Source organism: Pseudomonas sp. M2(2023), assembly GCF_030263955.1.
Taxonomy (GTDB): Bacteria; Pseudomonadota; Gammaproteobacteria; order Pseudomonadales; family Pseudomonadaceae; genus Aquipseudomonas; species Aquipseudomonas asiatica.
On sequence record NZ_CP127114.1, the window covers coordinates 3,070,879 to 3,128,549 of the forward strand.

Genomic DNA, 57,671 nt, shown 5'->3' on the forward strand with positions numbered 1-57,671 from the left:
ATCGGCAGGCCTTGCGATTCCTGGCGCAGCAGGCGGCACAGCTGCAGGCCGTCGATGCCTGGCAGCATCAGGTCGAGGATGACCAGGTCGGGCTTTTGCCGGCGGTACTCGTCAAGCACATGATCGCCACGGGCGATCACCTGGACATGGAAGTCGTTGCGTTGCAGGTAGCTGGCGATCAGTTCGGACAGGGCGCTGTCGTCTTCGACCAGGAAAATATTCGGCATAGGCGCTTGGAAGTCTGGGTTGTGGTAGGCCTTGCCGGCCTCTTCGCGGGTAAACCCGCTCCCACAGGGACTGCACAGGTTCCAGTGCTGTGCGGTCCCTGTGGGAGCGGGTTTACCCGCGAAGAGGCCGGTACAGGTACACGCAGAATATAGAACCCTACAGGTCGAGAGGATTGTTCTTCACACTTTTTCACACTCGTCCTACAGGTATTAACAGCCACGCAAGGAACGCCTGCCGTAGCATACCGGCGGTCATCATCGGAAGATCCGTATGTCTACTACCCTCCCCCCACGCTTGCGCCCGTTGGCGCTTCTGGCGTTCCTGAGCCTGTCCCTGGCCGGCTGCGACGACAGCGCCGAACAGGAAGAACAGGCCCCCACCCCGCAAGTGCGGGTGGAAACCCTGCAACTGCAGCCACTGGCCATCAGCAGTGAGCTAAGCGGCCGTATCCTCGCGCCGCGCACCGCCGAAGTGCGAGCACGTGTCGCGGGCGTTGTGCTCAAACGGGTGTATCGCGAAGGCAGCGACGTCAAGCAGGGCGATGTGCTGTTCCTGATCGACCCGGCGCCGTTCAAGGCCGACCACGACAGCGCCCGCGCCACCCTGGCCAAGGCCTTGGCCACCCTGTACCAGGCACGCCTGCAGGAGCAGCGCTACCGCGAACTGGTCGACGACAAAGCCGTCAGCCGCCAGGAGTACGACAACGCCAAGGCCAGCTACCTGCAGGCCGATGCCGCAGTGGCCGAGGCCAGGGCCGCCCTGGAACGCGCCCGCCTCAACCTCGGCTACGCCACCGTGACCGCGCCGATTTCCGGCCGTATCGGCCGCGCCCAGGTCACCGAAGGTGCGCTGGTCGGGCAGAACGAGACCACGCCCCTGGCGACCATCCAGCAGCTGGACCCGATCCACGCCGATGTCACCCAGTCGACCCGCGAGCTCAACGCCCTGCGCCGCGCCATGCGTGCCGGCGAGCTGCAGCAGGTGGGCGACGGCCAGGCCCGGGCCACGCTGATCCAGGACGATGGCAGCACCTACCCGTTGCCGGGCAAACTGCTGTTCTCCGACATCAGCGTCGACCCCAGCACCAACCAGATCACCCTGCGCAGCGAGTTCCCCAACCCGGACCTCGACCTGCTGCCCGGCAGCTACGTGCGCGTGCGCCTGGAGCAGGCCGTGCAGCCCAAGGGCCTGAGCGTGCCGCAGCGCGCCATCCTGCGCGACAGCGCTGGCGTGCCCAAGGTGCTGGTGGTCGACCCGCAGGCCCGGGTCAGCGACCGCCAGGTAGTACTGGGCAGCGCCCAGGGCGACCGCTGGATCGTCAGCGAAGGCCTGGCCCCCGGCGAGCGGGTGGTGGTCGAGGGCCTGCAACACGTCAAGGCCGGTGACCAGGTGCAGGTCGACAATGCATCAGGGGCATCGCCCATCGCACAGCACACTGGCCAGTGAGGGCCTGATTCATGCCGCAATTCTTCATCGACCGCCCGGTATTCGCCTGGGTGGTCGCCCTGTTCATCCTGCTGGCCGGTGCCCTGGCCATCCCGCAACTGCCGGTGGCCCAGTACCCCAACGTGGCCCCGCCGCAGGTGGAAATCTACGCCGTGTATCCGGGCGCTTCGGCGGCGACCATGGACGAGAGCGTGGTCAGCCTGATCGAGCAGGAGCTCAACGGCGCCGACAACCTGCTGTACTTCGAGTCGCAGAGCAGCCTGGGCAGCGCCACCATCACCGCCACCTTCGCCCCGGGCACCAACCCGGACCTGGCCCAGGTCGACGTACAGAACCGCCTGAAGGTGGTCGAGTCGCGCCTGCCGCGCCCGGTAACCCAGCAAGGCCTGCAGGTGGAAAAGGTCTCCACCGGTTTCCTGCTGCTGGCCACCCTCACCTCCGAAGATGGCAAGCTCGACGAAACCGCCCTGTCGGATATCCTCGCGCGCAACGTGATGGACGAAATCCGTCGCCTCAAGGGCGTCGGCAAGGCCCAGCTGTACGGTTCGGAACGCGCCATGCGCATCTGGATCGACCCGCGCAAGCTGATCGGCTTCAACCTCACGCCCAACGACGTGGCCGAGGCCATCGCCGCGCAGAACGCCCAGGTGGCCCCCGGCAGCATTGGTGACCTGCCCATCCGTGGCACTCAGGAAATCACCGCCAACGTGGTGGTCAAGGGCCAGCTGAGCACCCCCGAGGAGTTCGCCGGGATTGTCCTGCGTGCCAACCCGGACGGTTCCACGGTGACCATCGGCGATGTCGCCCGGGTCGAGATCGGTGCCCAGGAGTACCAGTACGGCACGCGCCTGAACGGCAAGCCGGCCACCGCCTTCAGCGTGCAGCTGTCGCCGGGCGCCAACGCCATGGAAACCGCCACCCTGGTGCGGGCGAAGATGCAGGACCTGGCGCGCTACTTCCCCGAAGGCGTCAAGTACGACATCCCCTACGACACCTCGCCATTCGTCAAGGTGTCGATCGAGCAGGTCATCAACACCCTGTTCGAAGCCATGCTGCTGGTGTTCGCGGTGATGTTCCTGTTCCTGCAGAACCTGCGCTACACCCTGATCCCAACCCTGGTGGTGCCGGTGGCCCTGATGGGCACCTTCGCCGTGATGTTGGCCATGGGCTTCTCGGTCAACGTGCTGACCCTGTTCGGCATGGTGCTGGCCATCGGCATCCTGGTCGACGATGCCATCGTGGTGGTGGAGAACGTCGAGCGGATCATGGCCGAAGAAGGCCTGCCGCCCAAGGAGGCCACGCGCAAGGCCATGGGCCAGATCAGCGGCGCGATCGTCGGCATTACCCTGGTGCTGGTGGCAGTGTTCCTGCCCATGGCCTTCATGCAAGGCTCGGTGGGGGTGATCTACCAGCAGTTCTCGCTGTCGATGGCAGTGTCGATCCTGTTCTCGGCGTTTCTCGCCCTCAGCCTGACCCCGGCGCTGTGTGCCACCCTGCTCAAGCCGGTGGCCAAGGGCGAGCACCACGAACGCAAGGGCTTCTTCGGCTGGTTCAACCGGCGCTTCGAGGGCATGAGCAACGGTTACCAGCGCTGGGTGGTGCAGGCACTCAAGCGCAGCGGCCGCTACCTGCTGGTATACGCGTTGCTGCTGGCGGTGCTGGGTTATGGCTTCAGCCAGCTGCCCACGGCGTTCCTGCCCACCGAAGACCAGGGCTACACCATCACCGATATCCAGCTGCCGCCAGGCGCCAGCCGCATGCGCACCGAACAGGTGGCGGCACAGATCGAGGCGCACAACGCCGAAGAGCCCGGCGTGGGTAACACCACCTTGATCCTGGGTTTCAGCTTCTCGGGCAGCGGGCAGAACGCGGCACTGGCCTTCACCACGCTCAAGGACTGGTCCGAGCGCGGTGCCGACGACAGCGCCCAGTCGATCGCCGATCGCGCGACCATGGCCTTTACCCAGCTCAAGGACGCCGTGGCCTATTCCGTGCTGCCACCGCCAATCGACGGCCTTGGCGAGTCGACCGGCTTCGAGTTCCGCCTGCAGGACCGCGGCGGCATGGGCCACGCCGAGCTGATGGCCGCCCGCGACGAGCTGCTGGCAAATGCCGGCAAAAGCAAGGTGCTGACCAACGTGCGCGAAGCCTCGCTGGCGGAAAGCCCGCAGGTACAACTGGAAATCGACCGCCGCCAGGCCAACGCCCTGGGCGTATCGTTTGCCGATATCGGTTCGGTGCTGGACGTGGCCGTGGGTTCCAGCTACGTCAACGACTTCCCCAACCAGGGCCGCATGCAGCGGGTGGTGGTGCAGGCCGAAGGCGACCAGCGCAGCCAGGTCGAAGACCTGCTGAAGATCCACGTGCGCAACGACAGCGGCAAGATGGTGCCACTGGGCGCCTTCGTCCAGGCCAGGTGGGTCAGCGGCCCGGTGCAGCTGACCCGCTACAACGGCTACCCGGCGGTGTCGATTTCCGGCGAACCGGCAGCCGGCTACAGTTCGGGCGAAGCCATGGCCGAGATCGAGCGCCTGGTGGCCCAGCTGCCGGCCGGTGCCGGCCTGGAATGGACTGGCCTGTCGCTGCAGGAGCGGCTGTCCGGCAGCCAGGCACCGATGCTGATGGCGCTGTCGTTGCTGGTGGTGTTCCTGTGCCTGGCAGCGCTGTACGAAAGCTGGTCGATCCCCACCGCAGTACTGCTGGTAGTACCGCTGGGCGTGCTCGGTGCGGTGCTGGCGGTGACCCTGCGCGGCATGCCCAACGACGTGTTCTTCAAGGTCGGCCTGATCACCCTGATCGGCCTGTCGGCGAAGAACGCCATCCTGATCATCGAGTTCGCCAAGAGCCTGGTCGACCAGGGCGTGGATGCTGCCGACGCTGCCGTGCAGGCCGCGCGCCTGCGCCTGCGGCCGATCGTGATGACCTCGCTGGCGTTCATCCTCGGCGTGGTGCCGCTGGCCATTGCCAGCGGCGCCAGCTCGGCCAGCCAGAAGGCGATCGGTACCGGGGTGATCGGCGGCATGCTCAGCGCCACCCTGGCTGTGGTGTTCGTGCCGGTGTTCTTCGTGGTGGTGATGCGCCTTGCCGGGCGACGCCAGGCGGGTAAGGCCGACACGCAGGCCGTGACCAGCGACAGCTGACTGGACAAGCCCCGCGTGAAATGGGAGGGTTCCCGGCATTGACTGCCCGGAACCCTTTTTCATGCCTGATGCCCTGCCCCCCTGCTCCATCCTCATTCTCGCCGGTGGCCGCGGCCAGCGCATGGGCGGCCGCGACAAGGGCCTGGTCGACTGGCAGGGCGAACCGCTGGTGGCGCATGTGCAGCGCGTGGTACGGCCGCTCAGCGATGACCTGGTGATTTCCTGCAACCGTAACCAGCAGGCCTACCAGGCGTATGCCGACCAGTTGGTGGGCGATGCCGAGGCGGACTACCCCGGGCCGTTGGCGGGGGTGATTGCCGGGCTCAAGGTGGCGCGGCATGAATGGGTGGTGCTGCTGGCCTGTGATGCACCGCTGGTTGACCGGGGGTTGATCGAGGACCTGCTGCACCTGGCAGTGACCAGTGACAGTGCGGCCATGGTGCGCCAGGGTGGGTACTGGCAGCCGATGTTCAGCGTGCTGCCACGCCGGGTGTTGCCGGTGCTGGAGCAGGCCTGGGTGGCGGGCGAGCGGAGTTTGCAGAAGGCCTTGCAGCGTGAAGCGGTGCAGGGGCTGGAATGTGTCGACGATGATCGCAGGTTGAGCAACTTCAACAGCCCGGAGTTGCTGCAGGGCTGAGGTCATTTGCTGCCTGTGCCGGCCTCTTCGCGGGTAAACCCGCTCCCACAGGTACTGTACAGTCCTCAAGGGCGTTGGAGACCTGTGGGGAGCATCTACTGCCTGCACTGGCCTCTTCGCGGGTAAACCCGCTCCCACAGGTTCTCCACTGCCCTTAAGGCCTGTGCAGTACCTGTGGGAGATTCTATGGTTTTCAGCAAGCCAGTTTCGCGCCTTTAGTGACGTATTCGTCCTGATTTTTCATCAGGGCGAATGCCACCCGCGCGAGCTTTCTTGCCAGGATTACCAAAGCTTGGGTTGTTGCTTTACCACTGCTCCGATGCTGTTCGTAAAGCCCTTTCCAGGCTGCCGATCTGCTGGCCGCCATCGCAGCGTTGTGCAATAAGCGACGAATTTCTGAACAACCTCGCTTGGTGAGGCGACGTCGCCCATTCTTCTGCCCGGAATCACTGACTCGTAAATCCATTCCTAGGAATGCAATGTACGAGTCACTGCTTTTGAACTCGCCCCTTGTAAAAGCCATCACCAATGCTGCGGCGGTGAGAAAACCAATGCCCTCTACTGCCTGGCAGCGAGCGACTTGTTCCTGTAGCCCAGCGTCTCGCAGTACTTCTTTAATCTTCTTTTGAATCAACTGATCCAGCCGATCTATCGACTTCACAAAAGTTTCGAAGGCGGCTTTCAAAAGGCTTTCGTTAGCCCAGCTCTGAGTCATTGCAGTACGAGCAGTCACCAAGGCGGCTCTGCGTCGCAAGAGGCTCTGAAGCTTGCCGTAGACAGCGGGAGGCGGGCTCCAAGGGCGAAGGTCCTCGCCTTCATTTTTTAAAAAACGGGACAACAACCGAGCATCGGAGGGGTCGGTTTTAACCCGTCCCCCAACACTTTTCCGGTAGTTGCTCAATTGAAAACCATCGATGACATAGACCTCGAAGCCTAGGCTGTGGGCCAATTCAACCAGGTCCAAGTGGTAGACATTGGTCGCCTCAACAGCGATAGCGGTGTTGAGGGTTTGTTGCTTGAGCCACCTTCTGATCTCGAGTTTGGAGTTTTTCAGCCTGATGATCTCGTCGCGATCATCGTGGTGGATAACCAGCTCAGCCTTCGCGACATCCGCACCCACGATCAACTTACCTACCTGCATTGCCATGGGCGGCTCCTCACGTTATGGTTTTTCGGCTTGAAGGGGTTTCACCAAGAGGCGCTGGCTTGCTTCTATCGTCGCTTGCAAACGATGCATTCTTTATCGGCGCTTTGGTGGAAGGGGTGGGGCGATGTCTCCCACGGTCTGTACTGCTGTGAACAGTCAGAATCGGGCATTTAGTCCCACCACCCCTTCAAGTCTAACCATACAAGCGGGTTTACCCGCGAAGAGGCCAGCACAGGCGACACCTCACCTGGCAGACAGCTCCTCGACACTGATCTCGCGCATGCGGAACTTCTGCACCTTGCCGGTCACCGTCATCGGGAACTCATCGACAAAGCGGAAGTACCGCGGCACCTTGAAGTGCGCGATCCGCGCCTTCGCCCAATCGCGCAGTTCCTCCGCGCTGGCCGTATGCCCCGGGTGCAGCCGCACCCAGGCCACAATCTCTTCACCGTACTTGCTGCACGGCACGCCAATCACCTGCACATCGGCCACCGCCGGGTGGGTGAAGAAGAACTCCTCCAGCTCGCGCGGGTAGATGTTCTCGCCGCCGCGAATGATCATGTCCTTGCTGCGCCCGACAATACGCACATAGCCCTGCTCGTCCATTACCGCCAGGTCGCCGGTGTGCATCCAGCCTTCCTCATCGATGCTTTCAGCCGTGGCCTTGGGGTTGTTCCAATAGCCCAGCATCACGCTGTAACCCCGCGTGCACAATTCGCCGATCTCGCCCCGCGCCAGCGTGTTGCCATCAGCATCGATCACCTTGTTCTCCAGCCTTGGCTGGGTGCGCCCGACGCTGGTCACGCGGCGCTCCAGGTCGTCGCTGGCGCCGGTCTGCAGCGACACCGGGCTGGTTTCGGTCATGCCGTAGGCAATCTGCACCTCGGCCATGTGCATCTCGCCGATAACCCGGCGCATCACTTCGATCGGGCAGGTGGCGCCGGCCATGATCCCGGTGCGCAGGCTGGACAGGTCGAACTCGCCGCGCTGGGGGTGGTCCAGTTCGGCGATGAACATGGTCGGCACACCATACAACGCCGTGGCCTTTTCTTCCGCCACCGCACGCAGGGTGGCCAGCGGGTCGAAGGCGTCGTTGGGGTAGATCAGGGTGCTGCCGTGGGTCATGCAGCCGAGGTTGGCCATGACCATGCCGAAGCAGTGGTACAGCGGCACCGGCACCACCAGCCGGTCATGCTCGGTCAGGCCCAGGCTTTCACCGACCATGTAGCCGTTGTTGAGGATGTTGCTGTGGCTGAGGGTGGCGCCTTTCGGGAAACCGGTGGTGCCCGAGGTGTACTGGATATTGATCGGGTCGTCGCAGCGCAGCTGTGCCTGGCGCTCGGCCAAGGCTTCGCGGCTGACGGCCGCGGCACGGGCCTGCAGGTCGTGCCAGGCGAGAAAGCCCGCCGGTGGCGCGACGGCCAGGCTGACCACACCGCGCAGTTCGGGGAAGCGTTCGCAGATCAGGGCGCCCGGCTGCCCGCCGGCCAGGCCCGGGACCAGGCCCAGCAGCATGGCGTGGTAGTCGGAGGTCTTGAACGCGTCGGCGCAGATCACCCAGCGGCAGCCGGACTGGCCCAGGGCGTAGTCCAGTTCGCTGGAGCGGTAGGCCGGGTTGATGTTGACCAGGATCGCGCCCACCTTGGCGCTGGCGAACTGGGTGATGCACCACTCTGCGCAGTTGGGTGCCCAGATGCCGAGGCGGTCACCGGGCTGCACGCCCAGGGCCATCAGCGCACGGGCGTGCTGGTCGACGGCTTCGGCCAGTTGCTGCCAGGTGTAGCGCAGTGCCTGGTGGCGGACGACCAGCGCGTCACGGTCGGGGAAGCGGGCGACGGTGGTGTCGAAGGCGTCGCCGATGCACTGGGTAAGCAGGGGTTTGTCCTGGTTGCCCTGGGAGTAGCTTGGCTGGGGCATGGGCGGTCTCTTGTTGTTCTTGTGTTGATTGAGCGGGCCTCTTCGCGGGTAAACCCACTCCCACAGGGACCGCACCACATTCAGCCCCTGTGGAGATCCTTGTAGGAGCGGTTTTCCCGCGAAGAAAGCAACACCGGTTTAACGGATGAACACCTGCGGCGTGGTGGTGGACATGTCCCCACCCGGCAACTTGATGTTCTTCACTTTCTCCAGCGTATCCGGGTTGAACACCGCCAGGTCATTGAAGGTGCCGCCCAGGTACAACTTGTCGCCTTTCTTGTCGAAGGCCACGCAGTAGTAAGTGTGGTCCAGATTCGCCGCCTTGATCAGCTTGCGCTGTTTGAGGTCGTACTTGGCCAGGCGGTTGAGCACGCCGTAGATCTGGTTCGGGTCTTTCGGCGAACGCAGCCCGGTGAAGTACAGCTCGGTCAGGTCGGCAAATTCCTGGGTGTGGGTCTTGCCGGTCTTCAGGTCGACGCTCAGGTAGCCATACAGCAGATCGGCGGTGGCCGGGTCCTGCTTGTCATCCTTGAACCTGGCAATGGTGTACAGCATCGAAAACTCGTGGCGCGGGCTCTGGTGCGGCCAGAAGTACAGCACGTCCGGGGCGCTGTAGCCTTTGCGGTTCCAGTTGCGCAGCGGCAAGGCCACCGTGTACTTGCCGGTCTTCACGTCCATCTTGTAGATGTCCGGCCCGGCGACGTACAGGCTGCCATCGTCCGCCGCTCGCATCAGGTACACCTGGCGCGGCATCGGGAAGGTGCGCACCGGCTTGGCCTCCAGGCCGTCGGCGGTGCTGAACACCTCCAGCCGCGGTGGCTTGACCACGTAGTGGTCGTTCAGGCGCTGGGTCGGGTTGACCGTGGCGTACACTTCCTTGCCGTCCGGGCTGATGGCGAACGAGTACATCGACCGGCCCACCTCACCCGGCACGCTGGACAGGTTGGCGTGGAAGGTGTTCTTGCAGGTGTCCAGGTCGATGCCGTAGATGTCGCCGTAGTGGTTGTTGAGCACGTAGGCGGTGCGGTTGTCCGGCGCCATCATCGCGGTGCCGGGGCCGAACTTGTCGGGCATCACGCAGCTCTTGTACACCGTGTCACTGGCCACATCGACCACGTGCAGGTTGTTCGGGTAGTTGGTCACGATCATGTATTCGTGGCCAGCCTTCAACGCCGGCCCGGTGTCGGCGGCCTGTACCAGCCCGGCACAGGCCGTGGCGGCGATGGTGAGCGCGAGTGACGCGCAGCGTCCAGCTTTCATGCGGTTTCCCCTTGTCATTCTTGTTGGGCCGGTCACTTGTCTTTCGGGAACACGGTGCCGAGGTTGCGCCAGTCTTCCGCCGAGTTGCTCGCCTGGGCGTTCCAGTCCTGGTAGGTGCTCATCATGTCCGGCACCTGGGCCGGCCACCAGCAAGGGTCGGAGCAGCCATACAGGTCGGCCTCCATCGGCTGGCACAGCGAGCTCACGCCACCAAAGGCGTCCACTTCCCAGCCCGGGTCGGTGGTGGCGGTGCAGCCCGCCACTGCGCTCATGGCCATGACTTCTTCGACGCGGTCTTCGGCGGCGGCCTGCTCGAGGATGCGCGCCTTGTTGTTCAGGGGCTTCAAGTGCTTCATGTCAGTGCGCCTTCCGCGGGGTGATGTAGCGATCGATGAAGGCCGGGTTGGCGGCCATGATGCGGCTGTAGACTTCGATGCCGAAGTCGACCCAGTCGCGCATCAGTTCGCAATAGTGGTAGGTCGGGTGCTGCGGGTCGCCATAGCGGGCATAGCTTTCGTGGTAGCAGCCGCCGGAGCACAGGTTGCGGATGCGGCAGCTGTCGCAGCCGGTGTTGCTGCGGTCCAGGCGCTGCGACAGGAAGTCGTTGAGCTGCGCCTGCTTCACGCCCTGGTGCACATTGCCGAAGGTCGGCAGGCTGGAGCCGGTGAAGCGGTGGCACAAGTTCAGCTCGCCCTCATGGTCCACGGCCAGCATCTTCAGCCCGGCGCCGCACGGCAGGGCCTTCTTGTGGCCCTCGTGGATGTCGGTGATCAGCTGGTGCAGGTTGGAGAAGCCGATGTTGCGGTGCTCCAGCGCAGCCTCCAGGTAACGCCGGCCCAGCGCCTTCATGTTGGCGAACACCTGAACCAGCTCTTCGCCGGTGAGGTTGAAGTTGGCCATGTCGCCGGAGGTGACCGGGGCAAAGCCGACTTCAGCGAAGCCCAGTTCGTTGAACAGGTGGTTCCAGATGGTCTCGACGTCGGTGATGCCACGGGTCAGCGTGACCCGTGCGCCCACCGGGCGGCTGTGGTAGCGCGACAGCAGCATGTCGACCTTGCGCCGCACCACGTCATAGGTGCCCTGCCCGCCCACGGTGATGCGGTTGCGGTCGTGCACGGTCTTGGGGCCGTCGATGCTGATCGACAGGCCGAAGCGATGGGCATTGAGCCAGTCGATGATCTCTTCGGTGAGCAAGGTGGCATTGGTGGTCATGATGAACTCCACCTGCTTGCCCGCCTCGGCGAAGCGCCGCTCGCAGTAGGCGACCATGTGCTCGATCAGTGGCCGGTTGGACAGCGGCTCTCCACCGAAGAACACCACGCTGTAGCGCTGCTCGTCGGGCGACTCCTTGAGCAGCATCTCCACCGAAGCCTCGGCGGTGGCAGTACTCATCTTCTTGCCCGCGGACGGTTTGTCCAGGTCTTCCTTGTAGCAGTAGGTGCAGCTGAGGTTGCAGCCGGTGTTGACGTTGAGCACCACGGTGTTCAGCGCCGTGCGCTCGACCTGCTTGAGGGCGATTTCCGGGGTCAGCGGCGAGCCGTCGCTGACCAGTTCCAGCGCGATCAGCTCGCGCAGGGTGTCCTGGATATCGCTGCCGGCAAACTGCTGGCCAAGGCGCTGCATCAGCTCCTCGGCCGAGCAGCCTTGCTGGCGCAGGGTGTCGATGATGCCGCCGGTCACCGCGTCGGCGGTGAACAGCGAACTGCTGGGGATATGGAACAGCATGCGGTCGGCGTCGACCTGCACTTCATGCAGGTTGCGTTCGACCAGGTTCAGTAGCGCGCCCATGGCGACCTCCCGATAATCGATCCGTTGGAAAACCGTAAGCCCCCTGCCGTTACGGCAGCGGCGGGTTGTTCCAGCGCTGTACGGTGACGATCATGTGCCCCTCGCCAGTCTGGCCACCGTCGGCCAGGGTGGCGATGACCTTCAGGTTGCCGGCGTTGTTGGTCATCATCTTGCGCTCCGGGTTGGGGCCAGCACCGCCTGGCACGAACACGCCATCGGCCTGCATCTTCCCGGCGAACTTGACGTCTTCGTCCTCGACCGCACGCTCGTTGAACGGCTCGACCTTCCAGCTGGCCGGCAGGTAGCCGATGCGCAGCGGCTGGCCATTGGCGTCCTTGCCCCAGGCTTCGGCCTCGAAGCGGCCCTGCACCTTGGGCACCGAGGCACCGTTTTCGCCGATGCGGGCGATGGAGAACGCCGGCACCACTTTCACTTCCTCGACTTTGTCGTACACCGCCAGGTTGACGCCCTTGAGCGCCCCGATGGCGACTTCGCGCTGGCCTGGTTTGGCATCGGCCGCGGCGCGGGCCTTCACCCGTACCAGGGTCGGGGTCTGCTCCAGCACCTCGGTCACTTCCACGCCAGCGCCCAGGTCCGGTTTGCCGGCCAGGCCGCTGCCGACCAGGGTGATCTCGCTTTCGCCACCGGCCTTGATGAATGCCGGTTGTACCGCCAGCAGGCGCGCCTTGCCCTCCTTCACTGCGGTGAAGTCCAGGCCACGCTCGTCGTGCTCGGCCTCGAACATGCGGCCCTTCATTTCGCCATCCAGCGCGGCGAACACCTGGCGCAGGTTGGCGTCGCCGACCTTGACGTTGCCACGCCATTCATAGCCGTTGTAGAGGATCGCCGAACCGCTGCCATTGAACGGCGTGCCGTCGGCATAAGCGCCCTTGACCTCGACCTTGAAGGTGTCACCCTGGTCAGGCGTGACGCTCATCACCCCGCGCACATCGCCCTTGGCCAGCATGTGGCCGCTGAATGCCCACTGGCCCGGCAGCGCATCGGCCTTGGGCCTGGCCTTCTGCCATTCGGCCCACGCCGCGCTTTCCAGCGGGTAGCGCTTGGCCAGGTCGGGCACCACTTGTTGCAGGGCGATCGGCAGCCAGTCGCGGTCACGCGCCTGGGCCTGGTATTCGAGGGACGGCCACTGGCCGAGATGGAAGTTGACCAGGTGCTCCCATTCCTTGGCCGGGCGCCGCTGCAAGGCGACACGGGCACCGGAGTGGCAACGGCCACAGGTTTCGCTGAGCTGGGTGTCGAACTGCTCGACAGTGTTCAGCCGGCGCTCCATGGCATACCGCACGCCATCGGTTTCGCTGGGCGCCAGGCCCTGCTTGTCGGCCAGGTACTTGACCAGGGTGCGGCGGTCGTCGTCGCTGATCTGCAGGCCGTGCATCACCTGCATGCGGGCGATGCTCATCAGCCAGCCTTCCGGCGTCTTGCGCTGGTGGCTGATGCGGCTGTAGGTGTCGTTGCCTTCGGGGATATGGCACCCCATGCACTTGTTCTGCAACAGGCTCGGGCCCTGCTCGGCCGCCATGGCCTGGGTGCTCAGCAGCGCGGCGGCGACCAGCGCCAGTTTGCCCGCATGCCGCCGGAGTCGAGTCGTCTTCAAGGTCAGACCTCCACGGTTGTTGTTCTTATCGTTTTCGCACGCTTTGGTACAGCAGGTGTGCATGTGACGGTTGTGATACAGGAACTGTGCCAGGTGCTGTAAAAGCGTTTTCTTTCAACCTGTTAGCCGGTTTTTCGGCCTTGGCCAAGAGCAGGTATGGCCAATTGCAGCGTGCCATTTCGCGACAGGGTGTTTCATCCTGAGACAAGGGCCTGCCCGCTCCCACACGCCGGGGCCAGCGCTGTACCGGTGGGAGCGGGCGTGCCCGCGAAGAGGCCGGAACAGCCACTGTTTCACCACCGTCTCACACCGTCTCAATGTGCAACAGCGCAACCCTGCAATCCCAACCTTGCACCAGGACAAAACCCAACCCGTTCAACGGTTTGCAGCCATCTATCGACCTTGGCACGCCCATTGCGCCTATGCCTGTCACATCCAATGACAAGAGGCACCGTCCCATGCTTTCCGAACTGCCCATCCTGCCCGCCACCCGCGCCTTTCTCGAACGCAAGCTGAAGATGCGCATCGGCGCCGACTGGCAGGACGCCGCCAGCGGTCGCACCCTGTCGTTCCGCAACCCGGCCACTGGCGAGGTACTGGGTGAAGTGCCCGCCGCCGAGGCCGAAGATGTCGACCGCGCGGTGCGCGCCGCTCGCCAGGCCTTCGACGATTCGCCGTGGAGCCGCCTGCGCCCACGCGAACGGCAGAACCTGCTGTGGCGCCTGGCCGACCTGATGGAGCGCGACGCCCGCCAGCTGGCCGAACTGGAATGCCTGAACAACGGCAAGAGCGCCGCCGTTGCCCAGGTGATGGACGTGCAACTGGCCATCGACTTCCTGCGCTACATGGCCGGCTGGGCTACCAAGATCGAGGGTAGCACCGTCGAAGCCTCGATGCCGTTGATGCCCAACGACCAGTTCCATGGTTTCGTGCGGCGCGAGGCAGTGGGCGTGGTCGGCGCCATCGTCGCCTGGAACTTCCCGTTGCTGCTGGCCTGCTGGAAGCTCGGCCCGGCCCTGGCTACCGGTTGCACCGTCGTGCTCAAGCCCGCTGACGAAACACCGCTGAGCGTGCTCAAGCTGGCTGAACTGGTGGACGAAGCCGGCTACCCGGCGGGCGTGTTCAACGTGGTCACCGGCACCGGCCTGAACGCCGGCGCCGCACTCAGCCGCCACCCCGGCGTGGACAAGCTGACCTTCACCGGCTCCACCGAGGTCGGCAAGCTGATCGGCAAGGCAGCCATGGACAACATGACCCGCGTCACCCTGGAACTCGGCGGCAAGTCGCCGACCATCGTCATGCCCGACGCCAACCTGCAGGAAGCCGCCGCCGGCGCGGCCACGGCGATCTTCTTCAACCAGGGCCAGGTGTGCTGTGCCGGGTCCCGCCTGTACGTGCACCGCAAGCATTTCGACAACGTGGTGGCCGACATCGCCGGCATCGCCAACGGCATGAAGCTGGGCAGCGGCCTGGACCCTGCGGTGCAGATGGGCCCGCTGATCTCGGCCAAGCAGCAGGACCGCGTCACCGGCTACATCGAGCTTGGCCGCGAGCTGGGCGCGACCATCGCCTGTGGTGGCGAAGGCTTCGGGCCTGGCTACTTCGTCAAGCCGACGGTGATCGTCGATGTCGACCAGCGCCACCGCCTGGTACAGGAAGAGATCTTCGGGCCGGTGCTGGTGGCGATGCCGTTCGATGACATCGACGAAGTGATCGGCATGGCCAACGACAACCCCTATGGCCTGGGTGCGAGCATCTGGTCCAACGACCTGTCTGCCGTGCACCGGATGATCCCGCGCATCAAGTCGGGGTCGGTGTGGGTCAACTGCCACAGCGCCCTCGACCCTGCCTTGCCGTTTGGCGGCTACAAGATGTCCGGCGTCGGCCGTGAAATGGGGGCGGCTGCCATCGACCACTACACCGAGCTGAAATCGGTGTTGATCAAGCTCTGATCATTTTCCTGTACCGGCCCTTTCGCGGGTAAACCCGCTCCTACAGGATCATCACAGGCCTGAACACTGTGGGGTCCTTGTGGGAGCGGGTTCACCCGCGAAGAGGCCGGCACAGGCAACCCGAGAACAACAACAAAAACATGGAGCACACCATGAGGCACAAACTCGCCTGCACATTGGCCCTGCTGTTCGCCGCCCCCATCACCCAGGCTTACGAGCTGTACAACCACGACGGCACCACCCTCAACGCCGACCTCGAAGCCCTGTTCGGCGCCTTCCACAGCGACGAAAGCTTCAACCTGGCCGGCAACCGCAAGCCCGGCAGTACCGCCTGGCAGGAAGGCTACGTCAAGTATGGCCTCAGCGGCAGCCAGGCCCTGGCCGACAGCGGCGCGCTCTACGGCGCCTTCAACCTGCTTAGCTCCGCCACCTGGGGCGACGGCGATGCCGCCGGCCTGACCCTGGGTGACGAGCGCCGCACCGCCATCGAAGACCTGTACCTGGGCTGGCGCTCGGCCAACCTGTTCCCGGCCTTGGGCGAAGACGGCGTGGACATTTCCGGCGGCCGCCAGGTGGTGACCCTGGGCGACGGCTTCCTGATCCAGGGCGACCCGGTGAACCTGGGCAAGGTCGACCTGGGCGCCAACTTCGACCGCGGCGGCGCCTACTACCTGGCCGCACGCAAGGCCTTCGACCGCACCGCCGTGCTGCGCCTGGGCGGCAAGCAAGGCTGGCGCAGCGACCTGATGTGGCTGAAGTCCGATAACCACTACCAGGCCGACACCTCGCTGGCGGTGGCCAACCTGGAGCACGTCGCCGACGCCGGCACCGTCGGCCTGAGCTGGATCCGTGGCCTCGACGTGGACCAGCGCTACGCGCAGATCATGGGCCTGGAACACCGCGACGGCATGGACACCGCCAGCCTGCGCGGGCGTGGCAACCTGGGGGTGAAAGACCTGGAGCTGGCCGCCGAGTACGTGACCCAGGACAAAACCGGCGGGCGGGAGAACGCCTGGTACCTGGAGGGCAACTGGACCTTCTCCGAACTGCCCTGGTCACCCACCGCCACCTACCGCTACAGCCGCTTTTCCGAAGATTTCGACCCGCTGTTCTATGGCCTGAGCCGTGGCTATGGCACCTGGTTCCAGGGGGAGGTGGCAGCCAACTATGCCGGGCCGTTCAACAGCAACAGCCAGGTGCATCACGTGGCGTTGAAGGGCAAACCACGGGACAACCTGACCGTCGGCGCGCTGTACTTCGACTTCGATACGCTGGACACCGACCAGGGCAACCTGGGCGGGCGGGAGCTGGACCTGTATGTGGAATGGATGGTCAACGACCACCTGCTGATCAGCCCGCTGGTAGGGTTCTACAAACCGGAACGCAGCGCAGCCAATGGCGGGACGCAGCTGGGTGGGCGGGATACCGGCACCTATATGCAGCTGATCGTCGGGACTTTCTTCTGATTCGAAATCCTGGGGCTGCTGCGCAGCCCATCGCGACACAAGGCCGCTCCCACAGGTACAGCGCTGCCATCAAGGTTTGTGCAGACCTGTGGGAGCGGCCTTGTGTCGCGAAAGGGCCGCAAAGCGGCCTCGGCAATCTCAAACCAAGCCCTGCTCCAACAACCACCGCCGCACCATCATCTGCTGCTCCCCTGGCAGGCCTGACAACACTGCCTCGATAGGTCGGCCGCTACGCAGCCCACGCACCACCGGCGCCAGCTCCACCCCCTGCAAATGCCACACCCCCAACGGCTGATCCGCCGTCACCACCACCTCGGCCTCATCCACCAGCCCGTCACGCAACACCGGCCGCCGCTCGACCCTCACCGCGCTCCAGTCCGCCGCCACGTGCAATGCCTGCATGTCCGGCCAACCCTGCCGCCGCGCCCAGAACGGCTGCCCCACCCGCCCCTGTTCTTGCCCATAAAAATCCCGCCCGATCCGGGCAAAACGCAAAAACAGCTGTTCGATCCGCTGCTGGTGAAACTGCCGCGCCAACCCGGCCCGCTCGGGCCTGCGCAGCAAGGTATTGATCACCACCGGTGCCTGCAGCGCCGAAGACAACGACTGGAAGATCCCGTTGCCCGACAGTGGGTCAACGGCCATCGCAGCATCGCCCACGCGTATCCAGTCCTGCCCGACACACTCACCGGCCAGAATCGCGGTGCTGCTGCGCGCATGCACCTCTGCCGGCGCCAAGGCCCTGGCATCGAACAGCTCGGCCACCAGCACGCTGCCGGCTCGCCGCGCCGCACAGTAATCCGCCAAGCCGGCCTTGCCCGGCAGCCCGGCCGCGTCCAAGGTGACTTGCCAGTAGCAGCGGCCGTCTTCCAGGCGCGCCATCCACGCCCAGCCATCCGCCAGGCTCTCCACCGCCGACGCGGGCGCCCCGGGGGCGGCCTGCCAGACATTCAGCAAGCTGACCGTCTCCGGCCCGCGCAGGCGGTCTGCGGCCAGCGGGGCCTGGCGGCCTCGGGCTTCGACCAGGAAATCGGCCTGCAGTACCTGCCCGTCGTCCAGGCGAATACCATGACCGACTTCGCGAACCACCTCACGCACCCGCCCCTCGACCACGCTCACACCCGCACGCTGAAGGTCGTCGCGCAGCGCCCGGTCAAACCTTTGCCGATCCAGCAGAAACTCCTGGTTCAGGTGCAGCTGCTGGCCGTTCCAGTGCACTTGCCGAGTCGCCGGCATCGCCGCCTGGCGCAACGCCCCGCCAAGGCCGGCGTGGCGCAGACCGTCCAGCACCCGCTGCGAAACCCCTTCGACCGCCGCAAACCGGCGCCACTCGGACACCACCGTCACCGCATAGCCCAGCCGCCGCAAGCCAATGGCCGTGGCCGCACCCGCAGGGCCTGCCCCCAGCACCACAATGCGCGGTTCAGCCATGGCCGACACCTCGTCGCTCGGGGCCGGTGAACGCCGCGTGGTGGCGCAACCAGTCATGAACCTGCTGGTGGCCCATGCCCGGCTCATCACGCAGCAACGCAGCGATCCTGCCACTCAGGGCCGCACAGCCCAGGCTCGCGCCCGCCCTGCCGCCCGCACCCACATAACCGCCAAAGTCCGCCTGCCGGGTACCCAGCCAGGACCACTGCCCCGGTGCACAGCGGGCATCGCCGGTAACCCGGATCACCCCGGGGTAGCTGGCCGGATACACTGGCCCGCCCTGGGCCGGGCTGGAGGCGCACAACAGCACACCCGCGGCCAAAGCCTCGGCGCAGGCCTGGTGCAGCACAGGCCGGTCCTGCTGCAGGCCAAGGCTGAGGTTGACCAGTGTAACCCCCGCCTCCACCAGCCACAGCAGCGCGGCCGCCACCTGCAAGGCACTGGTGCTGGCCTGGGCGCCGAAAACCTGGGCCAGCAGCACGGGCACCGGCCCGGCCTCCCGCTGCAAGCCGGCGAGCACCGCGCTACCGTGCCCAAGCTGGTCGGGCAGCATGTCACCTTCGCGCAACTGGCCGTCCTCCAGCCAGAAGCGGCGCGCGCCCAGCAAGGCGCTGGCCTGCTCCGGCGTGCAACCACTGTCGATCACGCCAACACGCACGTCAGTGCCCATGCCTGATCACCTCCTCGGGCAGCACCTGCAACTGGCCAGCGTGCAGCTGCAGGTGCAGGTCGGCATCGGCCAGGGTCGAAGCACGGTGGCTGATCAGGATGCGCGTGCGGCCGGCGAACAACTGGTCGATGGCCGCGATCACTTCGCGCTCGGTGGCTTCGTCCACCGCCGAGGTGGCCTCGTCCAGTACCAGGATCGCCGGCGCCTGCAGCACCGCGCGGGCGATGGCTATGCGTTGTTTCTGCCCGCCGGACAACTGCTGGCCACGCTCACCCAGCAGGCCGTCAAGGCCCAGCGGCAGGCTGTCGACCAGGCTGTCCAGCCGCGCCAGGCGCACCACCCGCTCCAGTTCCTCACGGCTGGCCTCGGGCACGCCGTAGGCCAGGTTCTGTGCTAGGGTGCCGCGAAACAGCACGATATCCTGGCTGACCACCGCAATACGCCGGCGCAGCGCGGCCAGATCCAGTTCGCGCAGGTCGGTGCCGTCCAGCAGGATGCGCCCGGCGTCCGGGTCGTAGAAGCGCTGCAGCAGGTCGATCAGGGTCGACTTGCCCACCCCTGAGGCACCGCTGATGGCCACCTTCAGGCCACCCGGCACGCACACCTGCACGTCGTTCAGCACCGCGCCCTGGCGCCCTTCATGGGCAAAACTCACCCCCTCGAGGCGCAATTCGCCCGGGCCGTCGGGCACCGGCTGAGGGTTGGCTGCCGGGCGCACGGCCACGGCCTCCTGCTTCAGTTCCATCACCCGCCCCAGGCTCACCGCCATGCGCTGCACCGCCACGTACAGGCCCAGCAGGCTCTGCACCGGCCCTACTGCCATGCCCATGTAGGTGGAAAAGGCGATCAGCGCACCTAGTTGCCAAGTGCCCTGGATTACCCACCAACCGCCGACCAGGAACGCGCAAGCGCGGCACCAGGAGGTAAGCGTGCCGGGAATGGCCTGGGTGAAGAATTCGGTCACCTGCACCTTGAGCAACTGGCGCATGTAGCCCTGCCCCAGCTGGTCCAGGCGCCCCGCCTCGCGGCCTTGCTGGCCGGCGGCCTGGATGAACTTCATCGCCGGCAGGGTTTCGACCAGGAATGACGACACATCTGCCGAGCGTTCGCGCAGGTTGCGTACTTCGCGCGCCACCTTGCGCCGCATCCAGCGCAGCCACAGCACTTCGATCGGCACCAGCAGCGCCAGCAGCAGCGACAGTTGCCACGACAGCATCAGCATCAACACCACCGCGCCCACCAGGCCGATCACCGCCGACACCGCCGAAAACAGCGAATCCACGGCAAAGCGCTGGATTTCCGCTACATCGCCATCCAGCCGCGAAAGGATGTCGCCGATGCGCCGCCGCCCGTAGAACGTCGGCGACAGCTGCTGCAGGTGGCGGTAAAGGTCGTCGCGCAGGGCAAACAGGATGCGCCCCGACAAGCGCGTGTGCAGGTAGCGGTTGACCCCGGCCAGCACGGTACCCAGCAGGCCCGCGCCGATCATGATCGCGGCCATGTGCCAGAGGGTCTGGTAGTCCTTGGCCAGCAGCCCCTCGTCGATCAGCGTCTTGACCAGCCAGGGTTGCGCCAGCGCCAGCAACGAGGCGCCCAGCGACAAACCGAGCAACAGGCCGATGGCGCGTCGATGGGGGCGCACGAAACCATACAGCCAGGCCAACGCCTGGCGCATGAGTACAGGGTCGCTGGACTCCACCAGCCGGGCGAACAGGCCGCCCACGTCAGCCGCGCAACTGTTTGAGCTTGCGGTACAGCGTCGCCCGGCTGATACCCAGCGCCTCGGCCGCCGCGGACACGTTGCCCTGATGGCGCGCCAAGGCGCCACGGATCAGCTCCAGCTCTTTGTCCTTGAGGCTGCCGGAAGGCGCGGTGCCGCTGGCCAGTTCGTCCAGCAGGCAGTCGGTGAGGTGGTCCAGGGTCAGCACCTGCTCGCCGTCCTCGCGCATGGCCAGCGCGGTGCGCACGACCATTTCCAGCTGGCGGATGTTGCCCGGCCAGTCGAAGCCTTCGAGCAACGCGTTCAGGGCCGGGTCCAAGGTCACGCCCCGGGCATCGGACTTGTCCAGCAGCCCCTGGATGATTGCCGCCAGGTCATCACGCTCGCGCAATGCCGGCAGGCGCAGCGACACGCCGTTGACCCGGTAGTAAAGGTCTTCGCGGAAGTGCTGCTCCTGCACCAGGCGCTTGAGGTCGCGGTGCGTGGCACAGATCAATGCCACGTCGATCTCCTGCTCGTCGCCCGCCCCCAGCGGTGCCACGCGCCGTTCCTGCAGTACCCGCAACAAGCGCGCCTGCAGCGCTAGCGGCATGTCGCCGATTTCGTCGAGGAACAGCGTGCCGCCGTGGGCCTGCATCAGCCGGCCGACCATGCCGCCCCGGCGCGAGCCGGTGAACGCACCTTCACGGTAGCCGAACAGTTCGGACTCGATCAGCCCTTCGGGGATGGCCGCGCAGTTGACGGCCACGAACGGTTTGTCGGCACGCGGGCTGGCCTGGTGCAGGGCCCGGGCGACGACTTCCTTGCCGGTACCGGTCTCGCCCAGCAACAGCACCGGCAGGCCATTGCCCAGCCCCTGGCGGGCCATGCGCAGGTTGCGCGCCAGGCGCGGGTCGCCACCGGCCAGGGCGTCGAGGGCGGGTGACTGCTTGCCCGGCGCCGGCTTGCTCACCGGCGTGCTGCCGTTGACCCGGCCATGGCGCGGCAGCTGCAGGGCGCGGAAGTAGAACTCGCCCTTGGCCGTCTGCACACTGCTCACCCCGCCCTGCCACAGGCGGGCGATGAAGGCCGGTGACCGTTCACCCAGCAGGTCACTGCTGCGCCGGCCCAACAGCTCATGGCGCGGCACCTGCAACAGCTGGCAGGCACTGTCGTTGGCAGCCAGCACTTCACCGTCCAGGCTCAGCGCCAGCAGGCCATGCCAGGCGCTGTTGAGGTATTGCGGGCGGCTGTGAAAAGCCAGCACCAATTGCTCCGGGTGGCACAGGCCGAACATGCGGCTTTCGATGTTGCCGGCCGCCAGCATCAGCGTCGACAGGCTGTCCTGTGGTTGCGCCATCACCCCTTCACGGGTGATGTCGAGCACGCCGATCACCTCGCCGCGCGGGTCGCGCAGGGGTACCGAAGTGCAGGAGAACGGGCTGAGGCGGTCGAGGTAATGTTCGCCGCAGTTGATCAAGGTCGGCCGGCCTTCCACCACTGCCGTGCCGATCGCGTTGGTGCCACGCAGTGATTCGCTCCAGCAACTACCCGGGTGCAGGTCGCGCAGGCCCTCGCGTTGCAGCACGTGCTTCTGCCCTTCGATGGCCAGCACATTGGCCTGGGCGTCGCCGAGGATGACGATGCCGGCCTTGCCCTGGCGCGCGACCAGGTAGTCCAGTTCCGGGGTAACGGCGTCGACCAGCAGGCGGTTGCGCTCCAGCAGCATGCGCAGGTCGTGGCCCTGCTCCAGGCCCAGGCCGACCTGCTCGCCCTGCAGGCAATCCAGGCCATGGCCCAGGCTGCGGCGCCAGGAGGCATCGATCTCGTCGCGCAGCATGCCCAGTGGCAGCTCGCCTTCGCTGGCCAGCTTCAGGCGGGCCTGGCGGGATTCGTGCAGCGGGTCGTGGGCGTTTGTTATTAGTTGTCGCGCCATTTTCTACTCCGGCTGTGCCCCGCAAGGTGGCGGGGAACGGGCTTGGGAATTTTCCGCAGTGTGCGGGAGAAATCCCTGGCCGTCATCAGGCTGAGGCAGAAGGTGGCATATAGTGACGTTTACGTAAAGGGACGCGCAGGAGCACCGCCTTGCTCAAGATCTGAAAGCTTGCGCAAGCTTTGTGGGAGCGGGTTCCTAGAGGTCGATCACGGCTGCCGCTTGATTTCAACAAAGCCCAGGTGCCCGCCAGACACCCGGCACCGGCCCATTCGCGGGTAAACCCGCTCCCACAGGGACGGCGTCGCACTTGAGATCACGCGGTACCTGTGGGAGCGGGCATGCCCGCGAACACCGGCAAAGCCGGTGCCATCCACCACGTCGTCTGCTTCGCGGGCGCGCCCGCTCCTACAGGGACGGCGCGGGCTTCGAGTTGGCGCTGAGCCTGCGGGAGCGGGCATGCCCGCGAACACCGGCAAAGCCGGTGCCATCCACCGCGTCGTCAGCTTCGCGGGCGCGCCCGCTCCCACAGGTACTGCGCTGGCTTCGAGTGGCGCTGAACCTGTGGGAGCGGGTTCACCCGCGAAGAGGCCCTCGAGGTCAATCACAGCTGCCGCTTGAGTCCAACAAAGCCCAAGCTCCCGTCAGACACCCGGCACCGTCTTCCGCCCAACCAGCTGCTGCCTCTCCACCCCATCCAGCAACGCCTCCACCACCGCCTTGGCCGAATCCAGCCCATGGTTCACCGGCTGACGTGATCCATGTGGGAGCGGCCTTGCCGGAGCGCCGGACCGGTCGGAAAGGTCCGCAAAGCGGCCCCGAGGAATCAGCAGTGATCACTATGTTGGGCCAGTCATTCCTGTGAGGTCACTCCTGTCCGCCTTGTTTGTTCCATTTGATATCGAAGGTTGCTCTGCTGCTTTTCATTCATTTCCAGTCATGCACCAAGGCTGCAACCCACCTGGCACAGGAATAATTGGCCCGAAACAGATGTGGGAGCGGGCTTGTCCCGCGAAGCGACGCGCGGGCGGCGCTCAATCTCACAGGCGCCAAATCTCTACCGCCAAACACTTCAATTCCCAATCACCAAACCCCGGCCAGCGCTCTCGTCTTCTAAGGAGACTTCCCCAAAATCACGGCCACCGCTCTAAAACTGTGCCGATAATGCTCAACGAGCTCGACTCAAGATTAAGCGGCAATTTACAAACCAAACTCCCGAAGGATCTGATTCAAAGCTTGCTTGCTTTCTACCTTGCGGACGTTATGCACATAAAGATGCATCAACCCTGTCAGCACCATAGGATCACGTTCCGGGGCGAAGCCCTTGGCAGCATCTAAGTATGTTCGTGTCGAGCCATTCAGCCTGCCCGTATCTATAGCCAAAGCGGCCATTTTTTCATAATCTGTTAGACCGCCTAGCGTATCTAGTTCCGGAGCCGATTTTTTTTGTGCAGCAAGACGCTGCTCTGAATTTTTCCATATGGAATCGACTAACGGAGCCGCCGCTGGACTCACTCCAGATGCTTCTCTGTTGTTCGATGTACCTTGCTCCGTAGACGCTGACAATTTACGACGCTTACTGGCGGGAGAATAATCCGACTGGGGCAAAGGCTTATTTTTACGAGCCAAAGGAAACACTTTATTCTTTACTATATTCCTCCACCTAACCATCCCGCTTGGATCCGTAAAATTCACAGGGTCACCCCCACAATATGCATAGCAATTTATACCACCTTCAGCGAAAGGGCTAACCATGTCCACAGATAAAAACCTCATCAGCACCGGACTATAAATACGCTTGCCACCTCCTAAAAAATACCACCTCAAAAAGGTATCTCGAGGCTCTCCATTAAAACCAGTAAATGACTCATTCTGTACCGACACTTGATAACCATAGGCGGTATAGCCATCCCCCCATTTCCAGGCAAAGTGCCGACTCATTGTTTTCCCCTTGCAAACTTAAGATAGGAAAGCCTAGAGTTCGCTACCGATAAAAATAATGCAACTGGCAAAATTATTAGTATTCTTCGCCGACCGAGGCCAGGGCCTGATAGGAAATCGCCGGCAATCTGCGCCCCAGCAGGGTCAAAAGTGAGCAAAATGTTGTATCGCCTGCACTTGCCTCTTCGTGGACAAGCCCCACGAAGAGGCCCTCAAACTCACTCATTGTTGCTGATTCTGGCTCAAATACTTGTCCACCGTAGCCTGCCCTTCCCCCGCATCCCCCGCCACCTGCCACAGCCGCCGTTCGATCCCCTGCGCCAGCAAGTGCCCCACCGCCGCCTCGATCGCCGACAGCACGCACAGCTGCGCCGGTTCGTTGGTGGTGTACCCCACCTCGGCCTCGAGCAGCTTCTTGAACTCGATGAACTTGAACACCCCCGCACTGCGCCCAACCGAATAGATGGTCTTGCTGGTCATCACATTGGCCAGCACCTGCCCGGTGCGCACGTCCACCGCGCGCAGGTTCACGGTCACCTGGTCGACGCGGTACTCGCGAGAGATGTCTATCCCCAGGTAGCGGGCACCTTCGCCGCCGCTGCGCACGTTGGTGTCGTAGGCGATGATGCCGCCCTCCAGCATCAGGTTGGCAGCCTGCAGCGGCGGCAGTTCACCCATGATGTTTTCCGGTACATCGGGCTTTTTCTGCGAAGCACGGATGATCTTGCGCTCGGTCAGCAGGTTCTGCAGGCCTTCACGCTCCAGCACCACGAACCAGCCACTGGCACTCAGGGCGTCCATCAGCATGCTTGCCGCACCCTGGGTGACGCTGGTGGAGAACGAGCTGGCCGGGGTCGGCTTGTACTGCCCGGTCTGGTCACGGAAGCCGTACACCACCGCCATCAACCGGCCCTTGGGCCGGGGCATGTTGATCAGGTCGTAGTAGGTCGAGGCACGTGGGGTCAGGGTCGGGGTTTCCGAGTCCTGTTCGGCGGGCATCGGTTCGCGCAGGCCGCAACCGTGCAGGCCTAGTGCGGTGAGGATCAGCAGCGTGCTCAGCAGACGTTTCATGTTGTTCTCTCCCCGACAAACAGCCCTTCCCTCTCAGGGGTTGAGGCCGCTGACCTCAATGATCGAAATTTCTCCTGTGGCACGATCGGTGACCTTGATGCTCAAGGCCCCGGAATCGTCGATGACGTCGATGAGAAACGCATCGGTCGCCATGCTGCCGGTGTTGCCGTTACTGATGTTGTCCAGCAACTGCGACAACATCCGCGACTCCAGCTGGTTGCTGAAGCGCTCCAGGGCCGTGGTGCCGGCAAAGGCCGAGGAGCGGTCCTTGAGGTCGGGGTCGTCGTAGTCGTTCTGCGCCTGCGCGTTGTTCAGCAACCAGGTGCCATTGAGCGGGTTGCCGCCAAAGGCCGGGTTGACCGGGGTGTACACCAGCTCGGTGGCCTGGGCGGCACACGCGCTGGCCAACAGGCAGGCGGCGATGCAACGGGGTATGTGGTGCTTCATAGCTCGTCCCTCTCCAGATCGGTGGTGTCCTGCAGCAGGCGTTGCAACTTGCGTTGGATGATTTGCTGCTTGACCAGGTCGGCTGCTGCAACGGCCTCGTCCTTGAGCTCGGTGGTGTTCGGCGGCAGGAAGCGGCGGTACACCACCTCACGCTCGAACTCCACGGTGACCAGGCTGCCCCAGCGGGCATCCGGGCGTTCGCGCACCACCAGGTTGAAATCCAGCCGGCTGGTGGCGCGCAGGCGGTCAGCGAAGTAGTAGTAAAAGTCGTGGCCGATGTGCGAGATGGTGTTGTCGACGATGAAGCCTTGCATCTCGTCCTCGTCCCCGGCCCTGGCCGAGGTGGCCAGCACTGCCACCAGCAGCAGGCCCAGGCACAACGCGGCCAGGCGGCTCATGGCGTGTCTCCCGGGCCGGCATGGGTCTGCACGCCATCGGCACTTTCGGTAAAGGCCTGTTCGGCGACGAACTGCCAGTCGCTGTAATGTTCCAGCCCGTCGAAACCGCTCCATTCGGCGCTGAAGCCACTGCGCTTGAACGGGGTGGCGTCCGAGCGGCTGTGCACGCCGGTGATGCGGCCATCGATCGAGCGCAGCAGGCCCCAATCGTCGCTGTTGGTGATGGGGTCGGGGTACAGCCGGCGAATGTGCCGCCTGGCCTGCGGGAAGCGGTTGTCCTGCAACAGGTCGGCCAGTTCCTGCGGGTACTGGGCCAGCCCCGGCGAGGCGCGGTAGTAGCTGCGCAGGGCCTGGGCATACTGGCTGCCTACCCACAACAGCTGGCGTTCGCGGTCACGCTGGGCAGCACTGGCCCAGAGCGTGCCGGTGGCGGCCAGGGCCACGCTGCTGACCGCAATCAGCAGCAGTACGCCCAGGTAGGTGAAGCCGGCGTCGGCCTTACCATTCCGCGAACAGGCTGCCATCGCGCGCCCTCCCTGTGGCACCGCTCTTGATATCGGCCACGCCGCCAGCCACGCCTTCGGGCGGTGGCACCAGCTGCCAGGCATCGCTGCGCTCGGTGATCGGGTCTATCGGGGTGTTGCGCAGGTAACGCTGCTCCACCAACTGCTCCAGCGAGTCCGGGTAGTGACCGGTGTCGCCGTAGTAGTGGTCCAGCGCCTCGCGCAGCACCGCCAGGCTCTGGCGCAGGGTGGCTTCGCGGGAGCTTTCCAGGCTGTTGAAGTAGCGCGGCATGGCGATGGTCATCAGCGTGGCGATGATCGCCAGCACCACCAGCAGTTCGATCAGGGTGAAGCCTTTGCTGCGTTTCATGGCTGTCACCATTGCCCGTAGGGGATGTTGTTCAGGCCTTTGCCGCGGGCCTTGGAATAAACGTCGAACACGTCTTCGCCTTCGCGCGGGTTGTCGGGGCTGCTGTCGTAGGCGCGCAGCCCCCACCCGCCTTCGTCCTCGCCCTTGGCCGCCACCAGCGGGTCGTGCGGGATGCGCCGCAGGAAGTAGAACTTGGCGCCCTTGGCGCTGCGCACATCACGCACCCCGTCGACCAGCACCTGCAGGTTCGGCGGGTAGCCACTGGCGTCCAGGCGCTTCTCGATGTAGCCGGCATCGAACGCGCGCTTGTAGGCGTCGATGGCGTCGCGAATCTGGTACAGCGCCTCGCGCAGTTGCTGCTCCTTGCCGCGGCGCACCACGGTTTCGGTCAGCGGCGCGGCCATGCTGGCAAGCAGCCCGAGCAGTGCCAGGGTCAGCACCACCTCGATCAGGCTGAAGCCCTGCATGCGGCGCTGCGCGATCATGGCCGCGGGCTCCCTTTGGGTGGGGCGATCGCCATCTGGCTTTCCACCACCGGGGCATCGGTGGCCGGGGCATTGCCAGGCACATCCGCCGGCGGCAACGGCGCCATCTGCCGCACCTGCATGGCCGACTCGGTGCCGGTGGCGAACTCCATGTCCGACGGGCTCTGGTACGGCAGGTTGCGCACGATGCGCGGGGTGATCGCCAGCACCAGCTCCGACTTGCTCATGTCGTCCTTGTTGCTGCCGAACAGCCGGCCCAGGCCAGGGATGTCGCCAAGGCCAGGGATCTTGTTGCCGCTGGCGTTGTGGTCGTTGCGCACCAGGCCGGCCAGCACCTGGGTTTCGCCATCGTGCAGGCGCAGGGTGGTCTGGGCGTTGCGGGTGTCGACCTGGACCGGAATTGTGCCCTGGCGGGTGGCTTCCAGCGGGGTGGCGTTACTCACCTCCAGGGCTACCTTGATCGCCACTTCGTTGTTCAGGTGCACGGTGGGCTGCACCTCAAGCTTCAGGCCCACGTCCAGGTAGGTGACGCTTTCGGTGATCACCGGGCCCTGGGTGGACGGCACCGAGGTGGCGCTGATGATCGGTACCCGCTGGCCGATGTGGATGCGCGCCTGCTCGCGGTTGCTGACGCGGATCACCGGGCTGGCGAGGGTGTTGATGTCCTTATCCTGGGCGTTGATCTTGGCCTGCGGTGCCGGCGCGATGCTGATGCGGCTGGAGTCGATGCCCTTGAGCTGGTCGAGCACGCTTACCGGCTGGCCGTCGGAGCTCAGCACGCCGAAGGTGTTGGGCCATTGCAGGCCGAGGTCGAGGATGCGCGAAGTGGCCACTTCCATCACCTCCACTTCCAGCACCACCTCGGGGTTGGACTGGTCCTGCGACTGCAGCAGCTTTTCGGCCATGCGCACGGCATCGGGGGTGTCGCGCATGGTCAGGGTGTTGAGGCGTTCATCGACGAACACGTCGCGGGTCTTGAGCATGGTCTTGACCATGTTCAGCGCGGTGTTGGAGTCGATGCTGGTCAGGTAGAAGGTGCGCATGACCAGTTCCTGGTAGTCCTTGGTCTTCTGCGGCGAGTCGGGGTAGATCATCAGGGTGTTTTCGTTGACGATCTTCTGCCGCAGCTGGTTCTGTTCCAGCAGCAGCGCCACGGCGTCCTCGATGCGCAACTCGCGCACGAAGATGGTGGCCTTCATGTCCGGGCGCATGTCCTTGTCGAAGATGAAGTTGATGCCGGCAACCTGGGACAGCACCTCGAAGATGGTCTTCAGGTTGGCGTCGCGAAACTCCAGGGTCACCGGCCGCTCCAGTTTGCTGCGCAGTTGCGGGAACGGTTGTGCGGTGCGCGCCTGCACGTTCTCGATGTCGCTGCGCAGGGCAATGCCCTTCTGGTTCTGCGGGTCCAGGCGCAGCACTTCGCGCATGTAGCGCTCGGCACCGAACAGGTCACCCTGGCGCAGCGCCGCCTGGCCCAGCGCCACGCGCTCGTCGAGGGTGCGGATCAGCTCCAGCTGGCGGATGCCTTCCTGGGCGCGGCGGTTGTTCGGCTCCAGGGTCAGCACCCGGCCATAACCCATGCGGGCGCTGGCGAAGTCGTGGCGGATGCGGTCGGCGTCGGCCTGGGTCAGCAGCGCCTCGACCGCGGCCTGGCGGCTGTGGGCCAGGGCGATGTTCAGCTCGGTGTCACGTGGGTCTTCGCGCAGGGCTTCTTCCAGGCTGGCGATGCCGGCTTCGTACTGGCCCTCCTTCATCAGCTGTTCGCTGTCCTTGCGTACCGCACTGGAGCCGCAGCCGGCAATGGCCACGCACAGCGCCACAAGCAGGAATGGAGCCGGTTTGCACAGCTTTGACGACTTCATGGTGCGCTCCCTACAGACAAAGTCTGCGACTGATGCAAAGGCAGGTAGACCAGGTGCAGCTCGCTGGCCGATACCCGCTCGAGGCGGTAGGTGTCTTCGATCACGTCGCCCTGGCGCACGACGTAGAGTTTTTCGCCGCTCTGCAGGAAGATCTGCAGGTCGTCGCGGTCGCCGATGCGGCCAATGAACTGGAATGGCAGGGCCGGCGCAGTGGGGGCTGCGGCTACGGCGGGTGCGGTGACCACGGGTTGTTCGGTGACGGTGGCCAGGGCTTGGGGTTTGGTCCATTGTTGGGTCGGGAAGAGATCTCTTGAGGCTTGTTCCGGCCCTTTCGCGGGTAAACCCGCTCCCACAGGGACCGTGGATACCGCCGATTTTGTGGGAGTGGGTTTGCCCGCGAAGGGGGCAACACTGTCTTCCTCGCCGAACCAATGACCCGGTGCCCAGGCCAGCGCCGCACTCACGCCGAGGAAGCCAACCCAGATGACAGCACGTTGTGTGTTCATCATGACCTCGACAGGTAAAGGGTCATGCGCAGGCGGGCGTTGAGCTCGCTGTCGCCAATGCGTTTGCGTTGCAGCTCCAGGTCTTCCAGCACCAGGGTTGGCAACTGTTTGAGCAGGCCCTTGAGGAAACCGCGAATCTGCGGGTAGCTGCCGCGTACCGGCAGCACGATCTGGTAGCGCGCCAGTTGCGTCTTGGGGTCGATGCCCAGGGCATATTCGCCACGCGCCAGGCTGATATGCTCGGCGCTGGCCAGGTGGTACAGCCGCTCGATCAGCTCACTGGCCCGGGGCTGCCCCGGCAGTTGCTGGCGCAGGCTGTCGAGGGCCTGCTGCTCGGGCTTGATGGCAATCTTCAGCTCGCCACGCCTGACCCGCTCGACCTGCACGCTGGCGTCCGCTTCGGTGGCGCGCAGTTCGCGCAGGTTCTGCCATTGCGGCAACACCCCGGCACACAGCACGCCCACGGCCAGCAGGCCCACCGCAGCCGCAGCCAGGCCGACCGGGCCGACGCGACGCAGGCGCTCCTGGAGGATCAGGCTGTTCAGCGATTCACGGGCGCGCATGGCCGGTCTCCCAGGTAGCGGTGAGGGTGAAGCGCACCGGGTGTTCGGGCTGCGCGGCCAGCACTTCGTGGTTGAGCAACGACACATCGCTGAGCTCGGCACTGGCCTCCAGGCGCTGGTGGTACTGCAGCATCGCTTCTAGGTTGCGCGCCTCGGCGGTGATGCGCAGCTGGCCTTTGCGCGCGTCGGGGGCCAGGCTTAGCAGCGCCACGTCGTCCTGGGGCTGCGCTTCGAGCATGGCGAACAGCTGCTGCCAAGGCCGTTGCAGTTGCTGCGAGACGCTTTGCATCTGCGCCAGGCGCTCGGCCTGTTCGCGGCTGGCGGCGCTGCTCAGCGGCGCGACAGTGGCCGGGCGACGGCCCAGTTGCTGCTCCAGGCTGTGCACGCTGGCCTCCCGTTCGACCTGCTCGGCCTGCAAGCTTTGTTGCAGCAGCACCAGGCCGGCAACCGTGGCGCTCGCCACGGCCAGCAGCGACCAGGCCAACGGGCCGTTACGCCGGGGCTGGAATTCCAGGTCGAGGCGGCGCATGTCAGGCCACCGCCCGCCACATGGCGCACAGTGGGTCGGCATCGCTGGCTGGCTGGCACAGCTGCACCGCCGCCAGTTGCGGCACGTCACCCCGGCCCGGGGCATGCAGGTAGACCCGTGGCAGGTGCTCGCCGTACAGCTCGCAGGTACGCTCGATCAGTGCTTGCAGGGCCTGGTCACTGTCGGCACAGCCCTGCGTCAGCACTTGCTGCCAAGCCCCGCCGGCAGCCAGCAGCAGCACGCTGCGGCGCGGTTCGGCCAGGACGAACAGGAAGTCGCCCTGCCCCAGCTGCGCCGAGCAGCGGTTGTAGGCGGCCATCAGGTACGGCTGTACCGAGCGCAGGCTCAGGTGGCTTTCCCGGCCCAGCGCCTGCAGCCGCTGCAGCAGAGCCTCGGGCAACGCCGTGGCGATGCGCGCGGCACCGGCCGGCTCGGGCGACAGCACGATGCGCCAGTCGTCCAGCGGCTGCCCGTAGAGGTTTTCGAAACAGGCCCGGGCGTAGGCGTCCAGCTCGCGCGGGTGGCTGATGGCATCACTCCAGGGCACCAGGCAGAAGCGGCTGTACCGGGCCGACAGCAGTACCCGCAACTGGGCACCGCGCACGGCATGCTCGGCCAGCAGCGTGGCCAGGGCGTCGACGGCGGCCTCCCAGGCCGGTTGGGCGGCATCGCAGGTAAAGTCGCGGCTGCCCAGCCATTGGTGGTGATTGGCGTGCCAGCTACCCAGGCCCACACCTTCGGCACCGAGTACGGCACTGTATCTGTAAGCGCCACGATCAGATGAATGTGACACGGTTGATCTCCTCGAGTGTGGTACGGCCATCCCGGACCAGGTCCAGGGCCGAGGCCCGCAGCAGGCGCAGGCCACGCTGGCAGGCGAGGTTCTTGATTTGCGACAGAGGGCGACGCTCGACGATCATCTGCCGCAGGTCGTCGTCCAGGTGCAGCAGTTCGGCGATGGCGCTGCGGCCGCGGTAGCCACTGCCACGGCACTGGCCGCAGCCCTGGACGCGGACGAACTTCCAGCCGGCCACGCCCTCGCGGGTCAGGCCCGCGCCGTACAGGGTGTCGTCGTCGACTTCGCACGGCGTGGCGCAGTGCGGGCAGGCCAGGCGGATCAGGCGCTGGGCCAGCACCGCATTGAGCGCGGAGACGAAGCTGTAGGGGTCGACCTGCATCTGGCTGAAACGGCCGATCACATCGAACACGTTGTTGGCGTGGATGGTGGTGAACACCAGGTGGCCGGTGAGCGCCGACTGCACGGCGATTTGCGCGGTGTCCGGATCGCGGATTTCACCGACCAGGATCTTGTCCGGGTCGTGGCGCAGGATCGAGCGCAGACCGCGGGCGAACGTCAGGCCCTTCTTCTCGTTGACCGGGATCTGCAACACCCCAGGCAGCTGGTATTCGACCGGGTCCTCGATGGTGATGATCTTGTCCACGCCGTGGTTGATCTCGCTGATCATGGCGTACAGGGTGGTGGTCTTGCCGCTGCCGGTGGGGCCGGTGACCAGGATCATGCCGTAGGGTTCGGCGGCCAGGCGACGCAGGGCGCGCAGGGTTTCCTCGGCAAAGCCCAGGACCTGCAGCTGCACGCCGCTGACCCGGTCGGACAGGTCCTGCTTGTCGAGCACCCGCAGCACGGCGTCTTCGCCGAAGATGCTGGGCATGATCGATACCCGGAAGTCGATTTGCCGGTCGCCCACGGCAACCTTGAAACGGCCGTCCTGGGGCACGCGTTTTTCGCCGATGTCCAGCTCGGCCATCACCTTGATGCGCGAGATCACCTGGTCGGCGAAGGCGCTGCCGCTGGCCTTGCCGGCGCCGTTGAGCACGCCGTCGATGCGGTACTTTATGGTCAGGCCCTGGCCGGTCATGCCCAGGTGGATGTCGCTGGCGTGCAGCTTGAGGGCGTCGTACAGCGTGGAGTTGACCAGCTTGACCACGCGGCTCTGGTCTTCGCTGATGCTGGCCAGCGACAGGCGCTGCAGCGGGTCGCTTTCGCTGCTGGTTTCGGCGTCGTGGTCAAGGGCGTCCACGGCGTGGAAGCTTTCTTCGTGGCGGGCCAGGAAGGTGGCGAGGTCCGCGGCGTGGGCCAGGTACAGCGGTGCGCCTTGCAGCACATCGTCGATCCAGGCCAGGCGGGCGTGGTCGAAGGGGTCGGCGAACACGCCCAGCAGTTGGCTACCCTGCTCGATCAGGACGAATTCACGCTTCAGGCACATCGCCAGGCTGACCTTGTCGAAGCGTGGGGTGCTGGCCAGCAGGGTGTGGCTGTCCAGCACCGGGTAATGCAGGGTCAGGCCCAGGCGCTGGGTGAAGGTGTCGGGGGTGTCGCAGGCCAGCTGTTCCAGGCGGGTGAGCAGGCGTTCGTCGCTGGTTTGCAGGCGGGCCTGGGCCAGCAGTTCGCGGGGGTAGGCAGAATATGCTTTTACCTGTGCCGGCCCTTTCGCGGGTAAACCCGCTCCCACAGGATTGCCGATTTCTTCAGAATTGCGGTGCCCCTGTGGGAGCGGGTTTACCCGCGAAGAGGCCGGTGCAGGCGGTAGAGCGTCCTGGGTTGCATCGAATGCTTCTGGCATGGCCTGCGACTCCGCTCAGGGGCGCGTCGCAGGCTGGCTCGGCCAGGGGTGCGGGCGCCGCTATTCCCCTGTGAGCAGTTGATCGTCGTCGGGCCCCGGGGGCTTGGCGCCGTTGCGTCGGCGGTCGGCCAATACCCAGCTTCCATCGTACAACTGCAGGGGGAACGATTCGTTCCTGTTCTGGCGTCGTTCGACAAACCCTTCAGCCGGGTTGTCCGTGGCCCTGCGCCGGCGCTCGATGCCCATCAGGTCGAAGACTGCACGGGCCAGTTCCACCAACGGGAACGGCTTGAACAGGACATGGCTCACACCCAGTTCGGCGGCCCGCTCACGCACCTCGACGGTGGGGTGGGCGGTAATCAGCACGAAGTGGCACTGCCTGTTCCTGCGTACGGTCTCCAGAACCTGAAAACCCTCCATGTCGGGCAAGCGGTAATCCAGCACGATCACTTGCGGTGCCAGGCTTGCAGCCTGCTCGATACCACTGGCACCGTCGTGGGCAACATGAACTTCCAGGCCTTGCGCCTGCAGGTACGCTTGCAGGTTCTGCGCAAGAGTCTGTTCGTCATCGACTACCAATACTCTGTTCACCAAGGTCGACTCCCAAGAACTGCCCGGTAACCCGGTCTGCGAAGTGCGCCCCTGTAGAGGCTTGAGCAGGCTTCGTGCCAGGCGGGAAAAGTCATGCTGCACTCACTGTAAGTCATTGATTAGCCAAGGGTACCGATCAACATCCGTAACGCGGCGGGCAGGCGCACCGGCCCGGTTCCCCACATGCGGGGAAACTGATGGCACACTGCCAGATCGTTATTCCCCATGATTGGGGAAACGCCATCAGTCACCTCAGTCGGCAATCTCCACGATAGCGGACGCACGCAAACGTTGGCGCACGGACTGGCGCGCCTGCGCCTCCCGCTGCCCGATGAGCGTGGCCCTGGCTTGAACCAGTCCCTGTTCGCGTATGACCGAAGGTTCGTCATTTTGTTTCTGCACTCCTTGCAGGGTTTCCAGGCTGGCATCGTAGAACGCCTCCACTTCGGCCTGGCTGGGCGCGGCGACAGCGCTGAGCTGGGCATACACCTGCTGCGCGGCCAGCTCGCGCCGGGTGTACTCATTGTACTGTGCCCTATCGAAGCCCGCTTCCGCCAGCCGCCGTTCAAAGATTGCCGGGCTGCCAAGCGCGGCCTCTACCTCGCCCACATGCGCCGACACCTGCTCGTCGCTGATGGCTATGCCGCGGCGCTGGGCCTCCTGCCACAACAGCTCCTTGTCGATCAGTTCATTCAGTGCCTGGTCGCGCAGGCGCTGGTACAGGTTCGGGTTGCGGATACTGGCCACCGCGCGGCCCTGGGCATCCAGGTATTCGCTGAAATAGCGCTCCAGGCGCATCGTCTCGATCTCTACACCATTGACCCGCGCCGCCGGCATATCGGCCCAGCTTGCCTTGGCCAACACCTGCAACAGGCACAACAACAGAACGCGCATGGCAACCTCCGCTCAAGGGCTGTCCGGCAGTGGCCGGTACGGGGTGACCGCGGTGAAGCGCGGCCCGGGCAGGGCCACCGCCACCACATGGGCACCGGCCATGCCCTGGCGGCGACCGGGGCCAAAGCCCAGGGCCGGGGTCAGGCCGGTGGACACATCATGCAGGCCTTCCAGCGCGGCAATCAGCTGCTCGCGGCTGGTGTCGCGGCCTGTCTGCTTCAACGCTTCACTCAGCAGGCGCAGCGCGCACAGGGTGTTGACCTGCAACGACGCCTGGCGAGGGTCGAGGCCCTGGCGCTGCTGCAGGCCGGCCAGAATCGCCTGGCCCTGTTCGGTCCAGTCCCCAGGCACGTAGGGATAAGCCAGGAACACCCGTTGCGACCAAAACTCGGGCAAGCGCGCCACGGCGCCGGTCACCTGGCTGGAGGCGGCAAACAGGTATGGCTGGCGGCCGGCTGACTGCAGCGCCGAAGCCAGTTCGGCAAAGGCCTGGGCACGGCCGAGGAAGACAATGCCCTGCCCGTCCACGGCCTGGCCAGCAAAGGCCTGGGCCGCAGGTGGTGACCAGCCCTGCTGCTGAAGGCGTTCGCGCACCTGTTCGGCAAACGCCGCTTGTTCATTGCCGGCATACACCACACGCAGGTCGTTGGCAGCCAGCCCCAGTACCGTGCGGGCGTGGCCGGCCAGGCTCAGCAATTGCGCGGGCAAGCCGGGCAACGGGTCAAAAATCTGTGGGCTGCCGCCGCTGCGTGGGGTGCTGCCGATCAGCGGTACATTGTGGGGCGCCAGCAAGGTTGCCAGGCGCTGGTCGAGCATGGGTGCCAATGGCGCGATCAGGGCGAACACCTGCTCCTGCTCCAGCAACTGCTTCAGCGCCCGTTCGGCGCTAGCCGGGTCGGATCCCGGGTCGAGCACCACCAGCTCCAGGCGTCGCCCGTGGATGCCACCCTGCTGGTTGAGTTGCGTCAGGCCGTCTTCCAGCACCGCACGCACCACCTGCCCGGCCTCGGTCAGCGGGCCGGATGCCGGGAGCAAGGTCCCCAGGCGCAGCACGCCCTCCTCCACGCCGGGGTCGCGCTCCTGGGCCAGGCGCTTGAGGTAGGCCGTGAGGTTGCGCTGGTCGGCCAAGGTGAGTTCGAAGCGCGGCATGGCCGGGTCCAGGCGATTGCCTGCCGGGTCGACGCCGTGCTGAATCGCCCGGGCCAGGCTGCTGTCGGTGTAGGCCGGATAGCGGCGGCCGTTGACCTCGCGTTCGCCCTGGCCTAGCGCCAGGCGCTGCCAGTCGAGGCTGGGCGGGCGTACGCCCCCTTCGGCACGGCCGCGGCCATCGTTGCCGTGGCAGCTGGCACAGGGCAGCACGCTGGCGGGGACCGTCATGTCGCTGGCACCGACCCGGGCCTGCAGTTGTGCGTCGCTGCTAGAGACGCCCTGGCGGTAGAGGTGTTTGCCGGCTTGTTCATGTTCGGTCAGGTCCAAGGCAAAGGCAGAAGAAAAGTGTGCCATGCCGAGCACGAACGCCAACCAGATCGCAAGCCCTGTGGGAGCGGTCTTTGTGGGAGCGGCCTTGCGTCGCGAAAGGGCTGCGCAGCAGCCCCGGCGATAGTTGCACCAACCCAGATAACGGGGAGCGCTGCGCGCTCCTTTCGCGACGCAAGGCCGCTCCCACAAAGACCGCATCCACAAAGCGAGTTCCCAGAGTGGCAGATGCCACAGAGGCCAATGCCGCAGGGATCGCATGATACTCACCGCCCTGCCAAAGGCAGTGCCAGCAACTGCATGCGCTGGGCAATCGCCGCCGGCGGTGCATCCGGGCGGATCTTGCTCCAGCGCTTGCCGGCCACATCGCCGGCAATCAGCTGTGTCGAATGCTGCTCGGGGCTGGGCAGGAACTGGCCGATACGCCCGAGCACCAGGTCGACATTGGCCTTGTCACCGGTCAGGAACAACCAGTTGGGCCCATCCACGCCCTGCTTCCCGGCAAACGCCTTGAGCACTTCGGGGGTGTCATTGAGCGGGTCGCTGCTGATCGACACGAAGGTCACCTGGCTGGCCAGCTGCGGCCCCATTGTCTCGCGCACTTCGCGCAACTTGCGGGTAATCAGCGGGCAGGCGTCGGTGCAATGGGTGAAGATCACGTTGAGCATCACCACCTTGTCCTTGAGCACATCGCTGTAGAAGCGCAGCTCGCGGCCATTCTGGTCCTTGAGCACAGTGTCGGTGAACCAAGCCTGGGCATCGCGGGTACCGCCGCCACTGGTCATCGCCTGCGGTGCCGGCTGCGGTTCTGGCGCCTGCGGGGCATGGCCATCATGGGCGAACGCCACCGAGGCGAGGATCCACAGGCAGCCACCCAGCATCAGCCAGTCAAGACCGCGCATGCCTGCGCGGCGGGAGCTTACCAGGCTCATGGTTGCACCTCGTGATGGTCGGCAATCGCCGTGCTCTTGGCATGCACCCGGCGGGCGCCCAGGCGGTTGATTTCGTCGATCAGCACTGCCGGGTCGGTGAAGCCGTAGTAGCGCGTCCAGTGGCCGGTGCGCCCGTCCCCCACCAGGATCAGCGGCGGGTGCTGGCTGAGGTCGGCGCTGAAGCTGCCCAGGCCCTTGAGGGTTTCGCTGATGGCATATGGCGTGCCGGTCAGCCAGCTCCAGCCCGGCCCCTTCTGGAAGGCCTTGGCGTAGTCCTGCAGGCGCTTGGCGTCGTCACGTTGCGGGTCGACGCTGATCGATACCAGGTGAATGTCTTGCCCCACCCGGCCACCCAGTTGCTGCTGGACCTTGCCCATGATCGACGACACCACCGGGCACACCGTGGTGCAGCTGGTGTAGATAAAGCCCATGACCACCAGGTGGTCGCCTACCAGGTCTTTTTCCAGGCGTACCGGCATGCCGTCCTGGTTCAGCAGCGAGACATCGGCAAAGCGCACGCTGGCCTTTTCCTGGCGCGCCGCTGGCGGCTGTTCGGCGTGGCCGTTATGGTCGTGGCCGCCATGGGCCAGGGCCAGGTTGCCGGCAAAAGCCAGGCTCAGGGCCAACAGTGTGCAAACATGCTTGGCGTTCATCGCAGATTCCTCACGTCATTATCGGAAACGGTGGACGTTGCGGCCGGCAGCACGCGCAGGCTGGTGTAGTTTTCTTCGGCGAACTTGCGCCCCAGCGACGGCGACTGCACGTGCAGGTACCAGGCACCAGCTTCGGGCAGGCTCAGCGCTGCCTGATAGATGCCCTCGCCCACCTCCTCCAGCTGCAGGTTGCGTGGCATCGACGAAGGCGCCAGGAAGTAGCGCAGGCTCAGGTCGCTCAGGCCCAGGCGCGGCAGGCCGTCGTCGCCGACGATGCGCACCCGTGCGGTCACGGCGCTGTGCTGCGACAACGGCCGGTCCAGGCCGATGAACTCGGCATGCGCGCCCTTGCGCTTGCCGGCATTCGGCGCTGCGATCACATCGGTGCTGAAGCAGTGGATGATCTGCGGCTGGTTGAGCAAAAAGGCCACGTCGAACTTGCCGGCGGCGGGCATCTTCACCGTCGAGCCATACACGCCCGGCGCCAGTTCGCGCAGGCTGCGGTCGACGACGATGGCGGCACGGGCCTGGTGGCCACGGTTGTTGTAGCCGGACATCGGTGCGTTCATGCCTTCGGCGTAGAAGTAGGTGGTGTTGTCCACCGGGTTGACCACGAACACCGAATTGTCATCGCGCGACACCGACAGCCCCTGAGCCAGCGGCAGGTCGCCAGCCTGGCGTGGCGCCGCCGGGCCGGCCTCGAAGCCCTGGATGATCGGCGAACGCCCGTCGCCCAGGCTGGCCAGGTTGATCATGCTCACCTTCGGTGAAGCCAGGCCGCGCACGTAGGCATAGCCCTTGGTGAAAGTCAGCTGATACGGTTCGGCCGCCACCGGGATCCGGTGGATCAGCTTGTCGGTACTGGCGTCGATCACCAGGGCCTGGTTCTCCAGGGTGTTGAGCACGATGCCGTAGCGGCCATCGCTGCTGAAACGCATCGGCCCCAGGCCCTGCTCGGCCTGGACCGTGTGGCGTAGCTGGTGGTTGCGGGCATCGAACACGCGCACGCTGCCCTCCTCGCCATCGACCACGTACACCGCCTGGGACAACGCCGAATAGCTGACCGACAGCGGGTGCGGGCCAACCTTGATGGTCTTGGCCAGGCGCATTTCCGGGATGTCGATCACGCTCAGGGTGCCGCTGTCGCGGTTGCTGACATAGGCGTAGCGGGAGTCACCACTGAAGGCGATTTCGTGGTGGCCGCCGCCGGTGTTGAAGGTTTTCAGGGTGTTGCGCCCCGGTACGTCTATCACCGTTACCCCGCCCTTGGCCGGGTCGCTGCTGTTGTTGCCTACCCAAAGCCGGTGCTGGTCCGGTTGCAGGGCCACGCGCAGCGGTTGGTCGCCAGCGTCCAGGTCGGCCACGCGGGTGAAGGTCTCGGTGTCGATCACCGAGACCTTGCCGCGCTCGGGAATGGACACGAACACCTGCCTGTCGTCAGCGGTGGCTACCCAGTCCATGGGCTGCCCAGGCAGGTCGATGCGGGCCATGGTGCTGGTCACGCCGCCCACCGATACGGTCGGGTCGATCACCGTCAGGCTGGCGTCCTTGTTCATCATCAACAGGAAGTAACTGTTCAGGTCGAGCAAAGGCCGCGCGCCAATGCTGCTTTTGAGGAACAGCGCGACACGGGCCTTGCAGCTCTGGTCGCGGTCGCCCTCCGGGGCCGACTGCGTCGGGTCGAGCCACGCCCCCGGGGCCATGCCCGACAGCGGTTGGCCACTGGCCTGGTCGCTGACCTTGAAACGGATGTTGGCGAAGCTGCCCTCCTGCAGCTCATCCCCCGCCAGCGGCCGGGCCTCGAACTCCACGGTCACACCGTCGCGGCTGAGCCGGTGCGGGGCCTGCGGGTCGGCAGAGCCCTGCAAATACTCGCGCGGATCGCACCACAGGCTTTCATAGGCCACGCCCAGGCCGATCAGCGCTGCCCCCAGTGCTACCCCCATGCATGCAAGGCGGGTCTTCTTGTTCATTTTCGCGCCCCCATTTACCGTCACTGCGCCGGTGCCGTTGCCGGCGGCGCTTCATTGGTCACCCGCAAGATCCCCCACAGCCCCGAGAGGTTGCCGTAGGCGGCGTAGTCGCGGAACAGGTAGTCACCCGCCACCGCGTTGGCGCCGCCGGCACTGGGCAGCATGAAGCTGAAGTGCGCGGCCGGCAGCACGCTTTCCTGGGCACCGATGTACATGGCCATCGGGTTGTAGCCGAAGCGCACCGAGCCGATGCCAGGCAGGCTCAGCGGGTAGCCGTCCACGTCGTTCTTCTCGGCCTGGTAGTTGTGCAGCGGCCACAAGTGGCCATCCAGCTGGTAGACCATGCCGCGGCTGCCACCACTGGGCATCACGATATGGTTGCGCACCGGCTGGCCGGGCTTGGCGTACAGCACCGGGGTTTGCGGGTCGCCACCGACCAGGGCGTTGGCGTAGGCCATGTGGGCATTGGGCACATCGCCAAAGCCCAGGCCACCGGCGCGGCCGAAGGGTGAGTCGGGGGCCATGCCGAAGCGCAGCCACAGGGGTTCGGTCTTGTAGTTGACCGCCATGTTGCCGTTGTCCTGCGGGTCGCCGGCGGCGCCGTTGCCTTCGGTATTGATGCCCTCCACCGGGCGGCCGTCGGCCCAGCGCATGTTCAGCGCACGCTGCCAGACCGTGACGAAGTCGCGGTAGTCGGGCTGGCCGGTGACCTTGACCGTGGCCTGGGCCCGTGTTGCGCTGTCCTCGGTCCAGGTGGCGGTCTGTGGCAGGATGCTCATGGCACCCACCAGGCCTTTCTGCGGCTGCTTGATGAAGTCCGACGGGGTCAGGTTGAGGCCGCCGAACTCGATGGCCGTGGTGTTGATGTTGTCCACCGTGCGGCCCAGCTGCGACACCGGCTTGCCTTCACGCTCCAGGTGGCCGGCATAGTACTGGTAGGTACGGGTCGGCCAGGCGCCACTGGTGCCGGCACGCGGGGCTACGGTCTGCACCGGGTTGAGGCCGACGTTGGCGCCATCGGACTTGGTGATGTCGTAGGCCAGCAGCTGGGCATGCAGGCCCACGTGGCTGGACGGCCGCATCAGGTTGTTGGCAAAGGCGGTGGCACCCTCGCTGTCGAAGCGGTCACGCTTGACCACGTTGTGCATCACCGCAGTGCTGGGCAGGTCCGGCATCACCAGCGGCAGGCGGTTTTCCAGGGTGATGCTGATGCACTCGCCGGCATTGGCGCGCAGCACCAGCGGCTCCACGGGCACGCCCGCCTTGAGCTTGCCGGTGGTGGCATCCAGGTCGGCCTTGCGCACGTACAGGATCGCGGTCGGGTCGTGCAGCGGCGCGCTGTGGCCACCAATGGTGAAGGGTTCCCCATCTTCGGGGTCTACCCCACTGACCAGCGGGATGGCGGTCTTGCGGCTGTTGAACACCAAGGTGCCGCCATTGGCCTTGAGCGGGCCACCGACATGCTGGCCGACACCCGCCGGGTCGTTGATGCTGACGCCGTTGCGGTTCTCGAGGATGTCGTTGGCCAGTGCCGCGACGATTTCGTAGCTGCGCTTGACGGTCGGGCGGGTGCCGATGCCGTTGGGGTTGGCCGTGGTTTTCGGGCAGATGCCATCAAAGTTCACGGTGTTGCGCATGGCCACCGGCTGCGGGTTGTTGGGCAGCGGGAACAGGTCGGCACGCTGCGCGGTGTAGTTGCGCATGATGCCCCAGATGCCGTTCCAGTAGCCCTCCAGGGCCGCATCCAGGGAATACAGGTAGTCACCGTTGGTGGCCGCCGAACTGGAGATCATCGACACCGGCGCCATGAAGCCCAGTTGCTCGGAAATACCGATCATCTGCGATGACTTCCAGCCCGAGTTGGAGCTGTTGCCGTAGCCAGTGCCGTTCTGCAGCCACTTCACGCCATGCAAGGTGACGTTGTGCTCCTCTTCATGGCCGCCGGCGTGCATGCGCAGGCGTACGTTGTCACCGGAGTAGGTGCGCAGCATCGGGGTAAAGGGGTCGCCCGGTTCGCTGCCGGCCGCGTTGATGTGCGGCGGGAACAGCGTGGTGCCGCCGGTGGGGCCCACGGCCGAAGTAATCGCCGACGGAGCCAGGTTCATGGCCGGAATCGCCCGGTCGGTACGGGTTTGCAAGGCATAGCTGAGGTCGCCGGCCAGGCCGTCGGCCTGCATGCCACGCTTGCCGTCCGGGCCGACCTTGTTCGGGTCGTACACACGCAGGGCCAGGGGCTCGTTGCGGTAGTTGACGACGAACATGCCCGGGTCATCCACCGAGATTGCCTGCGGGCAGGGCCGGCTTGGGCAGCCCGGGTTGATGCCGCCGCGTTCCTCTACGATGGCCTCCAGCAGGTTCGACGCCTTGCCGCGCACCGGCGGGTTGATGGCGTAGCGGAAGCTGTCGGCGGTGGCCGGGTAGGACTGGGCATTGGGGATGCCGTCCGGCCCGGCGCCGACGTACACACCGGCCTCGTAGGCGTGCTGGAAGTCGCTGTATTCCAGGAAGAACTCGCGGTAGCTGTCGTTCTTGCCGTCACCATCGTGGTCACCGGTCTGGATCACCGCCTGCCACGAGGTCGGGCCACCGTCCTGGCGCGTGGCCGGGTTGTACAGCTTCTCGCCGGTTTCGGCGTGGTACCAGGTGGAGTTGGCCGGTTCGGCCAGTACGGTGGCATACAGCCCAAGCTGCTGGTGGGTCGATGGGCCGAGGTGGTCGTGGGTGAAGATGGTGCCCAGGCCACGGTCGACGTTGTACACGTTCACCAGCGGGTCGGCGAACCAGCGCTGCATGGCCGTGCGTGCGCCCAGCCAGTCGGCCCGGCCGAAGCGGCCGAAGTATGGGTGCTGCCGGGCTTGCGGGCAGGCGGCGGTGCCGTCGCGGCTATCGCCTTGGGTGCAGCCGTTGTAGGCACGAATGGCCTGCACCCGCTCGACCACGCTGCCGGGCGAGAGGATGCCGTCTTCGTAGTTCCAGCCGTTGGCCGAGCCGTCGGCGGCGGTCAGGTCCCACTTGGGCAGGTGGATGTGCTGGCCGATCACGTCGGTCGGGGTGCGCACCTGGTAATCGTCCATCTCGTAGATGTTCGGGATCAGGTTGGTGTGCTGGTACATGGTGCAGTCGAAGGTGTTCATGCGCATCACCAGCGGCTCTGGCGGGCGCTGCTTGGTGATCACCGGCCAGGCGTCCTCCCACAGGGCGATGATGCGGGCCTGCGGGAAGTGGTAGCCGACCTTGTTGTACACCGCGTCGAACTGGATGTTGGCGCCCTTGTAGATGCGTGGGTGGTCGGCGGTGAAGGCCGAGGAGCCCCGGAAGTTCAGGCCCGAAAGGCTTTCGCCGCTGAAGAACTCGCCTACCCCGGAAGATTGGGTCAGGCGTTTGCCCCGGTCATCCATGCATGGCTCGTAGAACGGCGCGCCGGCAGTCGGCAAGGCGCCGTTGGTGCGGAACGCCTTGGCCACCGGCTGGCTGCCGGGGATCAGGGCAAAGCTTTGGTGTTCGGCCTGGGCATGGAACTGCATGGCCGCCTGCTCGACATCGGTGCCCTCTTCCGGCAGGTAGATGGGCTTGGCCTTGTGTACCACCTTGGTGAAATCGAGCTTGGTGGTGGTGGTTTCGGCCTCGCCGCCTGCAGATACGCCGTCCAGCGCGTGGCGCCCCAGGCCGCCATCCCAGCCATCGACCTGGTTCGGGTCAAGGTTGGCCCACAGCGCCTTGCCGCTTTCCTTGAGCTGGCGTGCCATGACCGGGTCGAGCATGTCCAGTGGCGGGGTTGGTGGGCGGTTGCCCACGCTGCTTTCCATGCCGCCGATCCAGAACGGATAGCCAGGGTTTTTCAAGGTGCCGTCGGCGTTGCGGTTGGCGTCGCTGCGGTCGACCAGCGCCAGCGAGCCGATGGCCTTGCGAACCGGTTCCTGATTGGCTGGCTCTTCATCCTCTTCTTCCTCGGGCTCGTCGTCGTCATCATTGGCGGCAACCAGCGCTTCGGACAGCTTCGGTACCACCACCACCTTGCCTGGCATCGGCGCCATGGCCTTGCCGGGCAGCGGCACGATGGCCGGGATCGGCGTACCCGCAACGATCTCGCCATCGGGCAAGGCCCGCGCGCCAACCGCCGGCTTGCCGCTGCGCAGGGCGAACGGGGTGCTGTGGAAGCCGTTCTCGCCCTGCCCGCTCACTTCCAGGCGGGTGCCTTCCTCGAACACGTCGTGCACCCGCCACATGGCCCACATGCCCTGGGCGAAGTGCGGGTAGAAGTGGCAATGGTAAATGGCATCGCCCGCCACCCGGTTGCGGTTGCCCGCACCGCCGTTGGCGATTTCGTAGGTGTAGCCGACCCCCGCGCCGATGCCCTGGGCATCGATGTAGTCGGAATTGTCGTCATTGGGGTTGAACAGCCACTGGTGGCCGTGCAGGTGGAAGATGTGCTGTTCATGGCCGTTGTGGGTGTTGCGGAACTTGGTGAAGTCACCGATGTAGCTGTGGTGCACGTTGGCCGGTTCCGCCGGGAACAGGGCCATGCTGGCCTTGACCCCGACGGCACTGGCCGGTGGCACCTCGCCAGGGCGAATGTGCTCCAGGCCGACGTTGGCCGGCACGTCCACCAGGGTACCGACGTCACCGACAGTGTGCGCACTGAGGAAGAACTCCTCATAGGCACACGACAGGCAGTCGTGCATCGGCCCCACGCCCAGGCGGTTGGCCACCACTTCCGCGCCCATGCCACCGGAACCGTAGTTGATCATGAACGAGTCGCGGGTGGGTTCCAGTACGTGGCCCATCACCGGGTCGGCCCAGTAGCCCGGGAACGCCTGGGTGCCGGCGACCTCGTCGGCGAACTGCGAGGCAAAGTCGCGGAACGCCTCCAGGCGGTTGGGCAGCGCCGGGTTGCGCTTGCCCAGGTTTTCCAGCGGGTAGGTGGATTTGGGGAAGCTGCCATCGGGGTTGGGGCCCATGACGATGGCATCGGTTTCGCTGTTGATGATTTCGTTGCCGTCGACCATGGCAATGATCGGTTTGCCGGCCTTGCCCTCGGCGATCCAGGGTTGCATTTGCGGGTAGCGGGCTTCGTAATCGATTACCGGCTGGCCGGTGGCGGTGCGGCCGGTGGTGGCCAGGCGCATTTCTTCTTCGGTGAGGGTATTGCGGTAGGTGCGGCCGAGCTTGGGCACTACCACTACCTGGCCGAACAGGCCGTTGGCAACGTTGCCCGCAGTGCCCTCGCCGCCGAAGGTGGCGGCTTTGCTGGTGGCGGCAAAAGCGCCTTCGCGTTCGGCGTACAAGGTATAGCTGCGGGTGCTGCCGGGGCTGACGAAGAAGTTGCCGTTACGCCCGGTGTAGGCCGAAATGTCGGCGATGCTGTTGACCGCCTGCATGCCGTTGACCTGGAAGCCGACCATGCGTTCGGCCACTTGTTCATCGGCGACGAAGCCTTCGGCGGCTTCATTTTCGAGCTCCGGCCCCTCCTCTTCGCCCTCAGGCTCTTCGGCCTCGATGCCGTCCTTGTTGGGGTTGGCCTTGTAGTCGAGCAGGTTGGTCAGGTTGACGGTAAGGCATTCACCGGCGGCCACCCGCAGCACGATGGGCCGCGGGCGCTTGTCCGGGCGCAGGGTGACCTTGCCCGGTACCGCCGCCCCGCCGCTGCTGAGGGGGACCATCTTGTCGTCCACCACATCCTCGCGCAGGGCGAACATCATGCCGTTGGCGTTTTGCGCGCCAAGGCGGTTGAACATCAGTGGCTGGTCCAGCGCCACAACGTTGGCGACCAGGGTGCGCTGGCACTGCACGGCGGCTTCGCTGGTCGACTCCCAGCCGAGCAAGGCCAGAACGAGTGATGACAGGATGGGGCCTTTGAGTGGCATGGACATGCTGCACCTCCGGGACACAGGATCTCTGCGTGGAGCTGGAGCAAGGTGCATGCCAGGAGCAGATTGCTTTAATTTTCAGTAGGTTGCAGCGGCAAACGAAACAGATTGGGGAGGATTCCCCAGCGGCTTTCCCCGAAACGGGGGGTGGGTTGCGGGTGCTCGTCACAAGATTTTCAGTGCCTGGGAGATCGAGCGCCGCGCGGGCGGCGCTCGATCTCCCAGGCACCGACAATGTAGTGCCGGACACATGTTAGCCATGACTCCAACCTCTCGCCCTACACCCCACAGCCAACAAAGCCAACAAAGCCATCACCTGTAAGACATTTCTGAACATGAAACCAAATGCTTCAGAATGAACCCGCTTAGGAATTATCCTACGCGCGCTGCCGAACTATCGCTGTTGTCGGGGAAACACCTCACGGATAACGTTTCCGGGTCGCTCCGGTGACCGGGCATGAGAACCCGACAGATAAGCTAGCAGCACCTCTATGGTGGCCGTACGTGGGCGGGCTTTCGCCTGGCCGGGTCTTTGCTAGCTTCTTCTCGGCTTTCTCACACCCGCGTACGGCTGCCACCTTCAATCCATGAGAAAGATTCAGGTGGTAGTTCCATTCCTCTAAGTAGAAGCTGGAATTACATAATGAAAAAGCTTGTCCCCGACCCACCCGTCAAACTGACGTCCCGCCCCTTCTACACCATCAACCAGGACATGCCCTCGGTTGACGCTCTGATCCACTCCCTTCAGCTGATGTCTGGCATCGAAGATACGCTGGACGAATTCATCTGCGCCAACGCCGGCGAGCCCGGCATCAATATGTTGGTCAATGCGGTGCATCATGTTCAGATGACCAAGGCCCTGACAGAGTTGCTGTTCCACCGGCAGGCCGGGGATATCACCTGGCATTGAAGTAGAGTCGACTGGCCTCATCGCCCGGCAAGCCAGCTCCCACAGGTACAGCATTGCTCTCGAGGTTATCGCTGTACCTGTGGGAGCGGCCTTGTGTCGCGAAAGGGCTGCAAAGCAGCCCCAGCAACTTCAACTGTTGCGCATCAATCCTGGGGCCGCGTTGCGGCTATTTCGCGACACAAGGCCGCTCCCACACAGATCGCGCCACCTTTTGGAATTTGAGCAAGACAGTTGCTCCCAGGTACTGCGCATGGCTTGAAACCGATGCGGTCGGTGTAGGAGCGGCCTTGTGTCGCGATGGGGCGCGCAGCGGCCCCCAAGATCTTGGCTGCGGTGCGGATATCGCTGGGGCCGCCGCGTTGCGGCCCGATCGCGACACAAGGCCGCTCCTGCAAGGGGTCTGCGCAGTCCAGCAGATTGTTGTCAACCGACCAGGGCGCGTACGCAGAAGTACAGGATCGACGGGCCCATCAGGCAGCCCAGCCCGGTATGGAAGGTGGCTGTCAGCGCCCCGTACGGCACCAGGCGCCGGTCGGTCGCCGCCAGCCCGGCCGTCACCCCCGACACCGTCCCCGCCAACCCGCCGAACACCATCGCCGAACGTGGGTTGTCCAGCGCCAGCAGGCGCGCCGATACCGGGGTGAACACCATCACCAGGATCGCCTTGATCAGCCCGGTGGCAATCGACAGCGCCATCACGTCCGAGCTGGCCCCCAACGCTGCCCCGGTCACCGGCCCGACGATATAGGTCACCGCACCCGCACCAATGGTGGTCATGCTCACCGCATCACGGTAACCGAAGGCGTAGGCCACCGCAGCGCCGACAATGAATGGCAGCACCGTGCCGAGCAGCAGCGCCACCGCGCCGATCATCCCGGCCCTGCGCGCCTCGGTGGCCTGCACCTCGAAGGCCGTGGCGACAATGGCGAAGTCGCGTAGCATGGCGCCGCCCATCAGGCCGATGCCGGAGAACAGCGCCATGTCGGCCAGGCCTTTCTGGCCACCGGTAATGGTGCCGCCGACCCAGGCCAGCACCAGGCCGATGACGATGGCGATGGCCGAGCCGTGCACGCGGCCGAAGGTCAGGTACTTCGACAGCACCACCGACAACCACATGATCGCGCCCACCACCGCAAAGGCAGTGATCAAACCGTTATGTTCCAGGGCATTGTCAATGATCGGCCACATGATCAACGCCCTCCTGCAGGGGCGGCCTGCACATTGCTTTCGGGGCCGGCCTCCACTGCCGGCAGGGGTTCGCCGCGGTGGCTGCGGCTGATCAGGGCAATGGTCGCACCGCACACCAGTACCGCACCCACTGCCGCCAGCAGCGCCACCGGCCCGCCGTGCAGGGCGGTGACCACGTTCTGCTGGGCAGCCATGGCCACCACCACCGGGATGTACATGGCGCCCCAGAAGCCCACGCCGAACTCGCATTCCTTGCTCATGCCGCCGTTGCGGTGCATGTACAGGCGTGCGCAGATCAGCAGGATCATGGCGATGCCGACCCCGCCCACATTGGATTTGACGCCCAGCAGCACGCCCAGGAAGTCGCCGACGATGACGCCGGCAAGCGTGCAGACCGCCAGCAGTGCCACACCATAGATGATCATTGTTGTTGTCCTCAGGTAGTGTCGAAGTTGCTTGTTGTTGTTCTTCGTAAACACACTTTTGTGCAGCTTTTGCCCCCATGGAACTGAACTCTGTGGGAGCGGCTTTAGCCGCGAACACCGGCGCAGCCGGTGCCATGCACCGCGTTGGATTCTTCGCGGCTAAAGCCGCTCCCACAGGGGTCACCATCCGCCGCAGTGTCGCTGTCATCGTTCGTTGGCCACCTCCTGGCGCAGCAGCGCATCCAGGGTGTCCCAGCGGGTGCCTTCAACAGCAACCACCCTGCCCTGTTCGAACACCGGCCGGGCCAGCCCGCCGAGCACGTTGCCGGGCGGCAGCTCCAGGTGCAGGCGCACGCCACGCTCATAGGCGTTGCGCAACGTAGCACGCCAGTCGACCACCCGCGCCATGTTGCCGGCCAGGTCGTCGCGCAGACGCTGGGGGTCGAATATCGGCCGAGCGCTGCTGCCGCTGAGGTAGGTGATACGCGGTCGCTGCAGCTCGACCGTGGCGAAGGCACTGGCCAGTTCGGCCGCCGGGCCATCCAGCAACGGGCAATGCGACGGCACGCTGACCGCCAGGCGCCGGGCAACGCCCTGGCCCAGGCGGCGTGCCTTGGCGGCAACCGCAGCCATCGCACCATCGCTGCCGGCGATGACGATCTGGTTGTCGCTGTTGAGGTTGGCGACATACACCTCGCCGCCCGTATCGCTCAACAAGCGTTGGACACAAGCCAGGTCCAGGCCGCTGAGTGCGGTCATGCCGTAGCCTTGCGGATAGGCGCGCTGCATCAGTTCGCCACGCAGGGCAACCAGGCGCACGGCATCGGCAAAGCCCAAGACGCCCGCCGTGACCGCCGCCGGGTAGGCGCCAATCGACAAGCCCGCCACGTAATCCGGCGCGGGGCTGCGCTGCATCAGCCAGCGCGCCCAGGCCACGCCAGCCAGCAGCAGGCACAGCTGCACGGCACGGGTCGTCTGCAGGGCCTGCTGGCTGTCCAGCGCCAGGGCCTGCTGGCCGAGGGTGTCACTGGCCTCTTCCAGCAATTGCCCGGCCCCCTCAGGCAGGCGCCGCAGCATGCCCACCTGCTGGGCGCCTTGGCCGGGGAAGGCGAACAGGCTGCTCATGCTGCACGCTCCATCGTTGCCCATGGGTCGCTGACCAGGCGTGGGCCATGGGCCGACTTGAGCAGCACGCGGCGGGCGAAGCCGGCCCACTCACGCAGAGCGATAGCGCCCGCCGGGGTTTCCAGCTGCAGGTCGATACGACAAGGCGCGCAATCGAGGATATCCAGCAGCTCACGCGCCTGCACCCGGGCCAGCGGTTGTGGCGTGCGCAGCAGCAAGTCCAGGTCGCTGTCGGCGTGTACCACCTCCATACCGGTGGCGATCTGGTACCCCACCCCACCTGTCGGCCCCCAGGCCAGGCCGCTGGCATCCAGTACCGGGGCGACCGAGGCCAGGGCCTGCAATGCAGGCCAAGGGCTCTCAGCTTGCCAGCGCAGCGCTTCGGGGCCTTGCTGACACTGGATATCGGCCAGCCGCATCAGTACACCCGACCGCTGCGCCCTGCCCTGGCCACGCAGCCCCACTGCCACCCAGCCGTTCGCACAGGTGGCACGGCGCACCACCACCGGCTGGCCGCTCAGCAGCACATCCTGCGCCCAACGCGGCGCATCAGCAGGCAGGCCCGATACGGGCATGCCCCAGAGCAGGTCGTGCGGCCTTGGCGCGTTCATCTCAAGCGCCCTGCCATTGGCGGCGCAGCTGTTCGCGCACCTGGCGCGAGGCGCTGCGGTTTTCGCCCGCCAGCCGCGACGACAGGTCGCTCGAGCTGCCGATGTCGCGCACCGCATCTGCCAGGCAGGCACGTACCTGGGCGATGTCGGCACTGCTCGGCGTCTCGGCGTTGTCCACCGTCAGGCGGCGCCACAGCAGGCCCAGGGAGGCGTAGCTGGCCAGGTCGTAGGCCATCGGCGGCACCTCGGCGGCCAGGGCTTCCAGTTGCTCGACGCTGCGCAGGGTGATGCGCGCTGCCGCCGCCTTGCCCATGGCGTGCACCATGACCCCGGCATCATCCAGGGCGATCAGGCGCTGGGCCTGGTAACCGTGGGCCAGGAAGGCACCGGACATGGCCTTGCCGACCAGCAGGCCGATCACCGGGTGCCCGGCCAGCCGTGCTTGGGCATAGGCTTGCACCGAAGCGGCCAACGCCTGATGAATCCCCAAGGCTTCCTCACGGCGGCCATAGGCCTGACTGGGCACGTCGATCACCGCGACGATGGCGCGCTTCTGACCGTGGCGGTCAGCCTCGACCGCTTCGCTCACAGCCTTGGCCAGGCCCCAGCCTTCCAGCAGGCCGACTTCGCCCGAGCGCGCACGAGGGAACGGGTTGTCGGCGTCCGGCACCACGGCGATGAAACGCGCCAGGCGGTTGTCCAGTTCGCCGTCGATTACCCGCAACGACGCGGGGTAGCCGGGCAAGGCTTGCCCACCGGCCAGGCCCGGCAGCCAGTTCAAGGCACGGTTCATTTGGCTTCTCCTTGGTAAAGGTCACGCACGGCAGCGGCATCCAGTTGCGGGCAGCCATCGCCCAGCCGGGCCAGGCGTTCGAGGAACCAGGCGTGTTGACCGGCGCGATCCCTTGAAGGCTCGTCGAGCAATTGCAGCAAGCGTTCGCGCAACGCCTCGATGTCATCGGCCACATAGGCATCGACCAGGCCGCTGGCGTGGCGCTGCTCGCCGCCGGTCAAGCTCCAGATGAAGGGACGGTCCTTGGCGTCGTATTCACCGATGCCCGCTTCCTGCTCGATTACCTGCGGGCCGTTGAGGCCCACGCGGGCTTCGCGGGTGACCAGCAAGTGGCTGCAAAGGCCAGCGGCGATGGACATGCCGCCGAAACAGCCGACCGAACCTGCGACCAGGCCGACCACCGGCTGCCAGGCGCGCAGTTCGACAATCGCCGCCTGTATTTCGGCAATCGCCGCCAGGCCCAGGTTGGCTTCCTGCAGGCGTACACCGCCGGTTTCCAGCAGCAGCACGGCGCAGGTGGGGATGCCGTTGCGGTTGTCTTCGATGGCCAGTTCCAGCGCACCGGCGATCTTGGCCCCTCCCACCTCGCCCATGCTGCCGCCCTGGAAACTGCCTTCGATGGCAGCGACCACCGCGTTGCGCCCGTTCAGCAGGCCCTTGGCGATGACCACGCCATCATCGGCCTGGGGCACGATGCCCTGGCGCGGCAGCCACGGTGACATCAACCGGTCGAACGGGCCCAGCAGCTCACGGAAGCTGCCCGGGTCGAGCACGGCGCGGGCGCGCTGGCGGGCACCCAGTTCGACAAAGCTGCGGCTGTGCAGCAAGCGTGCGATATCAGTCATGAGCGATCTCCTCGAGGCCTTGCTCCAGGCGCAAGCGCACCACGCCTGGGGTGGCGCCGAAATCATGGATGTCGATGTTCACGGCCGGCCAGGTGCGGCCCTCGAACAGGCGCTGGAACAGCTGCGCCCAGCGGGCAGCGCTGCCGTTGACCGAGGTCACCACCTGAATTTGCAGGCTGCCGGTGGTGCCGGGCTCGATCAGCACTTCAAGGTCGCCGGAGCTGACGCAGCCCACCAGCGTGCGGCCACGCCCAGGGGCGGCGGCGGGGAATTGAAAGGTCAGGGTTTCCATGTCACAGGCTCCCGGCTTTGTCGAGGAACAGGCAGGCGGCCAGCAGGTCGGCGGCGCCGCCCGGTGAGGCATTCAGGTGCAGCAGGTGCTGGTCCAGCCGGCGCAGCTGTCGGCGCCCGGCCAGCGTGGCGCTGCCGCCTTCGCTCAGCACGCTACGGGCGCCTTGCTGGACGGCAGCCAGCCCGGTCGGGCCGCTGCGCCAGAGCACGCAGGTATCGTTGAGCACGGCCATGATCGCCAGCAGCGCGTCGAGCCGGGCGTGAGGTTCGCTGGCACCTGCGGCGCGGCTGCGCTGCAGTTGTGGCAGGCCGTGACCGATAACCGCCGGGAAACCTTGTTGCGCCTGTTCGCGGGCGCCGCCAGTGCCATAGCGGCGGCGTACCTGCAGGCCATGGCTGTCCTGGGTGGTCATGGCGGGGTCGTCGAACAGTGCGATGCGCCCGGCACGGGCAGCCAGGGTGTTGGTATCGGCCTGGGTGTCGAGGGCCTTGGATGCAACCAGCAGGCCGAGGGCCCAGATTGCGCCGCGGTGGGTGTTGACCCCACCGGTCGCGGCCAGCATCGCCGCCTCGCCTTCGCGGCCGAGCTGGCCCAGGGTGGCGCGCAGGGGCTGGCCGAGGGTGCCGATGGCCTGGGCGGCTTCGGCCATGTTGCGCAGGCATGGCCACAGGGCCAGGGCCGAGGCATGCATCAGGGCCAGGGTCATGTCGTGGTGGGCGCCATTGCCACGGCGGTCGACCAGGCCGGGTTTGGGGGACAGGTCGGCTTCGTCGATCAGGGCTTCCACGGCCAGGTCGGCCAGGTGATCGGCCAGGGGTAATTTGGTTGCTTGTGCTGGCCTCTTCGCGGGTGAACCCGCTCCCACAAGGATCGCGCAATTTCCAGATGCATCACTATTCCTGTGCTGGCGAAGAAGCCCATGCGGTTGCAAGTCGAGTGCTTTCATCACCAGCTCCTGAAGCGTGCAGGCGGGTTGTAGAGGCCGCCGGACCATTCGACCAGGTCGGCGATGCTGCGTGCAGCGAGCAGTTCGCGGCTGGCATCGGTGCGTCGGATGCCGAGGTCTTCGGGCAAGGCGACCAGGCCCTGCTGGCGCAGGCGCTGAGTGTCCTTGGGGTCGTGCCGCAGGCCGATGGCGGTAACCCCGGCCACGGCGGCGATCATCTGCTGGCGCTCTTCCAGGCTGCGGGCCTTGTACAGGTAGGCAATGCCCTCCTCGGTCAGCAGGTGGGTGACGTCGTCGCCGTAGATCATCACCGGCGCCAGCGGCATGCCGGCTTTCCTGGCCACTTCCACGGCATCGAGGGTTTCCACGAAGGTGGGCTTGCCGCCTTCCTGGTAGGTCTCGACCATCTGCACCACCAGCTTGCGACCGCGTTCGAGCATGGTTTCCGGCACGGTCATGTCGAGCCAGGCCGGGGTCGCATGGCGCCGGCCACGGGGGTCGTGGCCCATGTTCGGGGCCCCGCCGAAGCCGGCCAGGCGGCCGCGGGTCACGGTCGAGGAATGGCCATCGCCATCCACCTGCAGGGTGGCGCCAATGAACAGGTCGACAGCGTACTGCCCGGCCAGCTGGCACATCATGCGGTTGGAACGCAGCGAACCATCACGGCCGGTGAAGAACACGTCCGGGCGCTGGGCGATGTAGTCTTCCATGCCCAGTTCGGTGCCGAAGCAGTGCACGCTTTCCACCCAGCCGGTCTCGATGGCCGGGATCAGTGTCGGGTGCGGGTTGAGTGTCCAGTTGCGGCAGATCTTGCCCTTCAGGCCCAGGGACTCGCCATAGGTGGGCAGGATCAGCTCGATGGCGGCGGTGTTGAAGCCAATGCCATGGTTCAGCGACTGCACCTGGTGCTTTTCGTAGATGCCGCGAATGGCCATCATCGCCATCAGCACATGCACCGGCTTGATGTGGCGCGGGTCGCGGGTGAACAGCGGCTCTATATAGAAAGGCTGGTCGGCAACCACCACGAAATCGACCCAGGACGCCGGGATATCGACCCGTGGCAGGTCATCCACGCGGTCCACCAGCTGGTTGACCTGGGCAATGACGATGCCGTCGCTGAACGCAGCCGGCTCCACCAAGGCCGGGGTGTCTTCGGTGCTGGGGCCGGTGAACAGGTTGCCGTTGCGATCGGCCATGAAGCCAGCCACCAGGGTGACGTTGGGGATCAGGTCGACCAGCAGCCGCGAGTACAGCTCGATATAGGTGTGGATGGCACCGACTTCGAGCAGGCCGTCTTCCAGCAGTTGGCCAATGCGCAGGCTCTGCGGGCCGGCGAACGAGAAGTCGAGCTTGCGGGCTATACCACGTTCGAACAGGTCGAGGTGCTCGGCCCGGCTGACGCTGGGCATGATCATGTGCAGGTCGTGCAGGCGCGCAGGGTCGACCTTGGCCAGCGCGCGAGAAAGGAAGTCGGCCTGCTTCTGGTTGTTGCCTTCGAGCACTACCCGGTCGCCGGGAGCCAGCAGCAGTTCCAGGGCTTCGACGATACGCTCGGTGGGCAGCACCACGCCGTCGGCGAGGTGGCGGACCCGGTCAAGGCGGCGCTGCTTTTCGGCGCGCCGCCGCGACCATTGCGGCGGTGGATTCTTGGTTGTTGTCATGGTGACTCCACGGGTTCGCTGTCGTGGGGTCACCTTAGGGCTGGGGTGGTGGGGGGATCAATCAAGCTACTGGCGCTTTCGTTACTGTCAGGTTAATGATTGGAGCGCGCTACCTTCGGGCAGGGCAAAAATGCACGATGCCCTTGCACAATTGTCGATTGTGCAAGGCAAATTCGCATGACAGGATCCTGCGATCCTCCAGCGAACTCCAGACTTCACTTGGAAAATCAATAACAAAGCAGGGAGAACGCAATGACTGCGCACGCTCATACCTCGGCAACCGACCATGTGCTGGCCGAGGTCCGCAACCAGATCGGCCATCTGACCCTGAACCGCCCCGCCGGCCTCAATGCCCTGACCCTGGACATGGTCCGCAGCCTGCGCCAGCACCTCGACCAGTGGGCCGAAGATTCGCATGTGCACGCCGTGGTACTGCGTGGCGAAGGCCCGAAAGGGTTCTGCGCCGGTGGCGATATCCGCTCGCTGCACGACAGTTTCAAGGCCGGCGATACGCTGCATGAAACCTTCTTCGTCGAGGAATACGCCCTTGACCTGGCCATCCACCGCTACCGCAAGCCGGTGCTGGTGCTGATGGACGGCTTCACCCTCGGGGGCGGCATGGGCCTGGCCCAGGGCTGCGACCTGCGCGTGGTCACCGAACGCAGCCGCCTGGGCATGCCCGAAGTGGCAATCGGCTACTTCCCGGATGTGGGTGGCAGCTACTTCCTGTCGCGCATCCCTGGCGAGCTGGGCATCTACCTGGGGGTCAGTGGCAGCCAGATCCAGGCTGCCGATGCACTGTACTGCGGCCTGGCCGACTGGTACCTGGCCAGCGACCAGCTGGCAGCCCTCGACCAGGGGCTGGACCAGCTGCGCTTCGGCGACCAGCCACTCAAGGACCTGCAGAACCTGCTGGCCAAGCTCGGCACCCAGGTGCTCGACGATGCGCCGCTGGAAAAACTGCGCCCGGTCATCGACCACTTCTTCGCCCTGCCCGACGTGCCCGCCATCGTCGAGCAACTGCGTGCGGTGAGCATTGGCGACAGCCACGCCTGGGCGGTAGCCACCGCCGACCAGCTGGAAAGCCGCTCGCCGCTGGCCATGGCGGTTACTCTGGAGATGCTGCGCCGGGGTCGCCACCTGAGCCTTGACGACTGCTTTGCCATGGAGCTGCACCTGGACCGCCAGTGGTTCCAGCACGGCGACATCATCGAAGGCGTGCGCGCGCTGATCATCGACAAGGACAAGCAGCCACGCTGGAACCCGCCGACCCTGGCCGCACTGCAACGCCAGCGGGTCGACCAATTCTTCGAAGGCCTGTGAGCCCGGGAGTACACAGATGCAAGACCTGGAACTGAGCGAAGAACAGATCATGATCCGCGACATGGCCCGGGACTTTGCCCGTGGCGAGATCGCCCCGCATGCCCAGGCCTGGGAAAAGGCCGGCTGGATCGACGATGGCGTGGTGCGCAAGATGGGCGAACTGGGCCTGCTGGGCATGGTGGTGCCGGAAGACTTCGGCGGCAGCTACACCGACTACGTCGCCTACGCCCTGGCGGTGGAAGAGATCGCCGCCGGCTGCGGTGCCACCGGAGCGATGATGAGCATCCACAACTCGGTGGGCTGCGGCCCGCTGCTGGCCTACGGCACGGCCGAACAGCAACAGCAGTGGCTGCCACGCCTGGCCACCGGCGAGGTGATCGGCTGCTTCTGCCTGACCGAGCCACAGGCCGGTTCCGAGGCGCACAACCTGCGCACCCGCGCCGAACTGGTGGATGGCCAGTGGGTGATCAACGGTGCCAAGCAGTTCGTCAGCAACGCTCGCCGCGCCGGCCTGGCCATCGTCTTCGCGGTGACCGACCCGGAGCTGGGCAAAAAGGGCCTGTCGGCATTCCTGGTGCCCACCGACAACCCGGGCTTCAAGGTCGATCGCAGCGAGCACAAGATGGGCATCCGCGCTTCCGACACCTGCGCGGTCACCTTCGACAACTGCCGCATCCCTGCCGCCAATATCCTCGGTGAGCGTGGCAAGGGCCTGGCCATCGCCCTGTCCAACCTCGAGGGCGGCCGTATCGGCATTGCTGCCCAGGCACTGGGCATTGCCCGCGCCGCATTCGAGGCGGCGTTGGCCTACTCGCGTGATCGGGTGCAGTTCGGCAAGCCGATCAACGAACACCAGAGCATCGCCAACCTGCTGGCCGACATGCAGGTGCAGGTGAATGCCGCGCGCTTGCTGATCCTGCATGCCGCGCGCCTGCGCAGCGCCGGCAAGCCGTGCCTGTCGGAAGCTTCGCAGGCCAAGCTGTTCGCCTCGGAGATGGCCGAGCGGGTGTGTTCGATGGCGATCCAGGTGCATGGCGGGTATGGCTACCTGGAGGATTACCCGGTCGAGCGCTACTACCGCGATGCGCGGATCACGCAGATCTATGAAGGGTCTAGCGAGATCCAGCGGATGCTGATTGCGCGGGAGTTGAAGCACTACCCCCTGTAATCAGACGGGATACTGGGGCCGCTGTGCGGCCCATCGCCGGCAAGCCAGCTTGTGTCTTCAAGGTCTCTTAAACTCGAAAGGGTGAGAGCAGTGGATGGCAGACTGAAAGCCAGGTGTGCTCTAAAGCACGAGTGGGAGCCTAGTCGCCATCCACCTCTCACTCTGACCTAAGCCCGAACAGTTGAATGAGTGGCGAACTCGCAGTCACAAGCTAGGGCTAAGTCAGAGTGCTCTCACTTCTTGAGTGTAAGAGGGCTTGGCGATGATTTCCTACTTCGTTGGTCTCGACGTTTCGAAAGCGACTCTGGATGTGGGCTTTCTTCCTGAAAGTATTCCCCAGTTCCAGGTCAGGAATGACTCTGAGGGCTTTGCGCAACTGATCGCATGCCTGAACGAGCTTGAGGTCGAACGG

General features: G+C 65.4%; 49 protein-coding genes (2 of these 49 only partly in view). 9 read left to right on the forward strand and 40 right to left on the reverse strand.

From position 1 onward, the window contains the following. Positions 1-227, reverse strand: partial view of a response regulator gene (locus QN085_RS14170; RefSeq protein ID WP_003259958.1) — the 5' portion only. Its footprint begins 475 nt before the window's first position; 227 of the gene's 702 nt are visible here — the first part of the coding sequence; the start codon lies at positions 225-227; its stop codon lies beyond the left edge, outside the window. A 271-nt stretch (positions 228-498) separates the two neighbouring features. On the opposite strand from QN085_RS14170, the gene QN085_RS14175 reads away from it, so the two are divergent. From QN085_RS14175 to mobA, 3 genes are all read left to right on the forward strand, one after another. After that, positions 499-1,674: an efflux RND transporter periplasmic adaptor subunit gene (locus QN085_RS14175; RefSeq protein ID WP_285686868.1), complete on the forward strand. Its 1,176-nt coding sequence runs from the start codon at positions 499-501 to the stop codon at positions 1,672-1,674. A gap of 11 nt (positions 1,675-1,685) precedes the next feature. Next, on the forward strand, positions 1,686-4,814 hold the full coding sequence (locus tag QN085_RS14180) for a multidrug efflux RND transporter permease subunit (protein ID WP_023661326.1): 3,129 nt from the start codon (positions 1,686-1,688) through the stop codon (positions 4,812-4,814). Between the two features lie 61 nt (positions 4,815-4,875). Further along, on the forward strand, positions 4,876-5,451 hold the full coding sequence (mobA, locus tag QN085_RS14185) for a molybdenum cofactor guanylyltransferase MobA (RefSeq protein WP_023661325.1): 576 nt from the start codon (positions 4,876-4,878) through the stop codon (positions 5,449-5,451). 193 nt (positions 5,452-5,644) lie between these two features. On the opposite strand, the gene QN085_RS14190 is transcribed toward mobA, so the two are convergent. The 6 genes from QN085_RS14190 to peaA all read right to left on the reverse strand — a co-directional run bounded on the left by QN085_RS14190 (position 5,645) and on the right by peaA (position 13,178). Continuing rightward, entirely contained in the window at positions 5,645-6,598 is a 954-nt protein-coding gene (locus tag QN085_RS14190; RefSeq protein WP_013973518.1) for an IS110 family RNA-guided transposase, read from the reverse strand. Positions 6,599-6,841: 243 nt separating this feature from the next. Continuing rightward, a complete protein-coding gene (locus QN085_RS14195) occupies positions 6,842-8,515 on the reverse strand; it encodes a fatty acid CoA ligase family protein (protein ID WP_041505906.1) in 1,674 nt (557 codons plus the stop codon). 138 nt (positions 8,516-8,653) lie between these two features. Beyond that, complete coding sequence (gene peaD / locus QN085_RS14200; RefSeq protein WP_015270567.1) at positions 8,654-9,775, reverse strand: quinohemoprotein amine dehydrogenase subunit beta; 1,122 nt, start codon at positions 9,773-9,775, stop codon at positions 8,654-8,656. 32 nt (positions 9,776-9,807) lie between these two features. Next, positions 9,808-10,131: a quinohemoprotein amine dehydrogenase subunit gamma gene (gene qhpC, locus QN085_RS14205; RefSeq protein WP_004375838.1), complete on the reverse strand. Its 324-nt coding sequence runs from the start codon at positions 10,129-10,131 to the stop codon at positions 9,808-9,810. Between the two features lies 1 nt (position 10,132). Then, entirely contained in the window at positions 10,133-11,563 is a 1,431-nt protein-coding gene (peaB, locus tag QN085_RS14210) for a quinohemoprotein amine dehydrogenase maturation protein (RefSeq protein ID WP_013972844.1), read from the reverse strand. 49 nt (positions 11,564-11,612) lie between these two features. Then, positions 11,613-13,178, reverse strand: a complete 1,566-nt coding sequence (gene peaA / locus QN085_RS14215) for a quinohemoprotein amine dehydrogenase subunit alpha (RefSeq protein WP_031325501.1) — start codon at positions 13,176-13,178, stop codon at positions 11,613-11,615. A 458-nt stretch (positions 13,179-13,636) separates the two neighbouring features. On the opposite strand from peaA, the gene QN085_RS14220 reads away from it, so the two are divergent. Both QN085_RS14220 and QN085_RS14225 read left to right on the forward strand, forming a co-directional pair. Next, positions 13,637-15,130 carry an aldehyde dehydrogenase family protein gene (locus QN085_RS14220; protein WP_013972847.1) on the forward strand — a complete coding sequence of 498 codons (1,494 nt, stop codon included), beginning with the start codon at positions 13,637-13,639 and terminating at the stop codon, positions 15,128-15,130. A 152-nt stretch (positions 15,131-15,282) separates the two neighbouring features. Beyond that, positions 15,283-16,596 carry an alginate export family protein gene (locus QN085_RS14225; RefSeq protein WP_024087216.1) on the forward strand — a complete coding sequence of 438 codons (1,314 nt, stop codon included), beginning with the start codon at positions 15,283-15,285 and terminating at the stop codon, positions 16,594-16,596. A gap of 138 nt (positions 16,597-16,734) precedes the next feature. Here QN085_RS14225 and qhpG read toward each other — a convergent pair whose 3' ends face one another. The 24 genes from qhpG to mnxG form a co-directional block, all read right to left on the reverse strand. Further along, positions 16,735-18,027, reverse strand: a complete 1,293-nt coding sequence (gene qhpG, locus QN085_RS14230) for a flavin-dependent monooxygenase QhpG (RefSeq protein WP_024087217.1) — start codon at positions 18,025-18,027, stop codon at positions 16,735-16,737. Continuing rightward, positions 18,020-18,697, reverse strand: coding sequence for a subtilisin-like serine protease QhpE (gene qhpE / locus QN085_RS14235; RefSeq protein ID WP_024087218.1), 678 nt, complete (start codon positions 18,695-18,697; stop codon positions 18,020-18,022). The genes qhpG and qhpE overlap by 8 nt, the downstream gene beginning before the upstream one ends. After that, on the reverse strand, positions 18,687-20,420 hold the full coding sequence (locus tag QN085_RS14240) for an ABC transporter ATP-binding protein (protein WP_041505905.1): 1,734 nt from the start codon (positions 20,418-20,420) through the stop codon (positions 18,687-18,689). The genes qhpE and QN085_RS14240 overlap by 11 nt, the downstream gene beginning before the upstream one ends. 1 nt (position 20,421) lies before the next feature. After that, positions 20,422-22,332, reverse strand: a complete 1,911-nt coding sequence (locus QN085_RS14245; protein ID WP_024087220.1) for a sigma-54-dependent Fis family transcriptional regulator — start codon at positions 22,330-22,332, stop codon at positions 20,422-20,424. 1,197 nt (positions 22,333-23,529) lie between these two features. After that, a complete protein-coding gene (locus tag QN085_RS14250) occupies positions 23,530-24,270 on the reverse strand; it encodes an RHS repeat-associated core domain-containing protein (RefSeq protein ID WP_080676053.1) in 741 nt (246 codons plus the stop codon). Positions 24,271-24,492: 222 nt separating this feature from the next. Continuing rightward, positions 24,493-25,341, reverse strand: a complete 849-nt coding sequence (locus tag QN085_RS14255) for a CsgG/HfaB family protein (protein WP_013972853.1) — start codon at positions 25,339-25,341, stop codon at positions 24,493-24,495. Between the two features lie 33 nt (positions 25,342-25,374). Then, entirely contained in the window at positions 25,375-25,788 is a 414-nt protein-coding gene (locus QN085_RS14260) for a curli assembly protein CsgF (RefSeq protein ID WP_013972854.1), read from the reverse strand. Continuing rightward, entirely contained in the window at positions 25,785-26,186 is a 402-nt protein-coding gene (gene csgE / locus QN085_RS14265) for a curli production assembly/transport protein CsgE (protein ID WP_013972855.1), read from the reverse strand. Before csgE ends, QN085_RS14260 begins: the two co-directional genes overlap by 4 nt. Further along, the gene (locus QN085_RS14270; RefSeq protein ID WP_023661486.1) at positions 26,183-26,710 is read right to left on the reverse strand and encodes a type II secretion system protein; all 528 of its coding nucleotides are present in this window, start codon (positions 26,708-26,710) and stop codon (positions 26,183-26,185) included. The genes csgE and QN085_RS14270 overlap by 4 nt, the downstream gene beginning before the upstream one ends. Next, a complete protein-coding gene (locus tag QN085_RS14275) occupies positions 26,685-27,059 on the reverse strand; it encodes a type II secretion system protein (RefSeq protein ID WP_024087221.1) in 375 nt (124 codons plus the stop codon). The genes QN085_RS14270 and QN085_RS14275 overlap by 26 nt, the downstream gene beginning before the upstream one ends. Before the next feature lie 5 nt (positions 27,060-27,064). Then, complete coding sequence (locus tag QN085_RS14280) at positions 27,065-27,544, reverse strand: type II secretion system protein (protein ID WP_015270589.1); 480 nt, start codon at positions 27,542-27,544, stop codon at positions 27,065-27,067. Then, the gene (locus QN085_RS14285; RefSeq protein WP_015270590.1) at positions 27,541-29,406 is read right to left on the reverse strand and encodes a secretin GspD/PilQ domain-containing protein; all 1,866 of its coding nucleotides are present in this window, start codon (positions 29,404-29,406) and stop codon (positions 27,541-27,543) included. The genes QN085_RS14280 and QN085_RS14285 overlap by 4 nt, the downstream gene beginning before the upstream one ends. Then, positions 29,403-29,912: a hypothetical protein gene (locus tag QN085_RS14290; RefSeq protein WP_024087222.1), complete on the reverse strand. Its 510-nt coding sequence runs from the start codon at positions 29,910-29,912 to the stop codon at positions 29,403-29,405. Before QN085_RS14290 ends, QN085_RS14285 begins: the two co-directional genes overlap by 4 nt. Next, positions 29,912-30,475, reverse strand: a complete 564-nt coding sequence (locus tag QN085_RS14295; protein WP_015270592.1) for a GspMb/PilO family protein — start codon at positions 30,473-30,475, stop codon at positions 29,912-29,914. The genes QN085_RS14290 and QN085_RS14295 overlap by 1 nt, the downstream gene beginning before the upstream one ends. After that, the gene (locus tag QN085_RS14300; RefSeq protein ID WP_015270593.1) at positions 30,462-31,004 is read right to left on the reverse strand and encodes a PilN domain-containing protein; all 543 of its coding nucleotides are present in this window, start codon (positions 31,002-31,004) and stop codon (positions 30,462-30,464) included. Before QN085_RS14300 ends, QN085_RS14295 begins: the two co-directional genes overlap by 14 nt. A 1-nt stretch (position 31,005) precedes the next feature. Further along, complete coding sequence (locus QN085_RS14305) at positions 31,006-31,797, reverse strand: hypothetical protein (RefSeq protein ID WP_024087223.1); 792 nt, start codon at positions 31,795-31,797, stop codon at positions 31,006-31,008. Next, positions 31,781-33,586, reverse strand: a complete 1,806-nt coding sequence (locus QN085_RS14310; RefSeq protein WP_230397007.1) for a GspE/PulE family protein — start codon at positions 33,584-33,586, stop codon at positions 31,781-31,783. Before QN085_RS14310 ends, QN085_RS14305 begins: the two co-directional genes overlap by 17 nt. 60 nt (positions 33,587-33,646) lie before the next feature. After that, complete coding sequence (locus tag QN085_RS14315; protein ID WP_031325917.1) at positions 33,647-34,180, reverse strand: response regulator; 534 nt, start codon at positions 34,178-34,180, stop codon at positions 33,647-33,649. A gap of 249 nt (positions 34,181-34,429) precedes the next feature. Continuing rightward, on the reverse strand, positions 34,430-35,071 hold the full coding sequence (locus QN085_RS14320; protein ID WP_013972866.1) for a SurA N-terminal domain-containing protein: 642 nt from the start codon (positions 35,069-35,071) through the stop codon (positions 34,430-34,432). Between the two features lie 12 nt (positions 35,072-35,083). Beyond that, entirely contained in the window at positions 35,084-36,574 is a 1,491-nt protein-coding gene (locus QN085_RS14325) for a cytochrome c/ABC transporter substrate-binding protein (RefSeq protein ID WP_169774727.1), read from the reverse strand. Positions 36,575-36,813: 239 nt separating this feature from the next. Further along, complete coding sequence (locus QN085_RS14330; RefSeq protein WP_023662894.1) at positions 36,814-37,479, reverse strand: SCO family protein; 666 nt, start codon at positions 37,477-37,479, stop codon at positions 36,814-36,816. Beyond that, on the reverse strand, positions 37,476-38,132 hold the full coding sequence (locus tag QN085_RS14335) for an SCO family protein (protein ID WP_013972869.1): 657 nt from the start codon (positions 38,130-38,132) through the stop codon (positions 37,476-37,478). Before QN085_RS14335 ends, QN085_RS14330 begins: the two co-directional genes overlap by 4 nt. Beyond that, complete coding sequence (locus QN085_RS14340) at positions 38,129-40,105, reverse strand: YncE family protein (RefSeq protein ID WP_041505903.1); 1,977 nt, start codon at positions 40,103-40,105, stop codon at positions 38,129-38,131. Before QN085_RS14340 ends, QN085_RS14335 begins: the two co-directional genes overlap by 4 nt. Before the next feature lie 20 nt (positions 40,106-40,125). Beyond that, on the reverse strand, positions 40,126-45,975 hold the full coding sequence (gene mnxG / locus QN085_RS14345) for a manganese-oxidizing multicopper oxidase MnxG (protein ID WP_041505902.1): 5,850 nt from the start codon (positions 45,973-45,975) through the stop codon (positions 40,126-40,128). A gap of 640 nt (positions 45,976-46,615) precedes the next feature. On the opposite strand from mnxG, the gene QN085_RS14350 reads away from it, so the two are divergent. After that, complete coding sequence (locus QN085_RS14350) at positions 46,616-46,882, forward strand: hypothetical protein (protein WP_023662334.1); 267 nt, start codon at positions 46,616-46,618, stop codon at positions 46,880-46,882. 423 nt (positions 46,883-47,305) lie between these two features. On the opposite strand, the gene madM is transcribed toward QN085_RS14350, so the two are convergent. The 9 genes from madM to mdcA form a co-directional block, all read right to left on the reverse strand. Further along, the gene (madM, locus tag QN085_RS14355) at positions 47,306-48,070 is read right to left on the reverse strand and encodes a malonate transporter subunit MadM (protein WP_024087229.1); all 765 of its coding nucleotides are present in this window, start codon (positions 48,068-48,070) and stop codon (positions 47,306-47,308) included. Between the two features lie 2 nt (positions 48,071-48,072). After that, positions 48,073-48,495, reverse strand: coding sequence for a malonate transporter subunit MadL (madL, locus tag QN085_RS14360; protein WP_003258591.1), 423 nt, complete (start codon positions 48,493-48,495; stop codon positions 48,073-48,075). Positions 48,496-48,699: 204 nt separating this feature from the next. Beyond that, positions 48,700-49,620 carry a malonate decarboxylase subunit epsilon gene (mdcH, locus tag QN085_RS14365; RefSeq protein ID WP_041505901.1) on the reverse strand — a complete coding sequence of 307 codons (921 nt, stop codon included), beginning with the start codon at positions 49,618-49,620 and terminating at the stop codon, positions 48,700-48,702. Continuing rightward, positions 49,617-50,231: a malonate decarboxylase holo-ACP synthase gene (locus QN085_RS14370; RefSeq protein WP_013972874.1), complete on the reverse strand. Its 615-nt coding sequence runs from the start codon at positions 50,229-50,231 to the stop codon at positions 49,617-49,619. Before QN085_RS14370 ends, mdcH begins: the two co-directional genes overlap by 4 nt. A gap of 1 nt (position 50,232) precedes the next feature. Next, positions 50,233-51,024, reverse strand: a complete 792-nt coding sequence (mdcE, locus tag QN085_RS14375; RefSeq protein WP_013972875.1) for a biotin-independent malonate decarboxylase subunit gamma — start codon at positions 51,022-51,024, stop codon at positions 50,233-50,235. Then, a complete protein-coding gene (locus QN085_RS14380) occupies positions 51,021-51,869 on the reverse strand; it encodes a biotin-independent malonate decarboxylase subunit beta (protein WP_013972876.1) in 849 nt (282 codons plus the stop codon). The genes mdcE and QN085_RS14380 overlap by 4 nt, the downstream gene beginning before the upstream one ends. Beyond that, complete coding sequence (locus tag QN085_RS14385) at positions 51,862-52,161, reverse strand: malonate decarboxylase subunit delta (RefSeq protein ID WP_013972877.1); 300 nt, start codon at positions 52,159-52,161, stop codon at positions 51,862-51,864. The genes QN085_RS14380 and QN085_RS14385 overlap by 8 nt, the downstream gene beginning before the upstream one ends. Position 52,162: 1 nt before the next feature. Next, the gene (locus QN085_RS14390) at positions 52,163-53,107 is read right to left on the reverse strand and encodes a triphosphoribosyl-dephospho-CoA synthase (protein WP_041505900.1); all 945 of its coding nucleotides are present in this window, start codon (positions 53,105-53,107) and stop codon (positions 52,163-52,165) included. Then, the gene (mdcA, locus tag QN085_RS14395; protein ID WP_041505899.1) at positions 53,107-54,768 is read right to left on the reverse strand and encodes a malonate decarboxylase subunit alpha; all 1,662 of its coding nucleotides are present in this window, start codon (positions 54,766-54,768) and stop codon (positions 53,107-53,109) included. The genes QN085_RS14390 and mdcA overlap by 1 nt, the downstream gene beginning before the upstream one ends. 252 nt (positions 54,769-55,020) lie before the next feature. Between mdcA and QN085_RS14400 the strand changes: the two genes are divergently transcribed. The 3 genes from QN085_RS14400 to QN085_RS14410 all read left to right on the forward strand — a co-directional run. Next, the gene (locus QN085_RS14400; RefSeq protein ID WP_031325662.1) at positions 55,021-56,091 is read left to right on the forward strand and encodes an enoyl-CoA hydratase/isomerase family protein; all 1,071 of its coding nucleotides are present in this window, start codon (positions 55,021-55,023) and stop codon (positions 56,089-56,091) included. A 16-nt stretch (positions 56,092-56,107) separates the two neighbouring features. Continuing rightward, positions 56,108-57,259, forward strand: a complete 1,152-nt coding sequence (locus QN085_RS14405; protein ID WP_003258582.1) for an acyl-CoA dehydrogenase family protein — start codon at positions 56,108-56,110, stop codon at positions 57,257-57,259. A 262-nt stretch (positions 57,260-57,521) separates the two neighbouring features. Next, positions 57,522-57,671, forward strand: the 5' portion of a protein-coding gene (locus QN085_RS14410; RefSeq protein WP_013970357.1) for an IS110 family transposase. It continues 801 nt past the right edge of the window; only the first 150 of its 951 coding nucleotides appear in the window; its start codon is at positions 57,522-57,524; its stop codon lies beyond the right edge, outside the window.

Coding starts and splice junctions, on each gene's coding strand:
- QN085_RS14175 (WP_285686868.1), top strand. CDS start 499: ATGTCTACTACCCTCCCCCCACGCTTGCGCCCGTTGGCGCTTCTGGCG.
- QN085_RS14180 (WP_023661326.1), top strand. CDS start 1,686: ATGCCGCAATTCTTCATCGACCGCCCGGTATTCGCCTGGGTGGTCGCC.
- mobA (WP_023661325.1), top strand. CDS start 4,876: ATGCCTGATGCCCTGCCCCCCTGCTCCATCCTCATTCTCGCCGGTGGC.
- QN085_RS14190 (WP_013973518.1), bottom strand. CDS start 6,598: ATGGCAATGCAGGTAGGTAAGTTGATCGTGGGTGCGGATGTCGCGAAG.
- QN085_RS14195 (WP_041505906.1), bottom strand. CDS start 8,515: ATGCCCCAGCCAAGCTACTCCCAGGGCAACCAGGACAAACCCCTGCTT.
- peaD (WP_015270567.1), bottom strand. CDS start 9,775: ATGAAAGCTGGACGCTGCGCGTCACTCGCGCTCACCATCGCCGCCACG.
- qhpC (WP_004375838.1), bottom strand. CDS start 10,131: ATGAAGCACTTGAAGCCCCTGAACAACAAGGCGCGCATCCTCGAGCAG.
- peaB (WP_013972844.1), bottom strand. CDS start 11,563: ATGGGCGCGCTACTGAACCTGGTCGAACGCAACCTGCATGAAGTGCAG.
- QN085_RS14220 (WP_013972847.1), top strand. CDS start 13,637: ATGCTTTCCGAACTGCCCATCCTGCCCGCCACCCGCGCCTTTCTCGAA.
- QN085_RS14225 (WP_024087216.1), top strand. CDS start 15,283: ATGAGGCACAAACTCGCCTGCACATTGGCCCTGCTGTTCGCCGCCCCC.
- qhpG (WP_024087217.1), bottom strand. CDS start 18,027: ATGGCTGAACCGCGCATTGTGGTGCTGGGGGCAGGCCCTGCGGGTGCG.
- qhpE (WP_024087218.1), bottom strand. CDS start 18,697: ATGGGCACTGACGTGCGTGTTGGCGTGATCGACAGTGGTTGCACGCCG.
- QN085_RS14245 (WP_024087220.1), bottom strand. CDS start 22,332: ATGGCGCGACAACTAATAACAAACGCCCACGACCCGCTGCACGAATCC.
- QN085_RS14250 (WP_080676053.1), bottom strand. CDS start 24,270: ATGAGTCGGCACTTTGCCTGGAAATGGGGGGATGGCTATACCGCCTAT.
- QN085_RS14255 (WP_013972853.1), bottom strand. CDS start 25,341: ATGAAACGTCTGCTGAGCACGCTGCTGATCCTCACCGCACTAGGCCTG.
- QN085_RS14260 (WP_013972854.1), bottom strand. CDS start 25,788: ATGAAGCACCACATACCCCGTTGCATCGCCGCCTGCCTGTTGGCCAGC.
- csgE (WP_013972855.1), bottom strand. CDS start 26,186: ATGAGCCGCCTGGCCGCGTTGTGCCTGGGCCTGCTGCTGGTGGCAGTG.
- QN085_RS14270 (WP_023661486.1), bottom strand. CDS start 26,710: ATGGCAGCCTGTTCGCGGAATGGTAAGGCCGACGCCGGCTTCACCTAC.
- QN085_RS14275 (WP_024087221.1), bottom strand. CDS start 27,059: ATGAAACGCAGCAAAGGCTTCACCCTGATCGAACTGCTGGTGGTGCTG.
- QN085_RS14280 (WP_015270589.1), bottom strand. CDS start 27,544: ATGATCGCGCAGCGCCGCATGCAGGGCTTCAGCCTGATCGAGGTGGTG.
- QN085_RS14285 (WP_015270590.1), bottom strand. CDS start 29,406: ATGAAGTCGTCAAAGCTGTGCAAACCGGCTCCATTCCTGCTTGTGGCG.
- QN085_RS14290 (WP_024087222.1), bottom strand. CDS start 29,912: ATGAACACACAACGTGCTGTCATCTGGGTTGGCTTCCTCGGCGTGAGT.
- QN085_RS14295 (WP_015270592.1), bottom strand. CDS start 30,475: ATGCGCGCCCGTGAATCGCTGAACAGCCTGATCCTCCAGGAGCGCCTG.
- QN085_RS14300 (WP_015270593.1), bottom strand. CDS start 31,004: ATGCGCCGCCTCGACCTGGAATTCCAGCCCCGGCGTAACGGCCCGTTG.
- QN085_RS14310 (WP_230397007.1), bottom strand. CDS start 33,586: ATGCCAGAAGCATTCGATGCAACCCAGGACGCTCTACCGCCTGCACCG.
- QN085_RS14320 (WP_013972866.1), bottom strand. CDS start 35,071: ATGCGCGTTCTGTTGTTGTGCCTGTTGCAGGTGTTGGCCAAGGCAAGC.
- QN085_RS14325 (WP_169774727.1), bottom strand. CDS start 36,574: ATGGCACACTTTTCTTCTGCCTTTGCCTTGGACCTGACCGAACATGAA.
- QN085_RS14330 (WP_023662894.1), bottom strand. CDS start 37,479: ATGAGCCTGGTAAGCTCCCGCCGCGCAGGCATGCGCGGTCTTGACTGG.
- QN085_RS14335 (WP_013972869.1), bottom strand. CDS start 38,132: ATGAACGCCAAGCATGTTTGCACACTGTTGGCCCTGAGCCTGGCTTTT.
- QN085_RS14340 (WP_041505903.1), bottom strand. CDS start 40,105: ATGAACAAGAAGACCCGCCTTGCATGCATGGGGGTAGCACTGGGGGCA.
- mnxG (WP_041505902.1), bottom strand. CDS start 45,975: ATGTCCATGCCACTCAAAGGCCCCATCCTGTCATCACTCGTTCTGGCC.
- QN085_RS14350 (WP_023662334.1), top strand. CDS start 46,616: ATGAAAAAGCTTGTCCCCGACCCACCCGTCAAACTGACGTCCCGCCCC.
- madM (WP_024087229.1), bottom strand. CDS start 48,070: ATGTGGCCGATCATTGACAATGCCCTGGAACATAACGGTTTGATCACT.
- madL (WP_003258591.1), bottom strand. CDS start 48,495: ATGATCATCTATGGTGTGGCACTGCTGGCGGTCTGCACGCTTGCCGGC.
- mdcH (WP_041505901.1), bottom strand. CDS start 49,620: ATGAGCAGCCTGTTCGCCTTCCCCGGCCAAGGCGCCCAGCAGGTGGGC.
- QN085_RS14370 (WP_013972874.1), bottom strand. CDS start 50,231: ATGAACGCGCCAAGGCCGCACGACCTGCTCTGGGGCATGCCCGTATCG.
- mdcE (WP_013972875.1), bottom strand. CDS start 51,024: ATGAACCGTGCCTTGAACTGGCTGCCGGGCCTGGCCGGTGGGCAAGCC.
- QN085_RS14380 (WP_013972876.1), bottom strand. CDS start 51,869: ATGACTGATATCGCACGCTTGCTGCACAGCCGCAGCTTTGTCGAACTG.
- QN085_RS14385 (WP_013972877.1), bottom strand. CDS start 52,161: ATGGAAACCCTGACCTTTCAATTCCCCGCCGCCGCCCCTGGGCGTGGC.
- QN085_RS14390 (WP_041505900.1), bottom strand. CDS start 53,107: ATGAAAGCACTCGACTTGCAACCGCATGGGCTTCTTCGCCAGCACAGG.
- mdcA (WP_041505899.1), bottom strand. CDS start 54,768: ATGACAACAACCAAGAATCCACCGCCGCAATGGTCGCGGCGGCGCGCC.
- QN085_RS14400 (WP_031325662.1), top strand. CDS start 55,021: ATGACTGCGCACGCTCATACCTCGGCAACCGACCATGTGCTGGCCGAG.
- QN085_RS14405 (WP_003258582.1), top strand. CDS start 56,108: ATGCAAGACCTGGAACTGAGCGAAGAACAGATCATGATCCGCGACATG.